The organism is Caulobacter sp. GW821-FHT09B08 (assembly GCF_059418225.1).
Genome location: NZ_JBWKPL010000004.1, coordinates 337,449 through 393,942 on the forward strand (window position 1 = coordinate 337,449; position 56,494 = coordinate 393,942).

Below are 56,494 nucleotides of genomic sequence, written 5' to 3' on the forward strand. Positions count from 1 at the left end.
GGCGTCGAGACTAGGTCCTGTTCGCCCAGGATCACATAGACCGGCAGGTCGAACTTGGGCCCCAGGGCGTAGAGGTCGGTCTTGGAATACATCCCCTCGCCGTGCATCCCCACGAACTCGATGTAGGAATAGTCCTCGCCGCCGGTGTAGTCGGCCTGAGCCTTGTCGGTGGCGTAGGCGGGGGCCAGCTCCATCCAGGCCTCGGGAGCCGGATCGGTGGCGGCGCGCTCGTACTTCCGGGTGACGCGGCGGATAATCCCGAAGGCGCGGGGATTGGTCCAGGGCGGCGGGCCCAGGGCCTCGATCTTGCCCACCGAGTCCGCGTCGCCGGCGGCTTTCGCCAGGGCCAGGGTCTTGTCGTACGAGGCCTTGAGGTTGTCGGCCGAGCGGGCCAGGTGCGACGAGCCGATATAGGCGTAGAACAGGTCAGGCCGCGCCTTGGCCATGTGGGTTCCCAGGATCGAACTCCACGAACCGCCCATCAGGATCAGCTTGCGCTTGCCCAGGTGCTGGAGGGCGTAGGTCGCCACCTCGACGCCGTCGTCGCGCAGGCGCTCGACCGTCAGGTGCTCGTCCTCGGCCGGCGGATTGCGACCATAGGTCATGCCCGCGCCGCGCTGGTCCCACTGGACGATGACGAAGTCCTTCTCCCAGGCCTGGAAGTACGGGTGGGCGTAGGGGGTCATCGGATTGCCCGGCCCGCCGTGCACCATCAGGATCGCGGGCTTGGAGCGGTCCTCGCCGTGGATGGTGACCCACTGCTCGATGCCGCCGATGCGGACGAAGCCCTCTTCGTGGATGGGCGCATGGGCCGGCGCCACGGCCGCGACCGGCGCGGCGGCCAGGGCCATGGAAGGCGCGCCGGCCAGGGCCAACGCCGCGGCCATAAAGAGAGATTTAGACATGACGCCCCCAAGACTCATCACAAGAATCCGACCCTATCCGCCCCTCTCCCCTTGCGGGAGAGGGTGGCCCCACGAAGTGGGGTCGGGTGAGGGGTTGAAGACCAGAACCGCCGCGACCGGCCTTTCGGCTGTCGCAGCGTCTAGCGCTTGCGCGACCACTCATCCGTCAGCCTTCGGCTGACACCTTCTCCCGCAAGGGGAGAAGGATCGCGGTCAGCCGCCCACCGCGCCCGTGCCGAAGTCGAACCCTTCGGGCCGCGCCTTGCCGCCGCCGAAGGCGTAGGTGAAGCCGACGAACACCGCCCGCACCTTGGCCGTCCGGGTGACCCGCTCGCGCAGGCTGGGCGTATCGATGACCGAGACGTCCTCGAAGGCGTTGAGCACGTCGTTGGCGGTGACCACCACGTTCAGCTTGTCGTTGACCTTGCGGCGATAGCCCAGGTTCAGCAGCGAGATCGGCTCGCGATAGCCCTGGGGCGTCAGGCGCTTGCCCGAGGTGAAGCCGTTCAGCTGGAAGAAGTCCTTGGGCGTGGCCTGCCAGCTGAGGCTGGCGCGGCCCGACAGGGTGGTCATGTCGCGTGTCCCCACCGTGCCCGGCACCGTCGACTGGATCTCGTTCCAATAGGCGTTGGCGCTGACGTTGTAGCTGAGCTTGGGCGTCAGCTTGCCGTTGGCCACCAGCTCCAGACCGCCGTTGCGGCTCTTGGCCAGGTTCTCGCGGGTGGTCAGGAAGACGCCGCCGGGCAGTTCGCGCACCACGTCGGTCACCCCGTCGCGGCTCTCGCGGTAATAGGCCGTGGCCAGGTACGAGGCCGGCCCCTTCCGGTACTGGTAGCCCAGCTCGTAGCTGTCGGTGATCTGCGGCTTCAGGTCGGGATTGCCGGCCCGGTAGTTGTTGGGGTCGATATAGACCGGATAGGGGTTCAGGTCCTGCACCTGCGGGCGCTGGACCCGCTTGCTGTAGTTGGCCGTCAGGCTCTGGGTCTGGCTTAGGGTGTAGGCCAGGTGCAGCGACGGATAGAGGTGGAAGTAGTCGTTGTCGTCCTTCTGGCCCGACGTCACTTGGTCGGTGCGGATCTGCACCTGCTCGGCCCGCAGCCCGCCCAGCACCGTGAAGTCGCCGAACGGCCGCTCGTAGGTGACGTAGCCGGCATAGACGTCCTGGTCGTAAAGGAACCGGTTGGTGCGAGTGGGGTCGACCACCTGATCCTGCGGCGTGGTCCCCGTCGAGAAGCGGTTGTCGTAGTCGTTGCCGACACCTTCCAGGTCCAGCCCCGTCTTCAGCTTGGCCTCGCCGCTCATGGGACGGGTGTAGTCCAGCTTGAAGTTCACCCGCTCCTGGTCGGCGCCGAAGCCGGACACCTGGTACTCGTCCACGCCCGGCGTGTAGTCGACGGCGTCGCCCGAGGTGCGCTTGAAGTCGGTGACCTCGTATTCCACGTGGGCGACCAGCTCGTGCTCGGCGCCCTTGAACTGGTGGCGCCAGTCGCCGCTGACCGCGCCGTTGTCGCGCTTGAAGTCGGCGTCGGTGCCCCGGGCGTAGGATGGGCCGCCGGCCGGGGCCAGGGTGACGGAGGTCTCGCGGCCCGTGGCGTCGAAGTCCATGCCGCGATAGCGCACCTCGGCGCTGAGGCGATCCTTGGGGGTCAGGCTGTAGTCCAGGCCGCCGCGCAGATTGACCGACGCGCCCTTGTTGTCGAACGCGCCCTCCTGGAGGGTGTGGACCCCGCCGGGAACCAGGCTCTCGCGGTCGTCGCTGGACTGACCCATCTGGCGGTCGTGGCGATAGCCGGCCTCGCCCGACAGGGACAGCTTGCCCCGGTTCAGATTGCCGGTGATCCCGGTGTTGTAGCGGCCGTCGGGACCGACGTTCAGCTTGAACGAGCCGGTCGCGCCCGGCTTGCGGGTCTGCTTGGTGACCAGGTTGATGATCCCGGCCGTGCCGTCGGGGCGGTAGGCGGCCGAGGGATTGGTCATCACCTCCACGCGGTCGATCTGGTCGGCCGGCATCTGCTGCAGGGCGTCGGCCTTGCCCTCGCCGTTGAACATGCTGGAAGGCTTGCCGTCGATCATGATCGTGACGTTGGGATCGCCGCGCAGGCTGACATTGCCCTGCACGTCGACCTCGACCGAGGGGATGTTGCGCAGGGCGTCGGCGATCGAGCCCGTCTTGGCCGACAGGTCGTTGGCGACGCTGTAGCTGCGGCGGTCGATCGAGGTGCGCATGGCCGTCGGATCGCTGGTGATCGTCACCCCCTCGACCGCCGTCGCGCCGTCGGCCGGCTTAGTGGCGGCGGGCTTCGCGGGCTTGGCCGGCGCGGTCTGGGCCAGAGCCAGGCCCGGCGACAGGATCGCCGTGGCGGCGAGCAGCAGGATTTTCAGACGCACGACATGTCCCCGAGGATGCGCGTGGCCAAAGCCAAGCTTGGTCACCACCTAGGGACGCGATTGGGGCCAACACGCGGCCGGAGCAAATGTCTTTTCGGCAATGTTTCGCTTGGCGCCGGCACTGTGTCTTCCGCGCCATCGGGAAAGTTGCGACTTGGCCCCATGCGTGGTGACTGTACGCAGGGTCCCGCGTGGCCCTGGAAAGACGACCCGGAACCCGTGTCAGGCCGCTTGCGTGCTGATACCGGTAACACTAAGGTCGCGCCAACCAAGGCCCCGTTCGAGGGGTTCGTTAGGGATCAAACGCGGCCTTCGGGCCATTCGGGGAAGACAAAGTGGCATCTGTAGCAAACGCCGGCCCGAGCCCCGGCATGAGCGCCGACGGCGCCAAGGTGAACATGGCCTTCGTGGCCGCCATCGTGGCCGTGGCCACCATCGGCGGCTTCATGTTCGGCTACGACAGCGGGGTCATCAACGGCACGCAGAAGGGCCTGGAAGCCGCTTTCAATCTGACGGAATTCGGCACCGGCCTCAACGTGGCGGCCATTCTGCTCGGCTGCGCGTTCGGCGCTTTCGCCGCCGGCCGCCTGGCCGACGTCTGGGGCCGCCGCACGGTGATGATCATCTCGGCCCTGCTGTTCGTCGTCAGCGCCATCGGCACCGGTGCGGCGCCGACCTCGCTGGTCTTCGTGGTGTTCCGCCTGATCGGCGGCCTGGGCGTGGGCGCCGCCTCGGTGCTGTGTCCCGTCTACATTTCGGAAGTCACGCCGGCCAACATCCGCGGCCGCCTGTCGTCCGTGCAACAGATCATGATCATCACCGGTCTGACCGGCGCGTTCCTGGGCAACTACTTCCTGGCCAACGCCGCCGGCAGCTCGACGGCCGAGTTCTGGCTGGGCTTCCCGGCCTGGCGCTGGATGTTCTGGCTGCAGGTCATCCCGGCGGGCATCTTCTTCTTGTGCCTGCTGACCATCCCCGAAAGCCCGCGTTACCTGGTGGCCAAGGGTAAGGACGCCGAAGCCGAGAAGATCCTGTCGCGCCTGTTCGGCGAGGGCCAGGGCGCGGGCAAGGTCGCCGAGATCCGCGCCTCGCTGGCGGTCGATCACCAACCCAAGCTGTCCGACGTGCTGGATCCGGTCACCAGGAAGCTGCGCCCGATCCTGTGGGCCGGCCTGGTCCTGGCTGTCTTCCAACAGCTGGTCGGCATCAACATCGTCTTCTACTACGGCTCGGTGCTGTGGCAGTCGGTCGGCTTCACCGAGGCCGACAGCCTGAAGATCAACATCCTGTCGGGCTCTCTCTCGATCCTGGCCTGCCTGCTGGCCATCGGCCTGATCGACAAGATCGGCCGCAAGCCGCTGCTGCTGATCGGCTCGGCCGGCATGGCCGTGACCCTGGGCGTGCTGACCTGGTGCTTCTCGACCGCCAGCATGGTCAACGGCAACCTGCATATGGCCGACAATGTCGGCCTGATCGCCCTGATCTCGGCCAACGCCTATGTGGTGTTCTTCAACCTCAGCTGGGGCCCGGTGATGTGGGTCATGCTGGGCGAGATGTTCCCCAACCAGATGCGTGGTTCGGCCCTGGCCATCTGCGGCTTCGCCCAGTGGATCGCCAACTTCGCGATCTCGTTCAGCTTCCCGATCATGAAGAAGGTCAGCCTGCCGGCGACCTATGGCTTCTACGCCCTGTGCGCCCTGATCTCGTACTTCCTGGTCCAGAAGCTGATCCAGGAGACGCGCGGCAAGGAGCTGGAGGCGATGGAGGGGTAAACCCTCCCCCCACCTTCGAAATCCCGAACGCCCGGCGGCTCTGTCCGCCGGGCGTTTTTCGTTTCAGACTGACAGCGTTATCTTCGATGACACCGGTGGACATTCAAGCCGCGACCACCCTAGAGTTACCGGTATCAAACGCGACGAACCAACGTCGCGGCGTCCTGGAGGAAACGAAGCCATGGTCCAGATCAGCCGACGGGGAGCCCTGGGCTCGCTCCTGACCGGGGCCGCCGCCTCCGCCCTGCCCGCTACGGCTGACGCTCAGATGGGAACCTTGCCCGCCAAGCCGGCCCATCCGGTCTGGGCCACGGGGATCGAGGGCCAGCGCAAGGCCGACCTGGGGAACGGCACGTTCCTGAACCCCATCCTGGCCGGCGACCACCCCGACCCGTCGATCCTGAAGGACGGCGCCGACTACTACATGACCCACTCGTCGTTCGACGCCTATCCAGGCCTGCTGATCTGGCATTCCCGCGACCTGGTGAACTGGACGCCGGTCGTCACCACGCTGAAGACCAATGTCGGCTCGATCTGGGCGCCGGAGCTCTGCAAGCACAACGGCCGCTACTACATCTACCTGCCGGCCAAGTTTCCGAACAACAACACCAGCTACGTCATCTGGGCCGACAGGATCGAAGGGCCGTGGAGCGAGCCGATCGACCTGAAGCTGCCCCGCTACATCGACCCCGGCCACGTGGTCGACGAGCACGGCGTGCGCTGGCTGTTCCTGTCGGGCGGCGACCGCATCCAGCTGGCGGCGGACGGCCTGTCCACGGTCGGCAAGCCCGAGCACGTCTACGACCCGTGGCATTATCCGGAGGACTGGGATGTCGAGGGCTTCTCGCCCGAAGGCCCCAAGGTGATGAAGCGGGGGGCGTACTACTACCTGGTCACCGCCGTGGGCGGCACGGCCGGTCCGCCGACCGGGCACATGGTGATCGTGGCGCGGTCCAAGTCGCTGGCGGGGCCCTGGGAGGACGATCCCCGCAACCCCGTCGTGCGCACCACGAACAACAGCGAAAAATGGTGGTCACGCGGCCACGCCACCCTGGTCGAGGGACCGGGCGGCGACTGGTGGACCGTCTATCACGGCTACGAAAACGGCTTCTACACCCTGGGCCGCCAGACCCTGCTGGCCCCGGTGACCTGGACCCAGGACGGCTGGTTCGAGGTCGGCGGAGGGGATCTGTCCAAGCCCTTGGCCAAGCCCAAGGGCGGCAAGGTCGGACCGCACGGCATGGCCCTGTCGGACGACTTCAGTACCGACAAGTACGGCGTGCAGTGGAACTTCTTCGATCCCAAGCCCGGCGAGCATGAGCGGCTATCGCGAGCCGGCGGAGTGCTGACCCTGAAGGGCTCCGGCGAGGCCCCGTCCACCGGCGCGCCGCTGATCTTCGTCAACGGCGACCAGGCCTATGAGATCGAGTGCGAGGTCGAGGTCGATCCGGAGACGCGCGCGGGCCTGATCCTGTTCTACGACCGCCAGCTCTATTGCGGCCTGGGCTTCGACACCGAGAAGTTCGTCACCCACCAGTACGGCATCGAGCGCGGCCGGCCGGCCAATCCGCACGGCGCGAAGATGCTGATGCGGCTGCGCAATGACCGCCACATCGTCAGCTTCCACACCAGCGGGGACGGCGGAAAGACCTGGAAGCGCTTCGACCGGGGCATGGAGGTCTCGGGCTACCACCACAATGTGCGCGGCGGCTTCCTGATGCTGAAACCGGGCCTCTACGCGGCGGGCAAGGGCTCGGCGCGGTTCAAGGGCTTCAAGTATCGGGCGCTGGCGTGATGGAAAGGGTTTGTCATCCCGGGCGTAGCGAAGCGAAGACCCGGGACCGACCCGAAGCGCTGAGCTCCAAGTCGGTCCCGGATCGGCGCGCTGCGCGCTTGTCCGGGATGACAGCTTTGGGGATGGCTCTGCTCTTCGCCACACCAGGCCTCGCCCAGGCGCCCGATCCCCCGCCCTTCAAGGCTACCAAGGTGATCCTCGTCGGCGACTCCACCACCGCCGTGAACAGCGGCTGGGGCGGGGCGTTCTGCGCCACGCGGGTGATCTCGAACATCGCCTGCGTGAACCTGGGGCGCGGCGGGCGCAGCACCAAGACCTATCGCGCCGAGGGCTCGTGGACCCTGGCCCTGTCGGAGATGAAGGCCGGCGACTTCGCGCGGACCTACGTCCTGATCCAGTTCGGCCACAACGACGCCTACGGCCGGGCCGAGCGGCTGACCGACCTTCGCGCCGAGTTCCCCGCCAACCTGAAGCGCTATGTGGAAGAGGCCCGGGCGGCAGGCGCCACGCCGGTGCTGGTCACGCCCCTGTCGCGGCGACAGTTCAAGGACGGCAAGCTGGTCGACGACCTGGTCCCGTGGGCGCAGGCCGTGCGCGCCGTCGCCGCCGAGACGGGGACGGCGCTGGTCGAGCTGAACGCCCGCAGCGCCCAAGCCGCCCAGGCCCTGGGCCCGCTGGGCGCCGCCGCCTGGGCCGAGGCGCCGCCTTCGCCGGAGATGGCCAACGCCCTGGCCGGCGGCACGACGGTCAGCGTGAAGTTCTATGAACCGCCGTTGCCGGGGGCCGCCGCCGTGCCGATGGACCCGCCGGTCCCGGCCGCGCCTTCGCCGACAGGGCGCTTTTTGCCGGTGTTCGACTACACCCACCTAGGCCCGGCGGGCGCGGCGGCCTGTTCGGAGATCGTGGCCGAGGAGTTGGTGAAGGCGGTTCCGGAACTGGCGAAGGATCTGGTTCCCTGAGGCCGGGGACACGCCCTTGCGGCGTGTCCCCAACTCTCGGCGCCGGGGATGCTGATGGGGACACGCCGCAAGGGCATGTCCCCGGTCGTGGCTACTTCGCCAACGGCGGGCCGCTGAGCTCCGCCTCGATCTGCACGTCGACCTCGTCGCTGACGCCCATGGTCGAGCCCGGGGCCGGGACGCCGGAGGCGATACCGAAGTCCGAGCGCTTGAAGACGCCGTGGGCCGAGAAGCCGATGCGGGCGTGCGGGTCCATCGGATGGCCGGCATAACCGCCGTTGAAGGTGGTCTCCAGCACCACCGGCTTGGTCACGCCGTGCAGGGTGAAGTCGCCGGTGACCTTGGCGGTGTTGGCGCCGGTGACCTCGACCTTGGTCGAGCGGAAGGTGATGGCCGGGTACTGGGCCGCGTCCAGCCAGGACTTGCCGAGCAGTTCGTCCTTGAAGCCGGCCGGCGGGCTGGGAAGGGTCAGCGACTTGGGATCGATCGTGGCCTCGACGGTCGAGGTCTCCGGATGGGCCGGGTCGAACTTCAGGGCCACGTCGAATTCGGTGAAGCGCGCGGTGTAGTGCGAGAAGCCCAGGTGATTGACCTTGAACTCCAGGCTGGCGTGCGACGGATCCAGCTTGTAGTCACCGGCCGGGACCTGGGGCGCGGCCGGCTTGGCGGCAGCGGCCGGAGCGGAGGCCGGCGCCTCGGCCTTCTTGGCGGCGGGCGGCGAGCAGGCCGCCAGCATGGCGACGGCGCCCGCGGCGATCAGAAGCTTGGTGGAGGTCATGGTCTCTTCCCTGTCGTTGCGGCGCTGGGTCGGCCGCTTTGGCCGTCAGTCTTACGGAAGACGATGCAACGCGCCACAATCCGACAAGGCGGATACGTTTTTTCAGGCTAGGTTGCCCCGACGGCAAGGACTCGCGCCTGCCTTCCCCCTTGTCGTGGAGACCGCCGCTTGCGTCCTTCGACCGTCCTAGCTGAGCAGGTGCCGCATGGTCTCGGCCAGCACGCGCGCCAGCGGCTCGCGCGCCGTGTCGGGGTGGTTGACCGAGCGCATGATCATGCCGTCGAACAGCATGCCCACCGCCTCGCAGCGGGCCTGGAACTCCGCGTCGCTCCATTCGGGGCGGCGGGCGCGGGCCATCATCTTCAGGGCGAAGGCGCGCTCCTCCTCGTCGGCGGCGCGGACGATGGCCGCGACCTTGGGATTGCGCGCGGCCTCGGCCAGGACCTCCAGCACCAGGGCCGCCCGGCCGGTGTCGAAACATTTGTCGACGGCCTCGGGCAGGTGCTCGGTCATGACGTCCAGCATGTCGCCCGGCCGGCTTTCCATCTCGGCGAACTTCTCGCGCATCTCGGCCAGGTCCTGGGCGACGATGGCGGCGATGATCGCCTCCTTGTTCTCGAAGTAGCGGTAGATCTGGCCGACGCTGAGGCCGGCGACCTTGGCGATGTCGGCCATGCTGGCGCCGTGGAAGCCCGCCTGGCGCACGCGGTCGCAGGCGGCGTCCAGGATCTGCTGGCGCCGCGCCTCAGGCGAAGGCCTGACCGCCGATTGAGCTTCGTCTTCCATCAAAAGCCACGCGTCCCAATGAAATTTCCGTCACGTCAGGCTGAACGGAGCCCCCGAGGTTGACTTGCGACAACCCCGGACCTATGTCCAGCCCGATTGAGAATGAACGTTCATTCTCATGTTGTTTACCACCAGGGCGTCGTCAAGGCCAAGGCCTGCGACGCCCTGTCGCTCCTGGGGTTTTCCGAATGTCGTTCGACCGTTCTCGCACCGCCCTCCTGGCGGCCGTCGCGCTCACCCTGGCCGCCTGCGGCCAAGGCAAGGGCGGAGCCGCCGGCGGCGCCGGCGGCCATGGCCCCACGCCCGTGGGCGTGATCGTGGCCAAGACCGAGCCGGTCACCCTGACCTCGGAACTGACCGGCCGCACCTCGGCCTTCCTGGTCTCGGAGGTGCGCCCGCAGGTCAGCGGCATCGTCAAGGCCCGCCTGTTCCAGGAAGGCGGCTATGTCCGCGCCGGCCAGCCGCTCTACCAGATCGATCCGGCCACCTATCAGGCGGCCTATAACAGCGCCGCCGCCGGCCTGGCCCAGGCCCAGGCCCAGGCCACCGCCGCCAAGCTGAAGGCCGACCGCTACAAGGGTCTGGTCGAGATCAACGCGGTCTCCAAGCAGGACAACGACGACGCCCAGGCCGCCAGCCTGCAGGCCGCCGCCAACGTCGCCGCCCAGAAGGCCGCCGTCGACGCCGCCCGCATCAATCTCGGTTACACCAAGGTGCTGGCCCCGATCTCGGGCCGCGTCGGCAAGAGCGCGGTCACCCCCGGCGCCCTGGTCACCACCAACCAGGCCGACGCCCTGGCCACCGTGCAGGACCTGTCGAAGATCTATGTCGACCTGACCCAGTCCTCGGCCGACATGCTGAAGCTGCAGGCGGCGCTGAACAGCGGCCAGCTGGGCCGCTCGGGTTCGGCCCAGGTGACCCTGAAGCTGGAAGACGGCTCGACCTATCCCATCCCGGGCCACCTGGAGTTCTCGGACGTCACCGTCGACCCGACCACCGGTTCGGTGGGCCTGCGCGCCACCTTCGCCAACCCGAACGGCGTGCTGCTGCCGGGCATGTACGTCCGCGCGGTCCTGGGCAAGGGCGTGGCCAACGCCGGCATGCTGATCCCGCAGGCGGCCGTCAGCCGCGATCCCAAGGGCGGCGCCACCGTGATGGTGGTGGGCGCCAAGGGCGCGGCCGAGCCCCGCCCGATCGTCACCAGCCAGACCGTGGGCGACAAGTGGCTTGTCACGTCGGGCCTGAACCCCGGCGACCAGGTCATCGTCGAGGGCCTGCAGAAGGTCCGCCCCGGCGCCCCGGTCAAGCCGTCCGTCATCACCGCCGCCACCGCTGCTCAGTAAGGCCGGTCCGTCATGCTTTCCCGTTTCTTCATCGACCGGCCGATCTTCGCCTGGGTCGTCGCCATCGTCATCATGCTGGCCGGCGCCCTGGCGATCCGCTCCCTGCCGATCGCCCAGTATCCCGACATCGCCCTGCCCCAGGTCTCGGTCAGCGCCGTCTATCCCGGCGCCTCGGCCAAGACCGTCGAGGACAGCGTCACCCAGGTCGTCGAACAGCAGATGAAAGGCCTGGACGGCCTGGACTACATGTCGTCGACCAGCGACAGCAGCGGCGCGGCCACCACCACCCTGACCTTCAAGGCCGGCACCAACATCGACATCGCCCAGGTGCAGGTGCAGAACAAGCTGCAGACGGCCACCGCCCTGCTGCCGCAGGAGGTCCAGCAGCAAGGCCTGCGCGTCGCCAAGTCGGCCCGGAACTTCCTGCTGATCGTCGGCATGTATTCGGAAGATCCGAAGACCACCAACACCGACCTGGCCGACTACATCGCCAGCAACCTGCAGGACCCGCTCAGCCGCGTCGACGGCGTGGGCGAGGTGCAGCTGTTCGGTTCGCAGTACGCCATGCGCATCTGGTTGAACCCGACCAAGCTGACCAGCTACAGCCTGACCCCGGCCGACGTGATCGCCGCCATCCGGGCCCAGAACGCCCAGGTCTCGGCCGGCCAGCTGGGCGGCGTGCCCAACCTGCCGGGCATCGGCCTGAACGCCACGATCACCGCCCAGTCGCGCCTGACCACCCCGGCCCAGTTCGAGGACATCATCGTCAAGAACAGCCCCGGCGGCGCCATCGTGCACCTGCGCGACGTGGCTCGCGTCGAGCTGGGAGCCGAGAACTACGGCTTCGGCGCCAAGTACAACGGCAAGCCCGCCGCCGGCCTGGCCGTGCGCCTGGCCCCCGGCGCCAACGCCCTGGACACCGCCGACGCCATCAAGTCGCGCATGGCCCAGCTGGAGAAGAACTTCCCGGCCAACTACAAGTACGTCATCCCCTACGACTCCACGCCCTTCGTGCGGCTGTCGATCGAGGAGGTGATCAAGACCCTGGTCGAGGCCGTGGTCCTGGTCTTCATCGTCATGTTCCTGTTCCTGCAGAACTGGCGCGCGACGATCATCCCGACCATCGCCGTGCCGGTCGTCCTTCTGGGCACCTTCGGCGTGCTGGCGACCTTCGGCTACTCGATCAACACCCTGACCATGTTCGGCCTGGTGCTGGCCATCGGCCTGCTGGTCGACGACGCCATCGTCGTGGTCGAGAACGTCGAGCGCGTGATGACCGAGGAGGGGCTCAGCCCCGTCGAGGCCACCCGCAAGTCGATGGGCGAGATCACCGGCGCCCTGATCGGCATCGCCCTGGTCCTGGCCGCGGTGTTCGTGCCCATGGCCTTCTTCGGCGGCTCGCAGGGCGTGATCTACCGCCAGTTCTCGATCACCATCGTCTCGGCCATGGCCCTGTCGGTGATCGTGGCCCTGGTGCTGACCCCGGCCCTCTGCGCCACCCTGCTGAAGGCCTCGCCCAGCCACGGCGGCCTGCGCCGGACCGACTACACCGGTCCCGTGGGCGCGGTGATCAACCTGTTCAACCGCTTCTTCAACTGGTTCAACCACAACTTCGACGACGTCAGCGATCGCTACCAGGGCTCGGTCCGCAAGCTACTGGGCAAGAGCGGCCGCTGGATGCTGGCCTATGGCGTGATCATCCTGGTGATGGGCTTCCTGTTCATCCGCCTGCCCAGCGCCTTCCTGCCCGAGGAAGACCAGGGCACGATGTTCACCATCGTCCAGCTGCCGCCGGGCGCCCCGGAAGAGCGCACCCAGCGCGTGCTCGACACCGTGCGCAGCCACTTCCTGAACGACGAGAAGGACTCGGTGGAGGCGGTGTTCACCGTCGCCGGCTTCAGCTTCGCCGGTTCGGGCCAGAACGCCGGCCTGGCCTTCATCCGCCTGAAGGACTTCGACGAGCGCAAGGCCGCCGACCGCAAGGCCCCGGCCCTGGCGGGCCGCGCCATGGCCAAGTTCTCGCAGATCCGCGACGCCATGGTCTTCGCCATCGTGCCGCCGGCCGTGCCGGAACTGGGCACCTCGTCGGGCTTCGACTTCCAGCTGCAGGACATCGGCGGCGTCGGCCACGAGGCCTTGGTCGCCGCGCGCAACCAGGTGCTGGGCATGGCCGCCCAGGACCCCACCCTGGCCGGCGTGCGTCCCAACGGCCAGGACGACACCCCGCAGCTGAAGATCGACATCGACCAGGCGAAAGCCGGGGCGATGGGCCTGACCACGGCCGACATCAACGCCGCGCTCAGCGCCGCGTGGGGCGGTTCGTACGTCAACGACTTCATCGACCGCGGCCGGGTCAAGAAGGTCTACGTCCAGTCCGACGCGCCCTACCGCATGCGGCCTGAAGACCTGAACAACTGGTACGTCCGCACCAGCACCGGCACGATGGCCCCGTTCAGCTCGTTCGCCACCAGCCACTGGATCTACGGCTCGCCGCGTCTGGAGCGCTACAACGGCCTGTCGTCGCTGAACATCCAGGGGTCGCCCGCCCCGGGCAAGAGCTCGGGTCAGGCCATGGCCGCCATGGAGAAGATCGCCGCCCAGCTGCCGCCGGGTATCGGCTTCGAATGGACCGGCCTGTCGGCCCAGGAACGCGAGTCCGGCAACCAGGCCCCGGCCCTGTACGGCATCTCGATCCTGGTGGTGTTCCTGCTGCTGGCGGCGCTCTACGAGAGCTGGTCGATCCCGCTGTCGGTGATCATGGTCATCCCGCTGGGCATCGTCGGCGCCCTGCTGGCGACCAGCCTGCGCGGTCTCAGCAACGACATCTACTTCCAGGTGGGCCTGCTGACGACCATGGGCCTGGCGTCCAAGAACGCCATCCTGATCGTGGAATTCGCCAAGGACCTGCACGAGCGGGGCATGGGCCTGGTCGAGGCGACGGTGGAGGCGGTGCGCATCCGTCTGCGGCCGATCATCATGACCTCGTTCGCCTTCGTCTTCGGCGTCCTGCCCCTGGCGATCTCCAACGGGGCCGGCTCGGGCAGCCAGCACGCCATCGGCACCGGCGTGATCGGCGGCATGCTGTCGGCCACCCTGCTGGCGATCTTCTTCGTCCCGCTGTTCTTCGTGATCGTCGAACGGATCTTCAAACCCAAGCCGCGCCGTCACGACGACACCGTCGCGACTCCGGCCGAGGGCCACTGACATGCTGCGTAACCTGACCCTGACCCTGCTGGCCGCCACCGCCCTGTCGGCCTGCACCCTGGCGCCGGAGACCGTCCGTCCGGCCCTGGCCGTGGACAACGCCTGGCCCATCGCGGCCGCCAATACGGGCTCGGCGGTCACCGCCGCCGACCTGGGCTGGCGCGAGGTGTTCGTCGACCCGCGCCTGCAGGGCGTGATCGACCTGTCGCTGAAGAACAACCGCGACCTGCGCGTGGCGGTGCTCAACATCGAGAAGTCCCGCGCCCAGTACCGCGTCCAGCGTGCGGCCCTGGTGCCGGGCGTCGACGCCACCGGCTCGGCCACCAAGGGCGAGAACTCGGCCGCCCAGACCCAGCCGGGCGTCTCGCGCGACGTCGAGGCCTATGCGGCCGGCGTCGGCGTCACGTCCTGGGAGGTCGACCTGTTCGGCCGCGTCCGCAGCCTGAAGGACGCGGCGCTGCAGAACTACCTGGCCACCCGCGAGACCAGCCGCTCGGTGCAGATCAGCCTGATCGCCCAGACCGCCAGCAGCTGGCTGGCCCTGGCGGCCGACCAGGACTTGCTGGCCTTGGCCCAGGAGACGCTGGACACCCGCCAGGAGTCGATGACCCTGGTCCAGCGCCGCTTCGAGGCCGGCGCGATCTCGCAGCTGGAAGTGCGCGAGGCCCAGACCCTGGTCGAGGCCGCTCGCACGGACGTGGCCACCTACATCGCCCAGGTCGAGCAGGATAAGAACGCCCTGCGGCTGGTGGTGGGGACCGACGTGCCGGCCGACCTGCTGCCGGCCGGCGGCCTGATCGCCGCCCAGATCCTGCCGGACCTGCCGGCCGGCCTGCCCTCGGACGTGCTGACCCGCCGTCCCGACGTGCTGGCCGCCGAGCACCAGCTGGCCGCCGCCAACGCCAATATCGGCGCGGCCCGCGCGGCCTTCTTCCCGACGATCAGCCTGACGGCCTCGACGGGCGTGGCCAGCGGCGACCTCTCCAGCCTGTTCGACAGCGGCAACGGCACGTGGAGCTTCGCCCCGCGCATCAGCCTGCCGATCTTCGCCGGCGGGGCCAATGTGGCCGGGCTGGACAGCGCCAAGGCCAGCCGCGACATCGCCGTGGCCACCTACGAGAAGACCGTGCAGACGGCCTTCCGCGAGGTGTCCGACGGCCTGGCCGTGCAGTCCACCATCCAGGACCGCGTCGGCTCGCAGGAGCGCCTGGTCGCCGCCGCCAACGACACGGTCCGCCTGTCGCGGGCCCGCTACGGCGCCGGCGTCGACAGCTCGCTGAACCTGCTGGACGCCCAGCGGACCCTCTACACCTCGCAGAAGGGCCTGATCGGCGCGCGCCTGGCGCGGGCGACCAATCTGGCCACCCTCTACAAGGCCCTCGGCGGCGGCGCGCCCGCCGGCAGCTAGGGGCTCAGACCGACTCCTCCCGCGCCCATGCGGGAGGCGCTAGCGGCGTCATCCCCCCCGACGCCGCCAAGCCGGAAGGGGCGCGCATCCCCCCGCGCGCCCCTTCCAACCTTGCCCGAAAACAGCGCAATCCCCTTCCCTGACAGGGATTTCACTTTACCGAACGTTGCAGACCGGCGACCAAAGGCCATGGCGGCGGACAGCGCCGCGGGCAGTGGGGTTGCGTCGATCATGCGGGCTTTGTTGCGTTCCTTGGCCGTGGCCGCGATGGGCCTGGCCGTCTCCGTTCCCGCCTTCTCCTCGGCCTCCTGGGCCGCCCCCGCCAAACCCGCCCCTCCGCCCACGCCGGTGGTCGTTCCGCTGGAGCCCTATCTGGGCGTGCTGTGGTCGTTCCAGATCGAGGCGGACGGCCAGCCGCGCCGGTTCCTGCTGGACACCGCCGGCGGCATCACCGTGCTGTCGGCCGACTACGCCAAGGCGATCGGCTGCACGCCCTGGGGCCGGGTCACCGGCCACCGCATGCGCGGCGACCGGATCGACCTGCCGCGCTGCGACGACGTCGCCCTGACGCCGGGCGGCCTGCCGCTGCAGATCCCGACCGCCGGGGTCATCGACTTTTCGACCCTGCTGCCCAAGGACGCCCCGACGCTGGACGGCTCGGTGGCCCTGGACGCCTTCGCCGGCCGCGCCGTCACCCTGGACCTGGCCCATCGCCAATTGATCGTCGAGACGCCCGCCAGCCTGAAGGCCCGCGCCGCCCAAGGCGTGGAGGTGCCCGTGCGTTTCGCCCGCGACGCCGGCGGCCTGGCCCTGACCCCGTTCGTCGCCGTGCCCACGCCCAAGGGCAAGGTCTGGCTGGAGCTGGACTGCGGCAGCGTCGGCCCGGTGGTGCTGGCCAAGCACGTGGCCCCGCTGGTGGGCCTGGATCCGGAGAAGAAGACCGGCCAGACGGTCCAGCTCTCCGTCGTCGACGGCCCCCAGTTCGGCGGCGCGACGATGGTCGAGGACATGATCATCGACGGCAACATCGGCGAGCCGGTGCTGAAGACCTGGGTGGTCACGCTGGACCTGGCCGAGGAACGCGCTTGGATCGCGCCAGTCAAACCCTGATTGTCATCCCGGACGAAGCGTAGCGAAGATCCGGGACCGACCCGAAGCTCTGAGTTCACGCGTCGGTCCCGGATCGGCGCGCTGCGCGCTTGTCCGGGATGACAGCTTCTGTGTCCTACCGCTCCCGCCGCCACTCCGAGATCGGCACGGCGCCGTCGGCGCGCGGGGTGGGCACCTGGTAGCCCAGGGTGTCGGCGGTCAGGGCGTACTTGCGGCGCTGCTCGGTCCCCTCCCAGTTCGGGAACGAAGCCCCCTCGATGCGGAAGACCAGCATGTGGGCGGCCGGATCGACCGTCACGGTCCCGTAGTGGGTCGACGCCCCCATGACCGCGCTGGCGTACTCCTCGGGCGTCGCCTTGGCCTTGTCGCCCGAGGCCACCTTCATGCGCCCGCCGCTGAAGATCTGCAGGCTGTAGCGGCCCTGATCGTCGATGATCAGCCGCCCCTTGGGATGGTCGCCGTAGTCGCGGGTGCGCACCCCGTCGGGATAGAGACGGTCGGCCGCCGTCAGGGTCCAGGTCCCGACCAGGGACGGCTCGGCGGCGTGAGCCAGGGCCCCGCCGGTCAGCATCAGGACCAGGCCCAGCCCGCCTATCGTGGTCGATCTCATCGCGCCCTCCAGCTTGTAACCTATTTTGCAGGTTACTTGCCGAACATCGGCGATGCACCGTAACCTGTCAATCCGGTTCAGAGGGACAGCATGACGGCGAAGGCGGAGATTCGCGACGGGTTCAAGTTTCGAGGCGGCAGTCCGGCCCTGGACCTTGCGGCGACGCTGATCGGCCGCCTGGGTGCAAACCCGCGCGACCTGCTGGCCACGCCCGCCGATCTCGACCGCTGGCTGGTGGCCGCCGAGTTGGCGCGAGATCCGCCGGGCGCCACCGAGGGTAACCTGATCCAGGCCCGGTCCCTGCGCGAGGCGCTCTATCGCCTGGCTCTGTCGCGGGCGGAGGGCGCGGCCCTGCCCGAGGCCGACCGCGAACTGCTCAACGGCTACGCCGCCCTGCCCGCCGCCCCGCTGCGCCTGGAGGCCGACGGCCGCGCCCGCCTGATCGGCGACGTGCGCGGCCTCCTGGCGGAACTGGCCCGCGAGGGTGTGTCGCTGCTGGGTGGTGATTTCAGCGACCGCATCCGCCAGTGCGAGGGCCCGCCCTGCGCGGTGCTGTTCGTCGACACGTCCCGCAAGGGCGACCGCCGTTGGTGCTCGATGAGCGCGTGCGGAAACAAGGCCAAGGTGGCGGAGTACAGGAAGCGGGAGCGGTCGGCGCCCTGACGCCCCCTCCGTCACGTCGCTGCTAGCGACGCGCCACCTCCCCCGTTTCACGGGTGAGGAGGAAGCCGCGCCGACCTTCTCCTCCCCCGTGAAACGGGGGAGGTGTCCGCGTAGCGGACGGAGGGGGCGTCCCGCCGCGCGCACCGCCTACAACGGCAACTGCACCGTGCTCTTCACCTCTTCCAGCACCGCATAGGTCCGCGTCTCGCGCACGCCGGGCATCTTCACCAGGATATCCCCCAGGAACCCCCGATAGGCCTCCATGTCGCGCACCCGGGCCTTGATCAGATAGTCGAAGCCGCCGGCCACCATGTGGCATTCCAGGATCTCGGGCGCGCGGCGCACGGCCGCTCCGAACTCCTCGAACACGTCGCCGGTCGTGCGGTCCAGCACCACCTCCACGAAGATCAGCAGCGCCCGGTCCACCTTGGCCGGGTCCAGCAGGGCCGCGTAGCCGGTGATGAAGCCGCGCTCGCGCAGGCGTCGCACGCGGTCGAAGGTGGCGGCCGGCGACAGGTTGCAGCGCTTGGCCAGCTCGGCGTTGGTGATGCGCCCGTCGACCTGCAGAACCTTCAGAAGCCTGCGATCGGTATCATCCAGAGCGGACATGGCCATTTCCAACTTTTTCCGAAGATCGTTCGGAAATTAATACCAACAAACAAAGCACCTTCACAAGAAGCGGGACTATACCCTCGATCGTCCTAGCGAGCTTGACCGCCACCTCCCCCCTCGGCGCTCAAGCGGACAGGACGGCCCTCCGCCACTCCCCCCGGCGGAGCGCAGTCGCGGCGCTCTCTCCCCCGGAAGCGCCGCGTGAGAGCGGAAGGGACGCGCGACCTCCCCCCGTATCGCGTCCCTTCCCACCTCTCCCCTTCCCCTTCATTCTGCCCGCCAACGCCCGCCTGCCCAGCGTCGCGACACGCTGTCGCGCGGTCTGGAGCGGACAACGTCTTTCGCCATTTTCGCCGAAGATCGTACTGCCCCGCCAGCCAACAAACGAAGCACCTTCGATCAAGGCGGCGATATAGCGACGATATACATTAGCGAGGCCATCATGACCGATTGGGACACCCTGGACGACGGCAAGTATCGCGACGAAGCCGCCGTGATCGCCGACCTGCTGGCCGCCCAGCCCCTGAGCAGCGAAGACCGCGCCGCCGTCCGCGCCGAGGCCGAGGCCCTGGTGCGCGGCGCCCGCCGCAGCGTCCGCAAGCAGGGCGTGGTCGAAAGCTTCCTGCAGGAGTTCAGCCTGGGCACCCGCGAGGGTCTGGCCCTGATGTGCCTGGCCGAGGCCCTGCTGCGCACGCCCGACGACGACACCCGCGACAAGCTGATCGCCGAGAAGATCGGCTCGGCCGACTGGGCCAGCCACCTGGGCGGCAGCGACAGCCTGTTCGTCAACGCCTCGACCTGGGGCCTGATGCTGACCGGCAAGATCGTCGAGCCCGACGAGGACGCCAAGCGCGACCTGCCCGGCTTCATCAAGAAGATCGCCAGCCGCCTGGGCGAGCCCGTTATCCGCGCCGCCGTCGGCCAGGCCATCCGCATCATGGGCGAACAGTTCGTGCTGGGCCGCACCATCGAGGCGGCCATCAAGCGCGCGGCCAACGACGGCGACATCTGCAGCTTCGACATGCTGGGCGAAGGCGCCCGCACCGTCGCCGACGCCGCTCGCTACGAGAAGTCGTATGCCGACGCGATCGAGACGGTGGGCAAGCTGTCCAACCGCGCCGGCCCCGAGGCCGGCCACGGCGTGTCGGTCAAGCTGTCGGCCCTCACGCCCCGCTACGAGGCCACCCAGGAAGCTCGCGTCTGGCACGAGCTCTATCCACGCGTCCTGCGCCTGGCCAAGATCGCCGCCAAGTACGACATCAACTTCACCATCGACGCCGAGGAAGCCGACCGCCTGGCCCTGTCGCTGAAGCTGCTGGACCGCCTGTGCCGCGAACCGGAGCTGGGCGAGTGGAAGGGCCTGGGCCTGGCCGTCCAGGCCTATCAGAAGCGCTGCCCCGAGGTGATCGCGCGCCTGTCGGCCCTGTCGCAACAGACCGGCCGCCGCCTGATGGTTCGCCTTGTGAAGGGCGCCTATTGGGACAGCGAGATCAAGCGCGCCCAGGTCGCCGGCCGTCCGGACTATCCGGTCTACACCACCAAGCCGGCCACCGACCTGTCGTACCTGGTCTGCGCCAAGGCCCTGATCGAAGCGGCTCCGAACCTCTACGCCCAGTTCGCCACCCACAACGCCCACACCCTGGCGGCGGTGGTGCGCATGGCCAAGAACGCCGGCGTCAGAATAGAGCACCAGCGCCTGCACGGCATGGGCGAGGCGCTCTACAAGGCCGCCGACGACCTCTATGACGGCATCACGCTGCGGGCCTACGCCCCGGTGGGCGGCCACGAGGACCTGCTGCCCTACCTGGTCCGCCGCCTGCTGGAGAACGGCGCCAACACATCGTTCGTGCACGCCCTGCTGGACGAGCGGGTGCCGGTCGAGAAGGTGGTCACCGATCCCGTCGACCTGGTCGCCGCCCACCCCGACCGCCACGCCAAGATCCCGACCCCGGTGAACGTCTATGGCCCGGGTCGCCGGAACAGCGCCGGCCGCGACCTGTCGGTGAAGGCCGACCGCGAGCGCCTGGTCGCCCACGTCGCCGAGCTGGACAAGCTGACCCTGTCGGCGGGCCCGTTGATCGGCGGCAAGCTGACGGCCGGCGCCCCGCCGATGCCGGTCCAGGCCCCGGTCGATCACGCCCGCGTGGTGGGGGTGGTGTCCGAGGCCCAGCTGCCGCAGATCGACCAGGCCTTCCGCCTGGCCCGCGCCGCCCAACCCGCCTGGGACCAGGCCGGCGGCCCGGCTCGCGCCGAGACGCTGCGCGCCATGGGCGACGCCCTGGAGGCCAATCTGGAGCGCCTGTGCGCCATCCTGGCCCGCGAGGCCGGCAAGACCCTGCCCGACGCCATCGCCGAGGTGCGCGAGGCCGTCGACTTCTGCCGCTACTACGCCAAGCTGGCCGAGCAGCAGTTCGCCCTCGCCGGCGACGTCCTGACCGGCCCGGTCGGCGAGACCAACACCCTGCGCCTGGCCGGGCGCGGTGTCTTCGTCTGCATCAGCCCGTGGAACTTCCCGCTGGCCATCTTCACCGGCCAGATCGCCGCCGCCCTGGCCGCCGGCAACGCCGTGCTGGCCAAGCCCGCCGAGCAGACCCCGCTGATCGCCTTCGAGGCCGTGAAGCTGTTCCACGCCGCGGGCCTGGACCACCGCCTGTTGGCCCTGCTGCCGGGTCGCGGCGAGACCGTCGGCGCGGCCCTGACCGCGCACGAGGGCCTCGACGGCGTGGCCTTCACCGGCGGCACCGACACCGCCTGGCGGATCAACCAGACCCTGGCCCAGCGCCAAGGCCCGATCGTGCCGTTCATCGCCGAGACCGGCGGCCTCAACGGCATGTTCGTCGACACGACGGCGCAGCGCGAACAGGTGATCGACGACGTGATCCTGTCGGCCTTCGGCAGCGCGGGCCAGCGCTGCTCGGCCCTGCGCCTGCTGTTCCTGCCCGAAGACACCGCCGACCACATCGTCGAGGGCCTGAAGGGCGCCATGGACGCCCTGGTCGTCGGCGATCCGGCCCAGCCGACCACCGACGTCGGCCCGGTGATCGACGCCGACGCCAAGGCCGCTCTGGTCAAGCATCTGGACCGCCTCAACCACGAGGCCAAGGTGCTGCACAGCCTGGTCGCGCCCGAGACCGGCACCTTCTTCGCCCCGGTCCTGGCCGAGATCCCGGCCGCCGACTTCCTGGAGCGCGAAGTGTTCGGCCCGATCCTGCACGTGGTGCGCTATCGCCCCGAGGACCTGGAGCAGGTGGCCGGCGCCCTGGCGGCCCGCCGCTACGGCCTGACCCTGGGCGTCCACTCGCGGATCGAGAGCTTCGCGGCCGACGTCCAGCGCCTGGTCCCGGCCGGCAACACCTACGTCAACCGCTCGATGACGGGTGCGGTCGTGGGCGTGCAGCCGTTCGGCGGCGAAGGCCTGTCGGGCACCGGCCCCAAGGCCGGCGGCCCCCACGCCCTGCTGCGCTACGCGGTGGAGCGGGCGCTGAGCGTCAACATCACCGCCCAGGGCGGCGACCCGGCGCTGCTGAACCTCTAGGCCTTGACCTTGTCGGCCATGGGCGGGATTCTCCGCTCATGGCCGATGGTTTCGACATTCACGTAGATGAGGATCGCGCGGAGCGCTTGAGAGCGGCGGCGGAGCGCCTCGGCTTGTCCATTACCGACTACGCCATGGCAGCGCTCGACCAGGCCATGACGGATGATCCGCCCCTGAGGTGGGTCGATCCCGACCCCGCCATTGACAAAGCCATTGCGGATGAAGCCCGGCGGACCGGCGACACCATCCCTTGGACAGAATTTCGAGATCGCCTTCGAAGGTTTGGCGGCCGCGGCGAATGAATTTTACTGTCGAGGTTACGCGGGCTGCCCTTGAGGATGCCGCACGGCTCGACGCATGGCTCACGGAGCGCGATCCCCGCGCCGCCGCCCGGCTCGGTCGTCTTCTCGAAAAGACTCTTGCCGCACTCGCCACGCACCCTCTGCGGGGACGCCAGGTCGACGACAATCTTCGCGAAATAAACCTGCCGTTCGGGCGAAGCGCCTACATCATTCGCTATGACGTGGTCGATCAACAGGTCTTGATCATTCGGATTTGGCATAGCCTGGAAGAGCGGCAGCCATGACCGGCGAAACCAACCTCTCCGCCCTGATCGCCGCGATGGAGCCCGTGCTCGGCGACGAGACCTATGTCTTCGCCACCCTACCGTTGGGTACGCTCACGCCTGAAGGCCTCTCGCCCGTCATGACCTTCCGCGAGCGCGAGGGCCTGACGCTGATCGTCACCCAGGCCGAGGCCCAGGCGGCGGGGCTGGAGGCGGTATTCCCCTGCCGGATGATCACCCTGAACATCCACTCCTCGCTGGAAGCCGTCGGCTTCCTGGCCGCCCTGCTGCCGGCTCTGGCCGCCGAGGGGTTGGGGGTCAATCCGGTGTCGGCCTTCTTCCACGATCACCTGTTCGTGCCCACCGACCGCGCTGAGGACGCCTTGCGGGTGCTGAAGGGCCTGGCGCGCGCCTAGATCACGGGCTCTACCCAAGGGCGTGGGCGCGGGTGTATGGATGCCGCGCCCAAGAGGCTTGTCGGGGATAGACGATGCGTTCCTTCCGTACGGCGTTGATCGCGGCCATGGCGATGGCCGCGCCGGTCCTGGCTCACGCCCAGGACCTGACCCCCGTTCTCGGCGACTGGTACGGCACGCTGAACGTCGGGGTGAAGATCCCGCTGGTGTTGCACATCCGGGGCGATGGCGCGGCCAGCGTCGACAGCCCGTCCCAGAACGCCAACGGCCTGCCGGCGACCGCCAGCCTGGACAAGGGGGCGATCACGGTGGTGCTGACCACGCTGGCCGCGCGGTTCGAGGGCCAGGTCGCGGCCGACGGCGCCAGCCTGGTCGGCGCCTGGCGCCAGGGCGGCGGCTCGGCCCCGCTCACCTTCACCCGCGCCGCCCCCGTGGCCGCCCAGCGCCCGCAGACGCCCAAGCCGCCCTTCCCCTACCGCGCCGAGGAGGTCACCTACGTCAACCCGACCTCGGGCCTGAAGCTGGCCGGGACCCTGACCCTGCCGGAAGGGGCCGGCCCCTTCCCCGTCGCCCTGATGATCACCGGCTCGGGCACGCAGGATCGCGACGAGACCATTGAGGGCCACAAGCCCTTCCTGCTGATCGCCGACGCCCTGACCCGCAAGGGCGTGGCCGTGCTGCGGGTCGACGATCGCGGCGCGGGCGGCTCGGAGGCCGGACCCAACATCAAGAGCGTGACCAGCGCCGACTTCGCCACCGACGTCGAGGCGGGCGTGGCCTTCCTGCGCGCCCGCAAGGATATCGACCCCGCCCGCGTCGGCCTGATCGGCCACAGCGAGGGCGGGCTGATCGCACCGATGGTGGCGGCCAAGGATCCGCGCATCGCCTTCGTGGCCATGATCGGCGCGCCGGGCGTCAGCGGCCAGCGCGTGCTGATGAGCCAGACCCGCGCCTTGATGGCCGCCCACGGCGCCCCGCTCGACAAGGTCGAGGCCACCACCGCCACCAACCGCGCCGCCTTCGACCTGGTCAGGACCGAGGCCGATCCGGCGGTGTCGAAACCCAAGCTGGTGGCCCTGCTGACGGCTGCGGGCGAACCGGAGGCGGCCGCCCAGGGCAAGGCGGCGATGCTGTCCCTGCCGTGGATGCACTATTTCCTCAACACCGACCCGATCCCCAACCTCAAGGCGCTGAAATGCCCGGTGCTGGACGTCAACGGCGGCCAGGACCTGAACATCGTGCCGGCCATCAACCTGCCGCCGATCCGCGCCGCCCTGGCCGGCAATCCCGACGCGACGGTCCAGGAGCTGCCGGGCCTCAACCACCTGCTCCAGACCGTCCCGCCCGGCCAGGCGCCGGGCTACGGGGCGATCGAGGAGACCATGGCCCCGGCTGCCCTCAGCCTGATCGTCGACTGGGTCGCCAAGCGGGCCGCTCATGGATAATTCCGTAATCAAATTTATTTAATCGCTTCCATCTCCCCGAGGACCTCCGCTAGGTTGGCGCAAACAAACGGGGAGTGAAGCATGCTTTCGAGACGCCACCTGATGGTCGCCGGCGCCGCCGCCATGATGGCCACGGGAACCCAGGCCAAGCCCTCCCCCGCCTTCGTCACCGTCAAGGACGGCCGCCTCAGCCTGGGCGGCAAGCCCTATCGCTTCGTGGGCGCCAACCTGTGGTACGGGGCCTGGCTGGGCTCTCCGGGACGCTCGGGCGACCTGCCGCGCCTCGAGCGCGAGCTGGACCGGCTGAAGGCCCTGGGCGTCACCAACCTGCGCGTCCTGGGCGCGGGCGAGCGCTCGCCGGCCAAGGTGGCCATCGACCCCACCTTCCGCGGCCCCGGCGAGGACTACGACCAGGACCTGCTCAAGGGCCTGGACGTGCTGCTGGCCCAGATGGCCAAGCGCGGCATGAAGGCCGTGATCTACGTCAACAACTTCTGGGACTGGTCGGGCGGCATGCCGGCCTATCTGCGCTGGACCGGCAACGGCGAGTGGTTCCAGCAGGGCGACCCGGCTCACCCCTGGCCGGAATTCGCCGACTACTCGGCCCGCTTCTACGGCGACACCAAGGCGCAAGGCCTGTTCCAGCACTATCTGCGCGGCCTGGTCGGCCGGGTCAGCACCGTCACCGGCAAGCCCTATCGCGACGATCCCACCATCATGGCCTGGCAGCTGGCCAACGAGCCGCGTCCGGGCGGCAGCGAGGCCTTCGGGGTTCCCAACCTGCCCACCTACTACCGCTGGGTGTCGGAGACCTCGGCCCTGATCAAGTCGCTGGACCCGCGCCACCTGGTCACCACCGGCAGCGAGGGGACCATGGGGTGCCTCGAGCGCGAGGCCTGCGTGGTCGAGGCCCACAAGCCGGCCAGCATCGACTACCTGACCCTCCACGTCTGGCCCAACAACTGGGGCTGGATCGACATGAAGAACCAGCCGGCGACCTACGACGCCGGCGAGGCCAAGTGCCGCGACTACGTGGCCAAGCACATCGCCATCGCCAAGGGCCTGGGCAAGCCGCTGGTGATCGAGGAGTTCGGCCTGATCCGCGAGGACCGCGCCTTCACCCCGGGCGGCCCCACCACCCATCGCGACCGCTTCTACAAGATGATGTTCGGCCTGGTCGAAGCCGACATGAAGGCCGGCGGCCCGCTGGCCGGCACCAACTTCTGGGCCTGGAACGGCGAGGGCCGCGCCCAGCATCCCGACGCCTGGTTCAAGATGGGCGACCGCTCCTATGTCGGCGATCCCCCGCAGGAGGAGCAGGGCCTGTTCGGCGTGTTCGACAAGGACGCCTCGACGCTGGACGTGATCCGGGCGCACGCGAAGGCGGTGGCGGCTCTTTAACACCCTCTCCCAGAGGGAGAGGGCGGGGCCCGGCCGCGAAGCGGTTGGGAGGGTGAGGGGTTACACCCTCACCGATTTCACGCAGACGCCCCGCCGGCACGCCGTCGAACATCTAAACCCCTCACCCTCCCAAGCTTCGCTTGGGTCCCTCCCTCTCCCTCTGGGAGAGGGTTTCAGATGATAAAAAGTGGATGTCACCGGTGTCAGGAACCGTGGTAGCGATTCCGCCGAGCGCGAGGCCAACCGCGCCTGGAGGACGCCCATGGACCAGCTTCACCTCGACCGTCGCGGCCTGATCGCCGGCGCGGGGGCAGCCCTCGCCCTGGCCTCGACGCCGGCCCTGGCCGCCAAGCCCGGTCCCGTCGCGACCACCGCCTACGGCAAGGTGCGCGGTGCCAGCGCGAACGGCGTCCAGGTGTTCAAGGGTCTGCGCTACGGGGCCGATACGGGCCCGCTGCGCTTCATGCCGCCCCAGCCCCCCAAGCCCTGGACCGGCGTCGCCGACGCCCTGGCCTATGGCGCGGCCTGCCCGCAGGGCAAGGGCGAGGACGGCGAGGCCCTGAGCGAGGACTGCCTGTTCCTCAACGTCTGGACTCCCGCAACTGACGGCAAGAAGCGCCCGGTGCTGTTCTACATCCACGGCGGCGCCTACAACACCGGCTCGGGCGCCAGTCCCTGGTACGACGGGACGAAGCTGGCCAAGCGCGGCGACGTGGTGGTGGTGACCGTGAACCATCGGCTCAACGCCTTCGGCTATCTCTATCTCTCCCGCCTGTTCGACGACCCCAGCGTCGCCGACAGCGGCAATGTCGGCCAGATGGACCTGGTGCTGGCCTTGCAATGGGTGCGCGACAACATCGCCGCCTTCGGGGGCGATCCCGGCAACGTCATGCTGTTTGGCCAGTCGGGTGGCGGGGCCAAGATCGCCACCCTGATGGCCATGCCCGCCGCCAAGGGCCTGTTCCACCGCGCCGTCACCATGAGCGGCCAGCAGGTCACCGCCGCCGGCCCGTTCAACGCCACCAAACGCGCCAAGGGTTTCCTCGACAAGCTGGGGGTCAAGGACCTGGCGGCCCTGCGCGCCCTGCCCGCCGAGACCTTCCTGGGCGGGCTGAAGGCCGTCGACCCCATCGCCGGCAGCGGCGGGGTCTATATGGGCCCGGTGCTGGACGAGCGCAGCCTGACGCGCCACCCCTTCTATCCCGACGCCGCGCCCCAGAGCCTTTCCATCCCCATGATGTGCGGCAACACCCACGACGAGACGCGCGGCTTCGTCGGCTACGACAAGACCCTCTTGGACCTGACCTGGGAGCAGGTGGTCGCCAAGCTGCCCAGCCAGTTCAACGCCCGCGTCGACATCGACCCGGCCACGGTGGTGGCGGCCTACCGCAAGATCTATCCGGACTACTCCCCCTCGGACGTCTATTTCGCCGCCTCGACGGCCGGACGCTCGTGGCGGGCGGCGATCATCCAGGACGAGGAACGGGCGAAGGCCGGCGCCCCCGCCTTCGCCTACCAGCTGGACTGGCGCGCCCCCAAGGACGGCGGCGCCTGGGGCGCGCCCCATACGCTGGACATGCAGCTGGTGTTCGGCAATTTCGACGCGCCGGGGGTGATCACGGGCTCGGGGCCCGAGGCCGTGGCCATGCACGAGCGGCTGGCGGACGTGTTCATCGCCTTCGCGCGGACGGGCGATCCGAACTGCGCGGCGATCCCGAAGTGGGAGCCCTATACGCTGCCGAGGCGCCAGACCCTGGTGTTCGACAACACCACGCGGATGCAGGACGACCCGCGCGGGGCGGAGCGCGAACTGTTCGACAAGGCGCCGTTCACGCAGTTCGGGACCTAAGCCGCGACCTCTTCGTCCTCGTCCTCGTCATCCTCGTCGTCGTCTTCCGGCCAGACGCCCAGGGCGGCGTCGCGGAGGGTCTCGGCACGGTCGGCGATGTCGGCGATGAGCTCGTCGGCGAGGCCGCGCGCCTCCAGGGCCAGGGCCAGATGGCCGACCATGTGGTCGAGGTCCTCGTCCTCCAGCCCTTCGTCGGCCAGCCAGGCCAAGGCCGGCGCCAGGCGAACCTCGTCGTCGTTGTCGAGGTCCAGGGCCGCGGCCATGAAGGCCCGCACGCCCGGCGCGATCACCGGCCCGACCAGATGGGCCAGGAGATCGTCTTCCTGGGCGCGATGGAAGAAGTCGTCGAGGGCGGCGTTGGCGACGGCTTCGCCACCGATGCGTTCATAGGTCATGGGATCCTCGTGAGGGTCGCAAGGTGAACCGGAACGCAAAAAGGCTAGCACGCTCCCCGGCGGGGAGCGTGAGACGGCCATGACAGTCTGGTGGTCGTTTTATGAAAGCGGGGCCTTGGCCGCTCTCTACTTCGCCTTGTCCATCAGGCCGGCGAAGCGCTCGAACAGATAGAGGCTGTCGGTCGGGCCGGGCGAGGCTTCCGGGTGGTGCTGCACGCTGAACACCGGCTTGTCGGTGAGGGCGATGCCGGCGTTGGTGCCGTCGAACAGCGAGACGTGGGTCTCGGTCACGGCCTGCGGCAACGAAGCGCTGTCCACCGTGAAGCCGTGGTTCATCGAGACGATCTCGACCTTGCCGGTCGTCAGGTCCTTCACCGGGTGGTTCGCCCCGTGGTGGCCCTGCTCCATCTTCACCGTCTTGGCGCCGACGGCCAGGGCCAGCATCTGGTGGCCAAGGCAGATGCCGAACACCGGCTTGCCGCTGGCGACCAGCTTCTGGATCTCGGGCACGGCGTACTCACCCGTCGCCGAGGGGTCGCCCGGGCCGTTTGACAGCAGCACGCCGTCGGGATTGCGGGCCAGGATGTCCTCGGCCTTGGTGTCGGCCGGCACCACCGTGGCGCGGGCGCCGACGTGGGCCAGGGCGCGCAGGATGTTGCGCTTGACGCCGTAGTCCAGGACCACGACCTCGTACTTGGGCTTGTCCAGCTTGGCGTAGCCTTCCGGCCACGACCACAGGCCCTCGTCCCAGGTAAAGGTCTGGGTGGTGGAGGCGTCCTTGGCCAAGTCCAGGCCTTCGAGACCCGCCCAGGCCTTGGCCTTGGCGACCAGGGCTTCCAGGTCGAACTTGCCGTCGGGCGAATGGGCGATCACGCCGTGCGGCATGCCGGTCTCGCGGATCTTGCGGGTCAGGGCGCGGGTGTCGACGCCCGACAGGCCGATCATGTTGCGACGCTTCATCCAGCCGTCGAAGTCGCTGTCGGCGCGCCAGTTGGCCGGCTCGGTCGGGGCGTCGCGGAAGATCGCGCCGCGGGCGGCCGTCTCGGCGCCGCCGGCCATCTGCTCCAGGTCCTCGACGTTCGTGCCCACATTGCCCACGTGCGGGAAGGTGAAGGCGACGATCTGGGCCATGTAGGAGGGGTCGGTCAGGATCTCCTGGTAGCCGGTCATGGCGGTGTTGAAGCACACCTCGCCGACCGCATCGCCGGTCGCGCCGCAGCCGACGCCCTGCAGGATCGTGCCGTCGGCCAGGGCCAGAACGCCGGTGACGCCGGGGAGAAGGTCTTGGGACATTCTGTAAAGCGCCTCCTGAACGCAGGCCCGAAAGGGCGGATCATTTTCGCAAAAAGGCGGGTCGAGGGTAACCCCCGCCCGCCGCGCAAACGGCGGCGTGTCTAGGGGGGTATGGAGGGGGGGTCAACCCCTTCGATCACGCGATCCGGGGCCGCTCGCCACATTCCCGTGATCGGCGAACGAGTCCCCTCGCGCACGAAGCCCTAAAGCCCCTATGCTGGAAGGGTTAAGCGCCACAATAAGCATAAGAACCTGGGAGGACGGCCCATGCTCGAACTGCGTCCCAATTGCGAGTGCTGCGATCGCGACCTGCCGCCCGACAGCCCGGACGCGCGGATTTGCACCTTCGAATGCACCTTCTGCGTCGACTGCGTGGAGACCCGATTCTCCGGCGTCTGTCCCAACTGCTCGGGCGATCTGTCGGCCCGACCGATCCGTCCCGCGGCGGCGCTGCACCGCTTCCCGGCGTCGATGAAGCGGGTGTTCAAGGCGCATCCGGCCTGCGCCAGCGTGCGCCCGCCGCCGGCGCCCGACACGCGTCAGCCGCCGCCGTCGTGGGCGTAGTCTCTTCGGCGCCACAGCTGGAACAACTTGTCGCGGGGACGCATCCGTCCAAGACCGCCGGACGTTAACTTCTTAGAGCTCATGGTCGAGCTTCAAAGGAGTTGGTCCCATGAGCACCCTCGTCGCCCGCATCGCCCCGTCCATCGACACCAGCCTGTTCGGCCTGGTCGAGACGAGCCTGCGCGTGCTGCTCGTGGCCGCCGCGCCGGTCTGCGCGGCGATCTTCCTGATCCAGACTTTCTAGGCCGCCCCGAAAAACCCGGCTTGGCCGTAGGAACGTCGGGCAGCCGACATCGTTAGGACACCCAGGGCGGGGGCGCCCTTCTGTGCAAGCTTTCGCATGTCCGACACCTACGACGACGCCACCGACGAACCCGCCGCCACCGTGTCGGCCAATCTGACCGAGCAGATGCTGCACCTGACCAACCGCTTCGAACAGGAGCGGCTGAGGCTGGAAGAGCGCACGTTCAAGGCCGATCCCGAGGAGGGCGGCGACGCGGAAGGCTGAGGCCTTTGCGCGAGGAGCGGCGCGTCGTATCACCCCGCTCCGATCCGAAAGAGCCTTCCATGCCCGTCACCACCGTCGGCGTCGATGCAGACGACACCCTCTGGCACAACGAGACCATCTTCCGCCTGACCCACAAGCGGTTCGTCGAGCTGCTGGCGCCCTATGGCGACGAGGCGCGGATCGAGGCCGAGCTGGCCCAGACCGAGAAGCGCAATCTGCGGCTCTACGGCTACGGGGCCAAGGGCTTCACCCTGTCGATGATCGAGACGGCCATGGAGCTGACCGACAGCCAGGTCAGCATCGGCGTGATCCGCCAGATCCTGGCCGCCGGCCGCGAGATGCTGACCGAGCCGGTCGAGCCCCTGCCCGGCGTCGAGAAGGCCCTGGCGACCCTGTCGGAACGCTACCGCCTGGTGCTGGTCACCAAGGGCGACCTGCTGCACCAGGAACAGAAGCTGGCCGCTTCCGGCCTGGGCGACCTCTTCGCCGCCGTCGAGATCGTGTCCGAGAAGGACGCCGACACCTACCGCCGGGTGTTCGCGCGCCACGGCACGGGACCGGAGCAGGCGGTGATGGCCGGCAATTCGGTGAAGTCCGACATCATCCCGGCACTGCAGGCCGGCGCCTGGGCGGCGCTGATCCCCTACCCGCTGGTCTGGGCCCACGAGGCGGCGGACGCACCGGCCGAGCACGAGCGGTATGCCGAGCTGGCGTCGATCGGGGACCTGCCGGCGTGGGTGGATAGCCTGTCTTGAACCCTCTCCCAGAGGGAGAGGGAGGGGCCCAAGCAAAGCTTGGGAGGGTGAGGGGTTATACCGCTGGCCGGCGTGCCTGCCGGGGGCTGTTAGTTGGCTAGCACCCACGCTCTGAATGCTTCCAAGATAGGGCGTAGTTGGCGAGGGCCGCCTGCTCCATCGAAGACATTGTCTTCAACCCAGCAGGTCCACCACTCGGTCCCATGTTCGTGATTGTGCGAGCGACGCTCCATCGTCCGCCCATCGCAATCCGTTCCGGCTAGATCGATTTTTACCGACCAACCCGGATTGTCGATCGTTTCAATCTTGGGGCCGAAACTGTGCTCCCAGTCCCCGTCACACTGGGCCTCGTACCACTCCGTAAGCCAGTCAAACACGTCCATAGGGCGAAGTTAGCGCGAACCTGGCCAACGGTGTAACCCCTCACCCTCCCGCCGCTACGCGGCGGGTCCCTCCCTCTCCCTCTGGGAGAGGGTGAGCTTGGAGATCCAGTCTCGCGCCGGCCGCTCGAACAGCACCAGCGACAGATAGGCGGCCGGGATCAGCGCCAACACCCAGAACAGCACCCACAGCCGCAGCGCATCCCCCGTCAGCCCCCAGGCGGCCACGCCGACCCAGTTGATCCCCATCTTCAGGGCGATGGGGTGCAGCAGATAGAGGCTGAAGCTCAGTTGAGCCCACGGGGCCAGGCGGCGGCTGACCCCGCCTTGCGTGCCTGCCGCGTCGGCGGCCACGCCGGCCAGGCCCAGGGCGTAGATCACCAGCAGCAGCAGGGTCCGCTCGATCCGCAGGGTCGACAGCACCAGGAACAGCGCCAGCAGGCCCCACATCCAGAAGCGGGCGAACGGCAGCCTGCCCAGCACGTCGCGCAGCTGGAAGGCCAGCATGCCCAGCAGGAAGCCCGGCACGGCGCGCAGCACGCCGAAGTTCCAGGTCCACTGGTGGAAGGGCATCTCGCCGTCGGGATTGAGCAGCAGGACCACGAAGCTGGCCACGAAGGCCAGGCCCGTCGCCCACCAGCCGCGCCCGGTGATCCAGAACAGCAGCGGCAGGGCCAGATACAGCCCCATCTCGGCGCTGATCGCCCAGCTGACGAAGTTCCAGGTCTGGGAATGGCAGGTATGCCAGGCGTGGACGAACAGCACGTTGGGGACGATGCAGGAGAGGTCGTAGCGCTTGGGATCGACATCCCCGCCCCAGCCCATGACGCCCGCCGCCCAGACCCCGACGAAGACCAGCATGGTGGCCCAATGCAGCGGCCCCAGCCGCGCCACGCGCTTCTGCAGGAAGGTCCCGTACTTGGCCCAGCTGGTCAGCCGGCCGGTATAGATCGCCGCCATCACGTAGCCGGAGATCAGGAAGAACAGGTCCACGACCAGGCTGAAGCCCTTGATCATGTCGTCCGCCACCTGCCAGCGGCCATCGAGGTTGATGTAGCGGTTGAAGTGGAACACCACGATCATCAGGGCCCCGACGATACGCAGGGCGTCCAGATGCAGCATCTGGTCGGAGTCGGGCTTCAGCGGCGGGAAGGCTTTCATCGTCCTGGGATGGAACCCGGCGGAGCGGCGGTCAAGCTATTGGCCGGGGACATGCCCTTGCGGCGTGTCCCCATCAGCTAGCGCCGAGCCCAGACATGGGGACACGCCGCGAGGGCATGTCCCCGCCTGTTCCTAGCGCCCCGCCCCCTCCGGCAGGTGCGTCTTGTCGTGACGTCCCACCCGCTCGACCAGCGTCGCGGCGGCCTGGTTCATGCCGATCAGGTCGACCTGCGCGCCCTGGCGGCGATAGCGGAACACCACCTTGTCGACCGCCGCCACGGCGGTCTGGTCCCACAGATGGGCGCCGGTCAGGTCGATCTCGACCCGACGAAGCGGGCCGTGGAACTCGAAGGCGGCTTCGAACAGGCTGGCCGAGACGAAGAACAGCTGGCCCTCGACCCGATAGCGGCGGACGGCCTCGTCCTCCGTCTGGACCTCTCGCACGGCGACCATCTTGCCCACCTTGCGGGCGAAGAAGACCACGCTGAGCAGCACGCCCAGCACCACCCCCTTGGAGAGGTCGTGGGTGGCCAGCACGGTCACGGTGACGGCCAGCATGACGATCGTCGACTGGATCGGAATGGAGCGGATGTTGCGCACCGAGCTCCAGTCGAAGGTCTTGAACGAGACCATGATCATCACCGCCACCAGGGCGGCCATGGGGATCCGCGCCACCCCGTCGCGCAGCACCAGGATCAGGATCAGCAGGAACAGCCCCGCCCAGAAGGTCGACAGCCGCCCGCGCCCGCCGCTGGTGACGTTGATCATCGACTGGCCGATCATGGCGCAACCCGCCATGCCGCCCAGCAGCGGCGAGACGATGTTGGCGATCCCCTGGCCGCGCGTCTCACGGTCCTTGTCCGACGGGGTGTCGGTGATGTCGTCCAGCAAGTTGGCGGTCAGCAGGCTCTCCAGCAGGCCCACGAAGGCCAGGGTCAGCGACACCGGCGCGATGATCCTCAGGGTCTCCCAGGTCAGCGGCACGGCGGGGATGTGGAACACCGGCAGGGTGGTGGGCAGCTTGCCCATGTCGCCCACGGTGCGCACATCGACCTTGAAGGCCACCGCCACGACGCTGAGCACCAGGATCGCCACCAGGGGCGAGGGCACGACCTTGGTCAGGCGCGGGAAGAGATAGATGATCGCCAGCCCCGCCCCGACCATGGCGAAGGTCTGCCCGTTTCCGCCCAGCAGTTGGGGCATCTGGGCCAGGAAGATCAGAATGCCCAGCGCATTGACGAAGCCGCTCATCACCGCCTTGGAGACGAACTTCACGTAGCGGCCCAGGCGCAGCAGGCCGACCGTCACCTGGATCACGCCGGTCAGCAGGCTGGCGGCGAACAGGAACTCCACGCCGTGGTCGCGCACCAGCCCGCCCATCAGCAGCGACATGGCGCCCGTGGCGGCCGAGATCATCGCCGGCCGGCCGCCGACGAAGGCGATGGTCATGGCGATCACGAACGAGGCGTAGAGGCCCACGGCCGGATCGACCCCCGCGATGAACGAAAAGGCCAGGGCCTCGGGGATCAGGGCCAGGGCCACGACCGTGCCCGACAGCAGGTCGGCGCGCGGCTGGGCCAGCCACTCGCGACGGAGGGTGGTGAGGAAGGACATGCAAATCTCAATTGTCCCTCCCCCTTGTGGGGAGGGTGGCCCCGAAGGGGTCGGGTGGGGGATCGGTGCAGGGCGTTCTAGCGGCGGCGAGCCCCACCCACCAGCTTCGCTGGTCCCCCCTCCCCACAAGGGGGAGGGAAAGGGCTCGGGTCAGCGCAGCGTCGGACCCTTGGCCTTGTCGGTCGAGGCCAGGGCCAGTTTCGGGGTGTCCTTGTCGTCCGCCACGTCGCCGCCGGCGGCCAGCAGGCGGTCGATGTGGGCGCGTTGGGCCTTGAAGCGGCCCAGTTCGGCGCCGGCCAGGATCGTGCCCTGGGGCACCTTGGCGCCGATGGGATTGACCCGTTTGCCGTTCAGCCAGACCTCGTAGTGCAGGTGCGGGCCGGTCGCCAGGCCCGTGGAGCCGACATAGGCCACCACCTGGCCCTGGCGCACGCGCGTGCCGGCGCGGATCCCAGGGGCGTAGCGCGAGATGTGGCCGTAGCCGGTGTCCCACTGGCCCGAATGGCGGATGCGCAGCCAGTTGCCGTAGCCGCTCCAGCGGCGGGCCTCCAGCACCACGCCGTCGCCGGCCGCCAGGATCGGGGTGCCGGTGCCGGCTCCGAAGTCGACGCCCTGGTGGGCGCGGGTGTAGCCCAGCACCGGGTGCTTGCGCGCCCCGAAGGTGGAGGTGATGCGGGCGCCGTCCACCGGCGTGCGCAGCAGGAAGCCTTTGATGTTCTTGCCCAGCTCGTCGAAGAACTGCGGCTTGCCGTCGGGGCCGTCGCGGTCGAAGGCGTAGAACTTCTGGCCCTTCACCTCGGCATATTCCAGGTCGCCGGCCTCGACCGTGCGGCCGCTCTCGGTGACCTTGCGGCCGAACACCAGGCAGAACCTGTCGCCCTCGTGGATGTCGCGCGAGAAGTCGATCTTGTGCGAGAACAGCTGGGCGGCCTGGCTGACCACGGCGGGCGTGCCGCCGACGTCCGAAACGCTCTCGTAGAACGAGCCCTTCATCTCGCCGCAGGCCACCTTGGTCTCGTCGGTGACCTTTTCCTCCAGCTCCCGCAGCTTCAGCGCGCCGTCGAAGGTGCGCGAGACGGTCAGGGTCGAGGACGGGCCGGTGCGCATCGACAGGCCGATCAGGCGGGCCGAGCCGGCGCGGCCCCGGCGCTCGGCGACGGCGGCCTCGAAGGCCATGCCGGCCTTGATGTTGACGGTGTCGATGGCGCCCTGCAGGGCGGTGACCACCTGGCGGGCGTCGTTGGGGGCGATGCCGGTGCGCAGGACCGCGCCTTCCAGGGTCTCGCCCGGACGCACCTTGACCGGGATGGATTCAGGCCGCTCGAAGCCGGGCTGGGCCTCGGCGCTGGCGAAGGCGGCGTGCTGCAGGGCGGCCAGGGCGGTTGCGTCCAGCGGGGCCTTGACCACCTGCACAGGCGCGTCGGGCGCGGTCAGCTTCCAGCCCAGGCCCAGGGCGGCCAGACCGGCGATCGCGGTGAAGACTTTCGGGGCCAGACGCAGGGTCGGCCGCCTCGGATCGAATTCCTGCATCAAGCCCCCGACTGGTAGCGATGCCGCGTAGTCAAAATGACACGGCTGGGAAGCCCCCCAGCAAACCTCGCGCCGGAAAATGGCGGCGCCCCTGCTTTCGAGCAAGGACTATTCGGTGCTTCGGGCGATTTGTCACGGACAGGGTTAACGGCCTGTCCGTACAAAAGAAAACGCCCGCCTCCGGAGAGGCGGGCGCTGTCCTTGGGTCTCGCTGTCGCGCGGTTTAGGCCGCGGCGATCTGCTCGTTCGGGTCGCGCAGCACGTAGCCGCGGCCCCAGACCGTCTCGATGTGGTGCTTGCCCTGGGCCGAGGCCGCCAGCTTCTTGCGGAGCTTGCAGATGAAGACGTCGATGATCTTCAGTTCCGGCTCGTCCATGCCGCCGTACAGGTGGTTGAGGAACATCTCCTTGGTCAGGGTCGTGCCCTTGCGCAGGGAGAGCAGCTCCAGCATCTGATATTCCTTGCCGGTCAGATGCACGCGGTTGCCGTTCACTTCGACGGTCTTGGCGTCGAGGTTGACGATGATGTCGCCGGTCTTGATCACCGACTGGGCGTGACCCTTCGAACGACGGACCACCGCGTGGATGCGGGCGATCATCTCGTCCTTGTGGAACGGCTTGGTCATGTAGTCGTCGGCGCCGCCCGAGAAGGTCTTCACCTTCGTGTCGATTTCGGCCGAGCCCGACAGGATCATGATCGGCGTGTTCACCTTCGCCACCCGCAGGGTGCGCAGAACATCCAGACCGCTCATGTCCGGCAGATTCAGGTCCAGCAGGATCAGGTCGTAGTCATAGATCTTGCCCAGATCCACGCCTTCTTCGCCCAGATCCGTCGTGTAGACGTTGAAGCCTTCAGACTTCAGCATCAGCTCGATGGTCTGCGCGGTGGCGCTGTCATCCTCGATCAACAGTACGCGCATGCAGCCCTCCCCGCCCCGTGGGCGGCATTATTCGACAGCTAGGCGGAATACCGCCGGTGAAACCCGTCCTGCACTCTGCCGGACAGTTAATTTAAGACTGGTTAATGGTGAATGATCTCGTTGCCGAAATGGTTAATCTGATTTGCGAATCGGGTGCAAGCGGTCAGCGACTCGTTTGGCACATTGGTCGCAGGGGCCTGTGGATGGTTCGTCAAGACGATTCCTTTCGGCCCGGATGCACGGAAAACCGGGCCTGCAAAGGGCTTGGTTAACGCTCTCCCGGCCCGCGAAAGCGCCCTTGCCGTTCACCTGTGAGGCGACATTGCGGCGTTCTGTCGCGAGAAGTTTACAGCCTTGGCCGCAGCTTTTTGGACCGCCCGAAAGCGGGGCCGGTAGCGGGGCCGCGACGCCCTGTCGCGGCGGGTTTCACCCTATTTTTCGCCGCCGCCATCCGAGGCCAGCCAACCGGCCTCGCGAAGCCGGGCCACCGAGGCGCGGGAGACCGGAGCGGAGAGGTCGCCTCTAAGGGTCAGGCGCAGATTTCGGCCGTCGGCCACCACCCCGGTCACCGCCGCCCGGGCCACCCACCACGAGCGGTGAACGCGCATCCCCTCGCCGATCATGCCGGCGATCACCCGCTCGAACGGCCCGGCGACCAGGCGCGAGCCCTCCAGGGTATGGACCCGCACATAGTGGTCCTCCATGCGCAGGCAGATCACCGGACCGGTGTCGGCCGGGCGAGCGGGGTCGGCGGGCGTCGCCGCCGGCGGCTCGAGCGGTCGCAGCAGGCGAGGCCGCAGAACGACATAGGCGCCCACCAGCGGGATCGAGATGGCCAGGCACTGGCCGTACCAGGTCAGCGGGGTGAAGCGGGCCAGATGCGGCCACAGGGCGACGGCGATGGGCGCGACCAGGGCCGCCTGGATCGCCGATCCCACCAGCGCGGCGATCGCGCCCGTGAACCAGCTGGGCGCGCCGGTCCGCTCGGCGGCCAGCAGGGCCAGGCGCACGGCCACGCCGAACACCGCCACCCCGATCCACATGCCCACGATCCAGTAGGCCAGCCGCACGTTCAGCCCGCCGTTGAAATAGCTGCCATAGGGTCCGACCACGCCCAGGAAGGCGCCGGCCGCCGTCGCCACGGCGAAGTCGATCGCCCAGTCGCGAGGGGTCCAGAAAAGCGCGGCCTTGGAGCTCATGCCGAACCTATAGCGGCCGCTCGCCGGTTCGCGAACCCGTTCGCCCATTCGCGAAACCCCGCTGGCGGACCTGCTGCCACCCGAGGCATCGGCCGAAAGGTCATCTTCTCCGGAGTTCGTTCATGCGCTTCCGCCTCACCGCCCCGCTCCTGTGTTTCGCCCTGACCTTGGGCGCGCTTCCCGTCTCCGCCGCCCTGGCCGCCCCCACCCAGGCGTCCGCCCCGGCGGCGACGGACGTCGGCTTTAAGGTGGTCAGCATGCCCGATCCCCAGGGCGCGCCCATCGAGGTGGGGATCTGGTACCCGACCGACACCCCCGCCACCGCCCCGGCGCGGGGCATGAGCGCCCTGCCCGTCGCCGCCGGCGCGCCCCTGGTCGGCGACCGCCTGCCGCTGATCGTCATGTCGCACGGCAACGGCGGCTGGTTCGGCGGCCACTACGACACCGCCATCGCCCTGGCCAAGGCCGGCTTCGTGGTCGCCGCCCTCACCCACACCGGCGACAACTACAAGGACCAGAGCCGCGCCACCCAGGTGGCCGACCGTCCCCGGCAACTGCATGTGCTGATCGACTACATGCTGACCGCCGCGCCGATGCACGCGGCCATCGATCCGCAACGGGTCGGCGCCTTCGGCTTCTCGTCGGGCGGCTTCACCGTGCTGGCGGCCGCCGGTGGCGAGGCGGACCTGACGCGCGTCGCGCCCCACTGCCGCGACTATCCCGCCCACTACGACTGCCAGCTGATGCTGCGCAGCCCGCCCCCGGCCTCGGCCCTGACCGCGCCCTGGGTGCACGACGAGCGCATCAAGGCCGTGGTCGCCGCCGCCCCGGCCCTGGGTTACGCCTTCAAGGCCGACACCCTCGAGCACCTGCCGCCCGTGCAGCTGTGGCGCGCCGCCGACGACGAGATCCTGCCCGACCCGTTCCACGCCAGCGCCGTACGCGCCGCCCTGCCGCCGTCCACCGACTATCGCGTGGTGGCCAAGGCGCGGCATTTCGACTTCCTGACGCCCTGCGACGACTACACCCGCAAGACCCTGGTCTTCCTGTGCAACAGCGATCCGGCCTTCGACCGGGCGGCCTTCCACAAGGATTTCAACGCGGCCGTCGTGGCCTTCTTCGAGGCGAAGCTGGCGGCCAAGACATAAGGACGCAGCCGCCCGCCAAGCCCAAAGTCTCAAGAGCCGATTAACCATGTCGGCCTACTTCACTCCCCATTAACGCGCGGGCCCCAAAGCTTAAGCCTCGCGCCTTCGGGAGTTGTGCTTGCGTAGCCTGATCGCCGCCGTCGAACGCATTGACCCGCTGACCATCTTCGGTCGGGTGGCCGCCGTGAACGGCCTCCTGATCGAGGCGCGCGGCGGGCTGACCCGTCTCGCGGTCGGCGCCCGGGTCGAGATCGAGCGGTTGGGCCTGCCGACCCTGCCCGCCGAGGTGGTCGGCTTCCGCGAGACCCGCGCCCTCCTGATGCCCTTCGGCCCCGTCGAGGGCGTGGCCCCCGGCGCCGAGATCAAGATCATGCCGGAAGGCGCCGTGGTGCGTCCGACCAAGGCCTGGCTGGGCCGCATCATCAACGCCTTCGGCGAGCCCATCGACGGCCTCGGACCCCTGCCCCAGGGCGAGGTGCCCTATCCGCTGAAGACCCCGCCCCCGCCCGCCCACGCCCGTGGCCGGGTCGGCGAGCGCCTGGACCTGGGCGTGCGGTCGATGAACGTCTTCACCACCACCTGCCGCGGCCAGCGCCTGGGCATCTTCGCCGGTTCGGGCGTGGGCAAGTCGGTGCTGCTGTCGATGCTGGCGAAAGAAGCCACCTGCGACGCCGTCGTCGTGGGCCTGATCGGCGAGCGGGGCCGCGAGGTCCGCGAGTTCATCGAGGAGACCCTGGGCGAGGAAGGCCTCAAGCGCGCCATCGTCGTGGTCGCCACCTCGGACGAGCCGGCCCTGACCCGCCGCCAGGCCGCCTACATGACCCTGGCCATCGCCGAGTTCCTGCGCGACCAGGACCAGGAAGTCCTCTGCCTGATGGACTCGGTCACCCGCTTCGCCATGGCCCAGCGCGAGATCGGCCTGGCCGCCGGCGAACCGCCCACCACCAAGGGCTACACCCCCACCGTCTTCACCGAGCTGCCCAAGCTGCTCGAGCGCGCCGGTCCTGGCCCCATCCGGCCCGACGGCACCACGGCCGCCCCGATCACCGCCCTCTTCACGGTGCTGGTCGACGGCGACGACCACAACGAGCCCATCGCCGACGCCGCGCGCGGTATCCTGGACGGCCACATCGTCATGGAGCGCGGCATCGCCGAGCGCGGCCGCTTCCCCGCGATCAACGTGCTGAAGTCCATCTCGCGGACCATGCCCGGCTGCCAGACCCTGGAAGAGCGCGAGGTGGTCAAGGCCGCCCGCCAGACCCTGGCCGCCTATTCGAACATGGAAGAGCTGATCCGCATCGGCGCCTATCGCGCCGGGGCCGATCCGCTGATCGACCGCGCCATCCGCCTGAACCCGGCGGTGGAAGCCTTCCTCAGCCAGAGCCCCGACGAGGCCACCAGCCTCGACGACAGCTTCGGCTACCTCGCCCACATCCTGCAGAGCGACGCCGCGTAATGGTGACCCGACATGTCTAAGTGGGCCGACTCCCTGATCCGCATCTCGAACCACGAGGTCGAGACCCTGCAGAAGCGCCTGTCCGAGATCGTCGAGCGCCGCCAGACCGCCGAGATGAAGGTCGCGGCCATGGACGCCGAGGCCGAGGCCGAAGCCCTCCAGGCCCAGGGCGACGCCGAGGCCGGCTGGTACATGATCGGCTTCCGCCAGGGCTCCAAGATTCGCCGCGACCAGACCCTGCTGGAAATCGACCAGATCCAGATCGAGGAGGCCGGCGCCCGCGACGCCCTGGCCGTGGCCTTCGAGAACCTCAAGAAATACGAGCACGTCGCCGAGGCCGCCAAGGTCGCCAAGGCCAAGCAGATCGGCAAGCTGGAAACCGCCGCCCTGGACGAGCTGGGCCTGCGCCGGATGGCGGTCGGTGAGCGATAGCCTCTACTCCTCCCTCGCGCAGCGGGGGAGGTGTCGCGATGCGAATACGCATCGTGACGGAGGGGGCGTCGTGCGGCTGTCGGACGCCCCCTCCGTCCGCTACGCGGCCACCTCCCCCGTTACGCCACGCTCCACGGGGGAGGAGATTTCCCGCCGAACCATCCTGGCCTCGGCCAGCGCCCTCGCCCTCTCCGCCTGCGGCCCCACGGGCGCCAAGGGCCAGCCCGCCAGCCTGCCGCCGCTGAAGTCGGTCGCGCCGTTCCGGATCGGGACCTGCGTCCAGGCCCTGCACCTGGACGACCCGGCCCTGGCCGCCCTGATCGCCCGCGAGGCCAACCAGCTGACCGCCGAGTGGCAGATGAAGATGGAGTACATCGTCCAGCCGGACGGCTCCTTCCGCTTCGACGCCCCCGACCGCATCGCCGCCTTCGCCCGCGCCCACGGCATGGGCCTCTTGGGCCACACCCTGGTCTGGTACGCCCAGTCCCCGCCGGCGTTCGAGCGGCTGGACGAGAGCCGGATCGGTTTCGCCGACGCCTATCGCAACTACATCCTGGCCGTGGTCGGGCGCTATCGCGGCCTGGCGGTCGGCTGGGACGTGGTCAACGAGACGGTGGCCGAGGACGGCAACGGCTGGCGCGACAGCCTGTGGTCGCGAAAGCTGGGCGCCTTCGAGCACATCGCCCTGGCCTATCGCACCGCGCGCGAGGCCGATCCCCAGGCGACCCTGCTGCTGAACGACTACAATCTCGAATACATGCCCCGGAAGCGCGCCACCTTCCTGAAGCTGGCCGAGCGGCTGCTGGCCTCTGGCGCGCCGCTGACGGGCCTGGGAACCCAGATGCACGTGGCCGCCGACATCGCGCCCGGCCAGATCACGACGATGATCCGCGAGCTGGCGGGCCTGGGCCTGCCGATCCACATCTCCGAGCTCGACGTCTCGCTGACCCGGTCCGAGAACAAGTTGCTGTCGCGCAGCGAGCTGGTGCGCCGCCAGACCGCCGTCTACGCCGAAGCGGCCGAGGCCTTCATGAGCCTCCCGGCTCGCCAGCGCTTCGCCTTCACCCTGTGGGGCCTGCGCGACAAGGACACGTGGCTGGTGGCGGAGAACGCCGCCGACGCCCCGGCCGTCTTCGACGACGCCGGCCGCCCGAAGGCCGGCGCGGCGGCGCTGGTGGAAGCGTTCAGGGGCTAGCTCGCCGCCTGGATGTCGTCGTCGGACTCGTCGTTCTCGCAGAGGATCTTGGCCAGGGCCAGGACCTGGCGGCGCTGGTGGGCGGGCAGGCGCGGCACCAGGGTGGCCAGCTCGACACCCTCTTCGGAAGCCATGAAGCGCTGGACGGCCTTGGCCCGGGGATCGGCCGAGGCGTTGGCGTCCTCCAGGGCCGACATGCCCTCGAAGAACCAGGCCACCGAGGTCTGCAGGGTCACGGCCATGCCGTAGAGCTTGGAGGCGCTGACGCGGTTGGCGCCGCGCTCGTACTTCTGCAGCTGCTGGAAGGTGATGCCCACGCTGTCGGCCAGTTGGGTCTGGCTCAGCCCCATCGCCTTGCGGCGCATGCGCACCCGCGAGCCGACGTGGATATCGACGAGATGAGGTTCTTGATCAGCGGCCAAAATGCGTCTCCGACAGGAGACGCCCGACATCCCCATGCCGCTTAGACGCCGGGGACGGGGCCGCCCCTCAAGCCTTGGCGCAAATTTTCATAAACCGCGTTATTCCGCCGCAGGCTGACGGTTCAGGATAGCGGCGTCTTGGGCGCCGGGGGCCGGGTGACGGCCGCCACGGCGTGGTCGGCGTCGCTGGCCTGGCGCAGAGCCCGCAGGTCCTCGCTGATACGGAAGATGGCGACGTAGAACTCGCAGAAGGCCCGCCACAGCAGCACCATGGCCGAGGCCACCAGCAGGCCGGCGACCAGCACCGGCAGGGCCAGCAGCAGCGATTGCAGGCCGGGCTCCTTCAGGGCCAGGCCCACGGCCGCGCCCACGACCGAGAAGCCGAACAGGGCCACCACGCCCAGGCCCGCCCAGTAGATCAGGTGAATCACCGGTCCCGTGACCAGACGATCGAACGTCAGCATGTCCCAGAACAGGCTGTTGCCGCCGCGCGCCCTTGAACCGCCTACACTGGATCTATTGGCCGGAGCCATCCGACACCCCTCATGTCAGCGGGAGCTCCGCCGGGTACTGGCCCCATCGCTAGCAGCGCGAAGCCCGCTCGGCAATGCCGAGCGGGCTCGCTGTCGCCCGAGGGCGACGTTCCGGCGCGGGCCGGTTGCCGAAGACCGGTTACTGGGTCTTGGCGCCGGCCAGGGTGGCGTCGATCTGGGCCTTGGTGGCCGTGGTGGCCAGGCCGCCGTCGGCGCCCACGCTGAAGCTGGCCTTGGGCAGGGCGAACTTCTTCTCGCCGCTGGTCACGACCACGTTGGTCGAGCCGTCGGCGCCCGCCGAGGTGCCGGCGATGGTGCCGACCACAGCGCCCGAGGGATCCTTGACCTCGGAGCCGACCTTCAGGTCCAGGGCCACGTTGGCCGAGGACGGCGTGCCCGCCGCGTCGGCGTCGGCCGCCGTCGTGGTGGTGCTGGTCGTGCTGGAGGTGGTGGTCTGGGCCGGCGCGCCCGGGGTGGCGGCGGCCGGAGCCGCGGCCGCCGGATCAGCCGGAGCCGTCGTGGTGGTCGTGGTCGAAGAGGTGGTGGCCGCGGGCGGCGTGGCCGGCGGCAGTTGGCCGGGCGTAGCCGGCGCGGTTTGGGCGAAAGCGGCGCCGGCCAGCGAAAGCGTCGCGGCGGCGGCGAACATGGCGATCTTGGTTTTCATCAATTGCGCTCCGTCGTGAAGGCCCCCGCCTTGCCAGAACGAACGCGACCTATCAGCAACGGTTCCGAAATAGTCCGTAACATCCCGTGACCATTTCGGGGCGTCGGCGGGCTTTTTCTCGACGCATTTCATGCCGCCCGCGTCGAAACCTTGGCTTTAGATCGAAGGACTCAAGGCTTCTATGATCAGACACTCGGAAACGGCTCCGCGCCGGCATTGGCCGAGCAGCGCGCTCAGCTCGCGACGCAGCGCCTCCAGGTCGGCGATCTTGCGCTCGACGTCCGCCAGGCGGGCGCGGGCCAGGTCGTCGACCACGGCGCAGGAGCGGTCCTTGTCGTCCGAAAGCGTCAGCAGCTCGCGCACCTGCTCGATCGGGAACCCCAGGTCGCGGGCGCGGCGGATGAAGGACAACCGCTTGAGGCTGGCCTCCTCATAGGCGCGGTAGTTGCCGCCCGTGCGGGCCGGCGCGGCCAGCAGGCCGATGCGCTCGTAGTAGCGGATGGTCTCGACCTTGGTCTCGGTCGCCCGGGAGAGATCGCCGATGGAAAGGGTCACGCGCGGCCGCCCGGCGAGGGCCTGTCGCGGACCACGACCTCGAAGCGCGGCGCGGCCGGCGGCGGGGCCTTGACCGACTTCAGTTCGCCCAGGGCCTGGCGGACGATCTGCCAGCCGCCCTGAACGGCCAGGCCCGCCATCACGGCCGCCACGGCTAGGTCGGGCCAGCGCGTCCGGGTGCCGAAGACACCCAGCGCCGCCAGCATCACCGCCAGATTGCCGATGGCGTCGTTGCGCGAGCAGATCCACACCGACCGCATGTTGGCGTCGCCCTTGCGGAAGCCGAACAGCATGGCGGCCACCGCGACATTGGCGACCAGAGCGGCCAGGCCGACCGCGCCCATGACCGGCGCCTCCGGCGTCTGGCCGCGCCAGACGCCCCACAGGGTCATGCCCGCGACCCAGCCGCCGAACAGCAGCATGGTGACGCCCTTCAGCAGGGCCGCCCGCGCGCGCCAGACCAGGGCCAGGCCCACCACGCCCAGGCTGATGGCGTAGTTGGCCGCGTCGCCCAGGAAGTCGAGGGAGTCGGCCTGCAGCGAGGCCGAGCCCGACAGCAGTCCGGCCAGGCCTTCGACCGCGAACATGCCGCCGTTGATGATCAGGGCCAGCCACAGCGCCAGCCGCCAACGGCCGGACGGGGGCTGGTCGGCCTTGCACAGATCGTCGCCGCAGCAGTTGGACATGGATCACCTCCAGGAGGCGACGAGATTGCACCCTGAAGCGACTACAGGGTCAAGCGCTCTAGACCATCCCCACGGTGCGCAGGCGGGCGCGGGGGTGAATCTCGTTCTGGCTCATCACCACGGTCTGGCCGCGGAAGCGCTCGATGATCGAACGGACATAGGGACGAACGCCCGGGCTGGTCAGCAGCACGGCGCTGTCGCCGGCCATGGCGGCGCGGTCGAAGGCGTCGCGCACGCCGCGGATGAAGTCCTGCAGGCGCGAGGGCGCCAGGGCCAGCTGCTTGTCCTCGCCCGGACCGACCAGGGCCTCGGCGAAGGCCTGCTCCCACTCGGCCGACAGGGTGATGATCGGCAGGCTGCCGTCGTCGCCGCGATTGGCCCAGCACAGCTGGCGGCCCAGGCGGGCGCGGACCTGTTCGGTCAACTGCACCACCGAGCCGGTGTGCGGGGCGGCCTCGCCGATGCCTTCCAGGATCTGCGGCAGGTCGCGGATCGACACGCGCTCCTTCAGCAGGGCCTGCAGCACGCGCTGGATGGTGGCGGCGCTGACCACGGCGGGGATCAGGTCGTCGACCAGCTTCTTCTGGTTCTCGGGCAGGTCCTTCAGCAGCTTCTGCACCTCGGCGTAGGAGAGCAGGTCGGCCATGTTCTCCTTGAGGATCTCGGTCAGGTGCGTGGTCAGCACGGTGGCCGGATCGACGATGGTGTAGCCGCGGAAGGTGGCTTCCTCGCGCATGGACTCTTCGACCCAGGTGGCGGGCAGGCCGAAGGCCGGCTCGCGCACGTGCTCGCCGGGCAGCTCGACCTGGCCGCCGCGCGGGTCCATGGCCATCAGGCAGCCCAGGCGGACCTCGCCGGCCCCGGCCTCCATCTCCTTGATGCGGATGGCGTAGCCCTGGTTGGCCAGGCGCATGTTGTCCAGGATCCGGACCGGCGGCATGACGAAGCCGAACTCGGTGGCCAGGGTCTTGCGCAGGGCGCGGATCTGGTCGGTCAGCTTGCGGCCGTCCAGGTCGTTGATCAGGGTCAGCAGGCCATAGCCTAGCTCGATCTTGACGTCGTCGATGGCCAGGGAGGCGCTGATCGGCTCCTCTTCCGGCTCGGCGCCGGCCGCGGCGGCCGCTTCCAAGGCGGCGGGGCTCAGCGGCTCGGGCGCCGGCGGGGCGGTGGCGCGGCGATAGGCCAGGAAGCCGGCGCCGGCCGACAGGGCCGCGAACGGGATGATCGGCATGCCCGGGATCAGCGCGATGACGCCGGCCGAGGCCGAGACCATGCCCAGGGCGACCGGGTTCATGGCCAGCTGGGTGGTCAGGGCCTTGTTGGCCGAGCCTTCGACGCCGGCCTTGGACACCACCATACCGGCGGCGATCGAGATGATCAGGGCCGGGATCTGGCTGACCAGGCCGTCGCCGATGGTCATCAGGGTGTAGGAGGCCGAGGCCTCGCCGATCGGCACCTTGTGCTGCACCACGCCGATCAGGATGCCGCCGACGATGTTGATGGCGGTGATGATCAGGCCGGCGACGGCGTCGCCCTTCACGAACTTGCTGGCGCCGTCCATGGCGCCGAAGAAGGTGGATTCCGCCTCCAGGTCCTTGCGGCGCTGCTTGGCGGTGTCCTGGTCGATCAGGCCGGTCGACAGGTCGGCGTCGATGGCCATCTGCTTGCCGGGCATGGCGTCCAGGGTGAAGCGGGCCGCGACTTCGGCGATCCGGCCCGAACCCTTGGTCACGACCATGAAGTTCACGACGACCAGGATGATGAAGACGATCACCCCGATGACGAAGTTGCCCTGCATCATCAGGTTGCCGAAGGCGGCGATGACGGCGCCGGCGCCGTGGTTGCCTTCGTGGCCGTGGCCCAGGATCAGGCGCGTCGATGCGACGTTCAGCCCCAGGCGATAGAGGGTGGCGACCAGCAGGACGGTCGGGAACGAGGTGAATTCCAGCGGCTTCTTGATCAGCACCGCGGTCATCAGGATCAGGACCGAACCGGTCAGCGAGATGGCCAGCAGCAGGTCCAGCAGCATCGGCGGGACCGGCAGGATCAGCAGGACGATGATGCCGACCACGCCGACGGCCAGGCCCATTTCGCCGCGCAGGATTCCTTCCCACAGCGCCTTGGGGCTGGGGATGGCCGTTGCGGTCTTGGGGACGGCGGCGTCAGCCATTCAAATCATCGATCCTGTTGCCGAGCTTGGATTCGCGATGGAGCGATTTGCGCGAACCCGCCAGGGTCTTAATCGAAATTAGCCATGTTCGGCGCCGGACCGATGGTCGCGGGCGCCGAACGCGGGTCTTCCGGTCAGGCGGCGGCCACGCCCCCTTGCGGCGGCGGCACGGTGACGCCGGCGTCGCCGTATTCCTTGAGCTTGTTGCGCAGGGTGCGGATCGAGATGCCCAGGATGTTGGCCGCGTGGGTGCGGTTGCCCAGGCAGTGCTCCAGGGTGTCGATGATCAGCTGCTGCTCGACCTCGGCGACGGTCGAGCCGACGAAGGTGCGCGAGACGGCGTCGGCGGCCATCTGGGCGCCGCGGGCCACCGCCACGTCCGGCGCCGGGGCCAGGGGCTGGCCGTCGGGCAGGCGGATGGCGAACTCCTCGATCTCAGAACCCGGCGACAGCAGCACCGCGCGGTGCATGGCGTTTTCCAGCTCGCGGACGTTGCCCGGCCAGCGGTGGGCGACCAGGCGGCGTTTGGCCTCGGCCGAGATCGGCTTTTCCTGAATGCCGTTGGCGGCCGAGTACTTCTTCACGAAGTGCTCGCACAGGGTGATGACGTCGGCCGGGCGCTCGCGCAGCGGCGGCAGGCGCAGGTTCACGACGTTGAGGCGATAGAGCAGGTCCTCGCGGAACGTGCCATCCTTCACGGCCTGGGCCAGGTCGCGGTTGGAGGTGGCCAGGATGCGGATGTCGACCTTGACGGGCTTCTGGCCGCCGACGCGGTCGATCTCGCGCTCCTGGATGGCGCGCAGCAGCTTGGCCTGCAGGCGGGCGTCCATCTCGCTGATTTCGTCCAGCAGCAGGGTGCCGCCGTTGGCTTCCTCGAACTTGCCCACGCGGCGGGCCACGGCGCCGGTGAAGGCGCCCTTCTCGTGGCCGAACAGCTCGCTTTCCAGCAGGTTCTCGGGGATGGCGGCGCAGTTGACGCTGATAAACGGCGCCTTGGCCCGACGCGACTTGGCGTGGACGTAGCGGGCCATCACTTCCTTACCCGAACCGCTTTCGCCGGTGATCAGGATCGAGGCTTCCGACGGCGCCACCTGGTCGGCCAGGCGGATGACGTTCTCCATCGCCGGATCGCGAACGATCATCGGACGGTTGTCGTCGGTGACGGCGGCCAGGACGGCGGCGATCAGCTCGGCGTCCGGCGGCAGCGGGATGAATTCCTTGGCCCCGGCCTTGATCGCCGCGGCGGCCCGCATCGGGTCGGCGTCGACGCCGCAGGCCACCACCGGCACCCGGATCCGCTCGGACTCGTTGGTGGCGATCAGGCTTGCGATGTCGAGCGTGTACTCGACCATCAGGAGGTCGGCGCCCTGCCCGGCCCGCAGCGCGTGGGTCGCCGCTTCCGTGGTCTCCACGTGCGAGACCTTGGCCCCGGTGTTCATCGCCATCTTCACGGCGACCGAGAGCTGTCCGTTCAGTTTTCCGACGACCAGGAGGCGCATCGTTTTCTCTCCGTTGGGGCTTTACGTGCCCCGAAATTCAAACCGTTTAAGCTTCAGGCGGCGTCCCGGGATCACCCGGCGGCGTCGCCGTCCTTGATGATTTCCGTCATGGTCACGCCCAGGCGCTCGTCGACGACGACGACCTCGCCGCGCGCCACCAGGCGGTTGTTGACGTAGATGTCGATCGCCTCGCCGACCTTGCGGTCCAGCTCCAGGATCGAGCCCGCCCCCAGCTGCAGCAGCTGGGCCACCGACATGTGGGCCCGGCCCAGCACGGCGGAGATGTTGACGGGGACGTCGAACACCGGGGCCAGGTCCGAGGCGATCTTGTCGGAAAGTTCGACCGGCATCTCGGAGGCCAGCATCGAGCCGCCGAATTCGTCGAGGGTCAGGTTGTCTTCGGTCATGGCGGTCAGCTTTCGCTAGGCAGAAGGGGTTCGGCGTGGAGGCCCTCGGCGGCGATGGCCGCCTCCAGGGCCTGGGTGACGCGGGCGGCCGCGTCGTTCGGATCGAAGGCCGCGCGCCCGTCACCCCAGTCGAGGAGGAAGGCGGCGGGCGGGATGGCGTCGGCGCGGGCCACGATCTGGCCGGGGAAGCCGATGGCGGCGGCGGTCTGCTCCAGGGCCGCCTGGGTGCGCTCGACCAGGTGGCCGGCGACGCGGACGGTCAGCTTGGGGCTGGCCTCGACCTCGCGGGCCAGGGCCACCAGGGCCGCCTGGGTCGGGGCCTCGGGGAATTGGTCGAGAGCCGCGTCGGCGATCGCCCGGCCGCAGGCCAGGGCCAGCATCGCCGAGCCCTCGCGGTGCTCGTGGGCCACGGCGGCCAGGACGCCGAAGGCGCTGTGCACGGCCTGGCCGATGTGGTTCAGGGCCATGGCGGCCTCGCGCTCGGCCTGGGCCACGGCCGACTGCTCGCCGGCGGCGTAGGCCTCGGCCTTGGCGGCCTCGACCTCTTCCAGGGTGAAGTGCTTCTTCACGCGCGGCGGCGCGCTCATGCCGCCGGCGTCGTCGAACACCGTGTCGAAGGTGAAGCGCTTGTGGGCGATGTCGGTCATTCAGCCATCTCCCTAGTAAATCAGTTCGTCTTCGGCGCCGGCGCCGGCCAGCATGATCTCGCCCTTGGCGGCCAGGTCCTTGGCGACCTGGACCATGGCGACCTGGGCCTGGTCGACGTCCTTCAGACGAACCGGACCCATGCTCTCCATGTCCTCGCGCATGATCTTCGAGGCGCGTTCGGACATGTTCGAGAAGAACATCTCGCGCAGCTTGTCCGAGGCGCCCTTCAGGGCCAGGGCCAGCTGTTCCTTGCCGGTGGCGCGCAGCAGGGTCTGGACGCCGCCCGGATCCAGCTTGGACAGGTCCTCGAACACGAACATCAGGGCCCGGATGCGCTCGGCCGCCTCGCGGTTGCGCTCTTCCAGGGCCGCGATGAAGCGGGCCTCGGTCTGGCGGTCGAAGTTGTTGAAGATCTCGGCCATCATCTCGTGGCTGTCGCGCTTGGACGTGCGCGCCAGGTTCGACATGAATTCGGTGCGCAGGGTCTGCTCGATCTTGTCGAGGATCTCGCGCTGGACCGGCTCCATCCGCAGCATGCGGGTGACGCATTCCAGGGCGAAGTCTTCCGGCAGCGAGGCCAGCACGCGGGCGGCGTGGTCGCTCTTCACCTTCGACAGCACCACCGCGACGGTCTGCGGATATTCGTTCTTCAGATAGTTGGCGAGCACCGCCTCGTTCACGTTGCCCAGCTTGTCCCACATGGTGCGACCGGCCGGACCCCGGATTTCCTCCATCAGGGCGTCGACCTTGTCCTGCGGCATGAACGACGCCAGCAGGCGCTGGGTCTGCTCGTAGGAGCCCATGATCGCGCCGGTCGAGCTCATGCCCGAGACGAACTCGACCAGCAGCTCTTCCACGACCGAGGCCGAGATCGAGCCCAGACCGGCCATGGCCTGGGAGACTTCCTTGATTTCCTCGTCGTCCAGCGCTTCCCAGATCGCGGTGTGCTCTTCGCCCAGGGCGAGCAGCACGATCGCGGCCTTCTCGGGACCCGCCAGCTTTTTGACGTCTGTGATCGAGCTGGCCATTATTCGGACTCGTGCAGCCAGCTGCGCAGGATCGCGACGGACTCGTCAGGGTGCTTCTCGACGAACTCCGAAACCCGCTTGATCGACGAAGCCTTCACCTGGCCCTCGATCTTGGCGATGTCGATGCGCTGGTCCATGTCCGAGACCGGACCGGCCAGGGCCATCGGGGCGCCCGTCTGGTCGACGATCACTTCCTGGGTCGAGCCGTCCGACAGGGTGACCATGCGGGTCACCTGCGGGGTGGCCAGGGCCATGCCCAGCGGGGTCGGGGGCGGGCTCATCAGGCTCTTGAGGAACGGACGCACCGCGAACAGCAGGATCAGCAGGGCCACGATGGCCAGCACGCCCAGCTCGGCGAAGCGCATGATGTCGTTCTTGTCCATGCCGTCCAGCAGGCCGGCCTTGCCCAGGCCCTGCTCTTCGGGCTGGACGAAGCGGACATTGACCACCGAGACCTGGTCGCCGCGCGCCTGGTCGAAGCCGACCGCGGTCTTCACCATCTGCTCCAGCTGGGCCATCTCCTCGGCGGTGCGCGGGGTGTAGGCGCCGGGCTTGCCGTCCTTGCCGGGAGGGGCCGTGAGGCCGTCGACGGCCACCGACACCGACTGCTTGAGCACCTGGCCAGGCTCGGCGACCGTGGTGGTGACCGACTTGGAGATCTCGTAGTTGGTGACGCTCTCGTTGCTGTTGGACTTCGAACCCAGCGGCTGGAAGCCGTTCGGGGCCTGACCCGGAATGTTCTGGGTCGAGGTGACGCCGCCGGTGTCGTCGTTCTTGGTCTCGCTGGCGTCGTTGGCGTTGGTGCTTTCCGAACGGATCACCTGGCCATCGGGATCGAACTTCTCTTCCTGGGTGGTGACGCGGTTCAGGTCCAGCTGGGCGGTGACCTTGACGCGGGCCTTGCCCGGGCCGAGCACGCCGTCGACCATGTCCTGCACCGTCTTGGCGATGCGGGCCTCGGCCTCGCTCTTGGCGTCCTGGGCGGCCTTGCCGGCCAGGGTCTCGTCGTTGCCGTTCGACAGGGTCTTGCCGTGCTGGTCGATGACGCTGACGGCTTCGGGCTTCATGCCGGCGACCGAACCGGCCACCAGGTTCTGGACGGCGCGGACCATGTCGGCCGACGGCTCGCGGCCGGTGCTGATGGTGACGGCGGCGGTCGGCTTCTCGGCGTCTTCCTCGAACAGCTGGCGCTTGGGCATGACCAGGTGGACGCGGGCGGCGCGCACGCCGTCCCAGCCCTGGATGGTGCGCTCCAGCTCGCCCTGCAGGGCGCGCTGGCGGTTCAGCTGCTGGACGAAGTCGGTCTGGCCCAGGGCGCTGGAGCTGTCGAAGATCTCGTAGCCGACCGACCCGGAGGTCACCAGGCCCTTGGTGAAGATCAGCTGGCGGGCGGCGTTGACCTTGTCGCGGGCGACATAGATCGTCGAGCCGTCGGCCTTGGTCTCGTACTTGATGCCGGCGGTGTCCAGCGCTTGGGTCGCGGCGGCCGATTCCTTGGGGTCGACGTTGGACAGCAGCAGCTCGTTGGGCTGCTTGCTCATCATCATCATGACGGCGGCGATCACGGCGATCGCGCCGGCGGCGACGCCGATCAGGGCGGCCAGACGACCGACACCGAACCTTTGAATCGCGCCGAGGAACTTTTCCAACCTACGCCCTGCCCTTGAAAGGCGTTCCGAACGAAACGCCGCCGATGCGCGCCGGAGCACGCCGTCGCTAGGCAGGATTTACCCAGTGCAAGGTAAACGGGTCGTTTACAAAGCCCCCCTCCAAGGGGGGTCCAAGGGCGCCAAAAGGTCGCGGCCGCGCCCCAGGGGGACGCGGCCGCTGATCTGTTCGGCAGGAACGTGGGCGGGGCGCAAACCCCGGCGTTCCTTGACTTTCAGTCCCGCGCCTTAGCGGTACTGCTGGAGCCGCGTGGTCCGAAGACCCGCCAGGCCGTGACGCTCGATCGACTGCTGCCAAGCGAGGAACTCCTCGTTGGTCAGCTTGTAACGATCGCACGCCTCGTCGAGCGAGAGGAGACCACCGCGGACGGCGGCCACCACTTCGGCCTTACGCCGGATCACCCAACGCTGGGTTTCCGGAGGCGGCAAATCCGAGAGAGTCAGCGGCGCGCCGGTCGGACCGATCACGTACTTCTCACCCCGGCTGTTCGTGCGCTGCTGCTGCAACATGGCTTTACGCCTTTCCCACAACCATCACTGTTGGAGAGGAATATAGGCGCCGGGAAATAACAGGCGCTTAATTCCAATAGTAAAGAAAGACTGAAACACGAGACTTTCTCCCTACTCCAGTGATGTATCAATTCGACACAGGGTAATTAAGATCAGTTAAGACCTGTAATTACCGCTTAATGCTCAGAAGCTCTTCTAGCATCTGGTCTGCGGTAGTGATGATCTTCGACGAAGCGGAATAGGCGCGTTGCGTCGTGATCAGGCCGGTGAATTCAGTCGACAAGTCGACCGTCGAAGCTTCCAACGTGGACGGAGCGATCGAACCGGCGCCGCCCTGACCCGGAGTCTTCAGGCTATAGGTGCCGCTTTCGTTGGTGACGCGATATGCATTTCCGTTCACCCCCTTCAATCCGTTGACGTTGGAGAAGGTGGCGATCGCAACCTGTGCGATCCGGCGGGTCACACCGTTGTCGAAGATGGCCGAAACATAGCCCTGGTCGTCGACCTCGATGTTGGTGAGGTTGCCGAAGGCCGTGCCGTTGGTGTTGACCGACTGGACCACCGACTGGCTGTTGTACTGGGTCAGGCCGCCGGCGGCGTTGGCCAGGTCGATCTGGATGTCCTGGCTGTCGATGCCCAGGCCGTCGGCCCAGCGCGGGCCGGTGCCGGTGGCGGTCGGGTCCGAGGCGGCGATGTTGATCGCCGTCGGAGTGACGCCGCCGAACAGGTTGCCGACCGAGGCCAGCTTGCCGTCGGTGGTGAAGGTCACCTTGCCCGAGCTGATCAGGCCGTTGGTGTTGTTGTCCAGGTCGCCCGGCTTGGCGCGCAGTTCGGCGAACCACTCGTTGGGGCCGGGGCCCTTCAACAGCGACAGGGTGACGGTGCGCTGGCCGCCCTTGGAGTCCGAGACCGGGATCTGGATCTCGAAGTCCGGCTTGACGCCCGTGGTCGGGTCCTCGGCGTAGTCCGACATCGAGCGGGTCGCCGGGTCGTAGGCGCCGCTGGCGACGGCGTCGGCCTTGGTGTTCATGCCCAGCTGGGTCTGGGTCAGGGTGACGGCGGGCGGGCCGGCGGCGATCTGCACGTTCGGCGCCGTGCCGGTCAGGGTCGTGCCGGTCAGGGCGCCGGTGGTCGGGTCGTAGGTGTTGACGCCGGTGGCCACCGAGACGCCGTTCTTGCGGATCTCGACCGAGTATTGGTTACCCGTGCCGGTGGGGCTGTAATAGACCGAATAGGCGCCGGTGCCGCCGGCGCTGTCGGTCAGGGTGCCCTTGTTGGACACGGCGTTGGCGGCGGCCGCGACGGCCTGTTCCGAACGCAGGTTGGCGTTGACGCCCACGCGGGTGGTCTTCTCGGCGGTGCCGCCGACGGTGCCCACGTTGATCGACGACAGCTGGGTCAGGTCCGACGGGTCGGGCGTGATCGCGCCGGTCACCGGGTCGGCCAGCCAGCCCTGCAGGTACAGGCCGGCGTCGTTCTTCAGATAGCCCAGGTTGTCCAGCTGGAACGAACCGGCGCGGGTGAACGAGCGGGTGTCGGTGGCGGTCAGGCCTTCCGGCTTCTCGGTGCCGACGAAGAAGCCCGAACCGGCGATCGACAGGTCCAGGTTCGAGGTCGTGGCCTGGGTCAGGCCCTGCTGGCTGATGAACTGGTGGGTCTGGGCCTTCACGCCGCCGGCGCTGTAGGTGGCGTTCTTGCTCTGCGAGGTGACCAGGGTCGAGAAGTTGGCGCTCGAGCGCTTGTAGCCGACGGTGTTGACGTTGGCGATGTTGTCCGAAATCGCGGCCAGGGCCGACGAGTTGGAGATCAGGCCGGAAACCCCGGCGAGCATGGCGCTGTTGATGCTCATGACTGTGATCCTGCGATGAAGTTCAAAAACGAATGGGTTTGAGGGTTCAGCGCGGTTTGCGTTTGGCCTCGGTGAGGAGACCCGAAGGCGTCGTTCTGACGCCCGTTCATTTCGTGAGGGCCTAGGCCGCGGCCTTGACCTCGGTGACGCCGATGACGGAGTCGATCGGCACCTTCGTGTCGCCGATCCACACCATGTTCTGGCCGCTCTCGTTGGTGACCTTGGTCACCACGCCTTCGATGCGGCCCATCGAGCTGGTGGTGATGTTCGAGCCGTTTCCGTCGGTCGCCGTCACCTTGATGGTGTAGGCGCCGCCGGCGGGTTGCTGGGTGCCGTCGTCGCTCTTGCCGTCCCAGGTGAAGGTGTGGTCGCCGCTCGACATGTCGTCCGGCAGCACCGTGCGGATCGTCTTGCCGTACTGGTCGACGATCTCGACCTTGACCGAGGTGGCCGAGCGGCTCTGGGTGTAGGTCCAGGCGGCGGTGTTGTCCTTGAGCACCGACTTGTCGGTCTCGGCGGTCACCTGCTTGCCCATCAGGTTGACGGCGTCGCTGATGCCGCCGCTGGTGTTCATGCCCACCAGGGCCGTCAGCAGGTCGTTGGTGACCAGCTGCTGCTCCACGCCCGTCATCTGGGTGATCTGGCTGGTCATCTGGGTCGTGTCGGTGGGCGACAGCGGATCCTGGTTCTTCAGCTGGGTGGTCAGCAGCTGCAGGAACGTCTGCTCGTTGTTGGCGAGCGAGTTCCGCGAGTTGTTGATCTTGTCGGTGATGCTGGTGCCCGAGGTGGCGGCGACGGCCATGGCGGTCTCTCCTAGATCTTCAGGTCGACGCCGCTGCGCTCGGCGACACGCAGGCCGGGCAGCAGGGCGGACGGGGAAACGATGGGCAGGTCGTCGACCAGGCTGGTCGACTGGAAGGCGCGGCCCTGGAAGGCCTGGCGGCCGCTCTCGCCGCCGCTCTGGAAGTTGAAGAAGGCGTTCTGGCTCTGGCCGCCGTTCTGCTGGCTGGAGCTGTCGAAGCTCAGCGCGTTGTCGGCGACGTCGAAGCCGGCCGCGGCCAGGGCCTGGCGCAGCTCGCCCGACTTGCCGCGCATGTCGGCGGCGGCCTGGGCGTTGTCGAAGTTCAGGGCGGCGGTCAGCTTGCCGTCCTTGGCGATCTCGATGCGCACGTCGACGCGGCCCAGGCCTTCCGGCTGCAGCACCACGTCGAAGCGGCTGGTCTTGCCGACCACCGCCTTGCTGGCGATCTCGGTGGTCAGGTGACTGACCGTCTCGGGACCGGCCTTGGGCAGCTGGGCGGCGACCACGGGGGCGGGCGCGGCCGTCGTGCCCTGGGCGACGAAGGACGGAGCGGTCGTGGCCGAGCTGTCGGCGACGGCGGGGGCCGGGGCGGCCTCGGCCAGGCCCGCGCCCTTCGAGGAGGCGGACTGGTCGCCGGTCTGGGCGTCGCCCTGGCCGGTGGCTGCGGCGTGGGCGGCTTCCACGATCTGCTCGGGAACGCCTTCGGCCTCGGCCACGGCGGCCGCGACGGCGGCGTTGGCGACGGGCGCCTTGACCGGCTCGGCGGCCTTGACGGTCTTGGCGACCACCGAGGCGACTTCCGGCGCGGCGGCCTGGGCGGTCGCGGCGGCCGGAGCCTCGGCGGGCGCGGGCTCGGCGGCGTCGGCGACCTGATCGGCGGCCAGGGCGGCGGCCAGTTCGGGACCGCGTGCGGGCGCGGCGGCGATCAGGGCGCGCAGTTCGGAGAGCTCGGCGTCGGCGC

Annotated in this window: 52 protein-coding genes (1 of these 52 running past the window's edge); 23 read left to right on the forward strand and 29 right to left on the reverse strand. The window is 68.8% G+C overall.

Translation table 11 applies throughout. From position 1 onward, the window contains the following. A protein-coding gene (locus AC07OA_RS14960; protein WP_494664602.1) for an alpha/beta fold hydrolase crosses the window boundary here: on the reverse strand, positions 1–905 show its 5' portion. It extends 160 nt beyond the left edge of the window; 905 of the gene's 1,065 nt are visible here — the first part of the coding sequence; the start codon lies at positions 903–905; its stop codon lies beyond the left edge, outside the window. Positions 906–1,118: 213 nt separating this feature from the next. Further along, positions 1,119–3,293, reverse strand: a complete 2,175-nt coding sequence (locus AC07OA_RS14965; RefSeq protein ID WP_494664603.1) for a TonB-dependent receptor domain-containing protein — start codon at positions 3,291–3,293, stop codon at positions 1,119–1,121. A gap of 335 nt (positions 3,294–3,628) precedes the next feature. Between AC07OA_RS14965 and AC07OA_RS14970 the strand changes: the two genes are divergently transcribed. The 3 genes from AC07OA_RS14970 to AC07OA_RS14980 all read left to right on the forward strand — a co-directional run bounded on the left by AC07OA_RS14970 (position 3,629) and on the right by AC07OA_RS14980 (position 7,819). Further along, positions 3,629–5,065, forward strand: coding sequence for a sugar porter family MFS transporter (locus tag AC07OA_RS14970; protein ID WP_494664604.1), 1,437 nt, complete (start codon positions 3,629–3,631; stop codon positions 5,063–5,065). A gap of 181 nt (positions 5,066–5,246) precedes the next feature. Then, a complete protein-coding gene (locus AC07OA_RS14975) occupies positions 5,247–6,860 on the forward strand; it encodes a family 43 glycosylhydrolase (protein ID WP_494664605.1) in 1,614 nt (537 codons plus the stop codon). A 122-nt stretch (positions 6,861–6,982) separates the two neighbouring features. After that, complete coding sequence (locus tag AC07OA_RS14980) at positions 6,983–7,819, forward strand: rhamnogalacturonan acetylesterase (RefSeq protein ID WP_494664606.1); 837 nt, start codon at positions 6,983–6,985, stop codon at positions 7,817–7,819. Positions 7,820–7,910: 91 nt separating this feature from the next. On the opposite strand, the gene AC07OA_RS14985 is transcribed toward AC07OA_RS14980, so the two are convergent. Both AC07OA_RS14985 and AC07OA_RS14990 read right to left on the reverse strand, forming a co-directional pair. Next, positions 7,911–8,597, reverse strand: a complete 687-nt coding sequence (locus tag AC07OA_RS14985; protein ID WP_494664607.1) for a YceI family protein — start codon at positions 8,595–8,597, stop codon at positions 7,911–7,913. 186 nt (positions 8,598–8,783) lie between these two features. After that, entirely contained in the window at positions 8,784–9,383 is a 600-nt protein-coding gene (locus tag AC07OA_RS14990; protein ID WP_494664608.1) for a TetR/AcrR family transcriptional regulator, read from the reverse strand. 188 nt (positions 9,384–9,571) lie between these two features. Here AC07OA_RS14990 and AC07OA_RS14995 point away from each other — a divergent pair, with 188 nt between their 5' ends. From AC07OA_RS14995 to AC07OA_RS15010, 4 genes are all read left to right on the forward strand, one after another. Further along, positions 9,572–10,726: an efflux RND transporter periplasmic adaptor subunit gene (locus AC07OA_RS14995; RefSeq protein ID WP_494664609.1), complete on the forward strand. Its 1,155-nt coding sequence runs from the start codon at positions 9,572–9,574 to the stop codon at positions 10,724–10,726. A 12-nt stretch (positions 10,727–10,738) separates the two neighbouring features. Next, entirely contained in the window at positions 10,739–13,930 is a 3,192-nt protein-coding gene (locus AC07OA_RS15000) for an efflux RND transporter permease subunit (protein ID WP_494664610.1), read from the forward strand. 1 nt (position 13,931) lies between these two features. Continuing rightward, a complete protein-coding gene (locus tag AC07OA_RS15005; protein WP_494664611.1) occupies positions 13,932–15,338 on the forward strand; it encodes an efflux transporter outer membrane subunit in 1,407 nt (468 codons plus the stop codon). 231 nt (positions 15,339–15,569) lie between these two features. Next, positions 15,570–16,448, forward strand: coding sequence for a hypothetical protein (locus AC07OA_RS15010; protein ID WP_494664612.1), 879 nt, complete (start codon positions 15,570–15,572; stop codon positions 16,446–16,448). 115 nt (positions 16,449–16,563) lie between these two features. On the opposite strand, the gene AC07OA_RS15015 is transcribed toward AC07OA_RS15010, so the two are convergent. Continuing rightward, a complete protein-coding gene (locus tag AC07OA_RS15015; protein ID WP_494664613.1) occupies positions 16,564–17,058 on the reverse strand; it encodes a lipocalin-like domain-containing protein in 495 nt (164 codons plus the stop codon). Between the two features lie 90 nt (positions 17,059–17,148). Between AC07OA_RS15015 and AC07OA_RS15020 the strand changes: the two genes are divergently transcribed. Continuing rightward, positions 17,149–17,721, forward strand: a complete 573-nt coding sequence (locus AC07OA_RS15020; RefSeq protein ID WP_494664614.1) for a CGNR zinc finger domain-containing protein — start codon at positions 17,149–17,151, stop codon at positions 17,719–17,721. A gap of 147 nt (positions 17,722–17,868) precedes the next feature. On the opposite strand, the gene AC07OA_RS15025 is transcribed toward AC07OA_RS15020, so the two are convergent. Continuing rightward, on the reverse strand, positions 17,869–18,336 hold the full coding sequence (locus AC07OA_RS15025) for an Lrp/AsnC ligand binding domain-containing protein (protein ID WP_494664615.1): 468 nt from the start codon (positions 18,334–18,336) through the stop codon (positions 17,869–17,871). Between the two features lie 439 nt (positions 18,337–18,775). Between AC07OA_RS15025 and putA the strand changes: the two genes are divergently transcribed. From putA to AC07OA_RS15060, 7 genes are all read left to right on the forward strand, one after another. Continuing rightward, positions 18,776–21,868, forward strand: a complete 3,093-nt coding sequence (gene putA / locus AC07OA_RS15030; protein ID WP_494664616.1) for a bifunctional proline dehydrogenase/L-glutamate gamma-semialdehyde dehydrogenase PutA — start codon at positions 18,776–18,778, stop codon at positions 21,866–21,868. A gap of 38 nt (positions 21,869–21,906) precedes the next feature. Further along, positions 21,907–22,170, forward strand: coding sequence for an antitoxin (locus tag AC07OA_RS15035; RefSeq protein WP_494664617.1), 264 nt, complete (start codon positions 21,907–21,909; stop codon positions 22,168–22,170). Further along, a complete protein-coding gene (locus AC07OA_RS15040; RefSeq protein ID WP_494664618.1) occupies positions 22,167–22,454 on the forward strand; it encodes a type II toxin-antitoxin system RelE/ParE family toxin in 288 nt (95 codons plus the stop codon). The genes AC07OA_RS15035 and AC07OA_RS15040 overlap by 4 nt, the downstream gene beginning before the upstream one ends. After that, complete coding sequence (locus AC07OA_RS15045; RefSeq protein WP_494664619.1) at positions 22,451–22,849, forward strand: ACT domain-containing protein; 399 nt, start codon at positions 22,451–22,453, stop codon at positions 22,847–22,849. The genes AC07OA_RS15040 and AC07OA_RS15045 overlap by 4 nt, the downstream gene beginning before the upstream one ends. Before the next feature lie 74 nt (positions 22,850–22,923). Then, positions 22,924–24,294: an alpha/beta hydrolase family protein gene (locus AC07OA_RS15050; protein ID WP_494664620.1), complete on the forward strand. Its 1,371-nt coding sequence runs from the start codon at positions 22,924–22,926 to the stop codon at positions 24,292–24,294. 81 nt (positions 24,295–24,375) lie between these two features. Beyond that, positions 24,376–25,695 (forward strand): glycoside hydrolase 5 family protein, encoded by a 1,320-nt coding sequence (locus AC07OA_RS15055; RefSeq protein WP_494664621.1) that lies wholly within the window; start codon positions 24,376–24,378, stop codon positions 25,693–25,695. A gap of 262 nt (positions 25,696–25,957) precedes the next feature. Continuing rightward, a complete protein-coding gene (locus tag AC07OA_RS15060; RefSeq protein ID WP_494664622.1) occupies positions 25,958–27,544 on the forward strand; it encodes a carboxylesterase/lipase family protein in 1,587 nt (528 codons plus the stop codon). Here AC07OA_RS15060 and AC07OA_RS15065 read toward each other — a convergent pair. Together AC07OA_RS15065 and carA are read right to left on the reverse strand one after the other, a co-directional pair. Continuing rightward, positions 27,541–27,939: a globin family protein gene (locus AC07OA_RS15065; protein ID WP_494664623.1), complete on the reverse strand. Its 399-nt coding sequence runs from the start codon at positions 27,937–27,939 to the stop codon at positions 27,541–27,543. The two genes, AC07OA_RS15060 and AC07OA_RS15065, sit on opposite strands and share 4 nt — an antisense overlap. Positions 27,940–28,065: 126 nt before the next feature. Further along, positions 28,066–29,232, reverse strand: a complete 1,167-nt coding sequence (gene carA, locus AC07OA_RS15070) for a glutamine-hydrolyzing carbamoyl-phosphate synthase small subunit (RefSeq protein WP_494664624.1) — start codon at positions 29,230–29,232, stop codon at positions 28,066–28,068. 267 nt (positions 29,233–29,499) lie between these two features. On the opposite strand from carA, the gene AC07OA_RS15075 reads away from it, so the two are divergent. The 4 genes from AC07OA_RS15075 (at position 29,500) to AC07OA_RS15090 (ending at position 31,059) form a co-directional block, all read left to right on the forward strand. Beyond that, complete coding sequence (locus AC07OA_RS15075) at positions 29,500–29,796, forward strand: DUF1272 domain-containing protein (protein ID WP_494664625.1); 297 nt, start codon at positions 29,500–29,502, stop codon at positions 29,794–29,796. A gap of 109 nt (positions 29,797–29,905) precedes the next feature. Next, the gene (locus tag AC07OA_RS15080; protein ID WP_494664626.1) at positions 29,906–30,040 is read left to right on the forward strand and encodes a hypothetical protein; all 135 of its coding nucleotides are present in this window, start codon (positions 29,906–29,908) and stop codon (positions 30,038–30,040) included. Between the two features lie 96 nt (positions 30,041–30,136). Then, positions 30,137–30,304, forward strand: a complete 168-nt coding sequence (locus tag AC07OA_RS15085) for a hypothetical protein (RefSeq protein WP_494664627.1) — start codon at positions 30,137–30,139, stop codon at positions 30,302–30,304. A 59-nt stretch (positions 30,305–30,363) separates the two neighbouring features. Beyond that, on the forward strand, positions 30,364–31,059 hold the full coding sequence (locus tag AC07OA_RS15090; RefSeq protein WP_494664628.1) for an HAD family hydrolase: 696 nt from the start codon (positions 30,364–30,366) through the stop codon (positions 31,057–31,059). 89 nt (positions 31,060–31,148) lie between these two features. On the opposite strand, the gene AC07OA_RS15095 is transcribed toward AC07OA_RS15090, so the two are convergent. The 6 genes from AC07OA_RS15095 to AC07OA_RS15120 all read right to left on the reverse strand — a co-directional run bounded on the left by AC07OA_RS15095 (position 31,149) and on the right by AC07OA_RS15120 (position 37,862). Next, on the reverse strand, positions 31,149–31,442 hold the full coding sequence (locus AC07OA_RS15095) for an immunity 53 family protein (protein ID WP_494664629.1): 294 nt from the start codon (positions 31,440–31,442) through the stop codon (positions 31,149–31,151). Positions 31,443–31,496: 54 nt separating this feature from the next. Further along, the gene (locus AC07OA_RS15100) at positions 31,497–32,600 is read right to left on the reverse strand and encodes an acyltransferase family protein (protein ID WP_494664630.1); all 1,104 of its coding nucleotides are present in this window, start codon (positions 32,598–32,600) and stop codon (positions 31,497–31,499) included. A 132-nt stretch (positions 32,601–32,732) separates the two neighbouring features. Next, a complete protein-coding gene (locus AC07OA_RS15105; RefSeq protein ID WP_494664631.1) occupies positions 32,733–34,214 on the reverse strand; it encodes a SulP family inorganic anion transporter in 1,482 nt (493 codons plus the stop codon). A gap of 150 nt (positions 34,215–34,364) precedes the next feature. Continuing rightward, positions 34,365–35,744: a M23 family metallopeptidase gene (locus AC07OA_RS15110; RefSeq protein WP_494664632.1), complete on the reverse strand. Its 1,380-nt coding sequence runs from the start codon at positions 35,742–35,744 to the stop codon at positions 34,365–34,367. 223 nt (positions 35,745–35,967) lie between these two features. Then, positions 35,968–36,663 carry a response regulator transcription factor CtrA gene (ctrA, locus tag AC07OA_RS15115; protein ID WP_494664633.1) on the reverse strand — a complete coding sequence of 232 codons (696 nt, stop codon included), beginning with the start codon at positions 36,661–36,663 and terminating at the stop codon, positions 35,968–35,970. 431 nt (positions 36,664–37,094) lie between these two features. After that, the gene (locus tag AC07OA_RS15120) at positions 37,095–37,862 is read right to left on the reverse strand and encodes a LytTR family DNA-binding domain-containing protein (protein WP_494664634.1); all 768 of its coding nucleotides are present in this window, start codon (positions 37,860–37,862) and stop codon (positions 37,095–37,097) included. A 122-nt stretch (positions 37,863–37,984) separates the two neighbouring features. Here AC07OA_RS15120 and AC07OA_RS15125 point away from each other — a divergent pair, with 122 nt between their 5' ends. The 4 genes from AC07OA_RS15125 to AC07OA_RS15140 all read left to right on the forward strand — a co-directional run bounded on the left by AC07OA_RS15125 (position 37,985) and on the right by AC07OA_RS15140 (position 42,093). After that, positions 37,985–39,010 carry an alpha/beta hydrolase family protein gene (locus AC07OA_RS15125; protein WP_494664635.1) on the forward strand — a complete coding sequence of 342 codons (1,026 nt, stop codon included), beginning with the start codon at positions 37,985–37,987 and terminating at the stop codon, positions 39,008–39,010. Between the two features lie 118 nt (positions 39,011–39,128). Then, positions 39,129–40,466, forward strand: coding sequence for a flagellar protein export ATPase FliI (gene fliI, locus AC07OA_RS15130; RefSeq protein WP_494664636.1), 1,338 nt, complete (start codon positions 39,129–39,131; stop codon positions 40,464–40,466). Between the two features lie 12 nt (positions 40,467–40,478). Next, entirely contained in the window at positions 40,479–40,898 is a 420-nt protein-coding gene (locus AC07OA_RS15135) for a flagellar export protein FliJ (RefSeq protein WP_494664637.1), read from the forward strand. A 70-nt stretch (positions 40,899–40,968) separates the two neighbouring features. After that, on the forward strand, positions 40,969–42,093 hold the full coding sequence (locus tag AC07OA_RS15140; protein ID WP_494664638.1) for an endo-1,4-beta-xylanase: 1,125 nt from the start codon (positions 40,969–40,971) through the stop codon (positions 42,091–42,093). Here the strand turns inward: AC07OA_RS15140 and AC07OA_RS15145 are convergent. The 15 genes from AC07OA_RS15145 to fliK form a co-directional block, all read right to left on the reverse strand. Continuing rightward, positions 42,090–42,515 carry a helix-turn-helix domain-containing protein gene (locus AC07OA_RS15145; RefSeq protein ID WP_494664639.1) on the reverse strand — a complete coding sequence of 142 codons (426 nt, stop codon included), beginning with the start codon at positions 42,513–42,515 and terminating at the stop codon, positions 42,090–42,092. The genes AC07OA_RS15140 and AC07OA_RS15145 overlap by 4 nt on opposite strands. Before the next feature lie 122 nt (positions 42,516–42,637). Further along, on the reverse strand, positions 42,638–43,048 hold the full coding sequence (locus AC07OA_RS15150; protein WP_494664640.1) for a DUF4282 domain-containing protein: 411 nt from the start codon (positions 43,046–43,048) through the stop codon (positions 42,638–42,640). A gap of 139 nt (positions 43,049–43,187) precedes the next feature. Further along, positions 43,188–43,712, reverse strand: coding sequence for a hypothetical protein (locus tag AC07OA_RS15155; RefSeq protein WP_494664641.1), 525 nt, complete (start codon positions 43,710–43,712; stop codon positions 43,188–43,190). 156 nt (positions 43,713–43,868) lie between these two features. Beyond that, on the reverse strand, positions 43,869–44,267 hold the full coding sequence (locus tag AC07OA_RS15160) for a MerR family transcriptional regulator (protein ID WP_494664642.1): 399 nt from the start codon (positions 44,265–44,267) through the stop codon (positions 43,869–43,871). Further along, positions 44,264–44,953, reverse strand: coding sequence for a cation efflux transmembrane domain-containing protein (locus AC07OA_RS15165; RefSeq protein ID WP_494664643.1), 690 nt, complete (start codon positions 44,951–44,953; stop codon positions 44,264–44,266). The genes AC07OA_RS15160 and AC07OA_RS15165 overlap by 4 nt, the downstream gene beginning before the upstream one ends. 58 nt (positions 44,954–45,011) lie before the next feature. After that, positions 45,012–47,123 (reverse strand): flagellar biosynthesis protein FlhA, encoded by a 2,112-nt coding sequence (gene flhA / locus AC07OA_RS15170; RefSeq protein ID WP_494664644.1) that lies wholly within the window; start codon positions 47,121–47,123, stop codon positions 45,012–45,014. A gap of 134 nt (positions 47,124–47,257) precedes the next feature. After that, entirely contained in the window at positions 47,258–48,622 is a 1,365-nt protein-coding gene (flbD, locus tag AC07OA_RS15175) for a sigma-54-dependent transcriptional regulator FlbD (protein ID WP_494664645.1), read from the reverse strand. A gap of 71 nt (positions 48,623–48,693) precedes the next feature. Then, a complete protein-coding gene (gene fliN, locus AC07OA_RS15180; RefSeq protein WP_494664646.1) occupies positions 48,694–49,029 on the reverse strand; it encodes a flagellar motor switch protein FliN in 336 nt (111 codons plus the stop codon). A 5-nt stretch (positions 49,030–49,034) separates the two neighbouring features. Continuing rightward, a complete protein-coding gene (locus AC07OA_RS15185) occupies positions 49,035–49,676 on the reverse strand; it encodes a FliH/SctL family protein (RefSeq protein WP_494664647.1) in 642 nt (213 codons plus the stop codon). Between the two features lie 12 nt (positions 49,677–49,688). Then, positions 49,689–50,705: a flagellar motor switch protein FliG gene (fliG, locus tag AC07OA_RS15190; RefSeq protein WP_494664648.1), complete on the reverse strand. Its 1,017-nt coding sequence runs from the start codon at positions 50,703–50,705 to the stop codon at positions 49,689–49,691. Further along, on the reverse strand, positions 50,705–52,354 hold the full coding sequence (gene fliF, locus AC07OA_RS15195; RefSeq protein ID WP_494664649.1) for a flagellar basal-body MS-ring/collar protein FliF: 1,650 nt from the start codon (positions 52,352–52,354) through the stop codon (positions 50,705–50,707). Before fliF ends, fliG begins: the two co-directional genes overlap by 1 nt. Before the next feature lie 246 nt (positions 52,355–52,600). Then, a complete protein-coding gene (gene sciP / locus AC07OA_RS15200) occupies positions 52,601–52,882 on the reverse strand; it encodes a CtrA inhibitor SciP (RefSeq protein ID WP_056439427.1) in 282 nt (93 codons plus the stop codon). Positions 52,883–53,051: 169 nt separating this feature from the next. Then, positions 53,052–54,731: a flagellar hook protein FlgE gene (gene flgE / locus AC07OA_RS15205; protein ID WP_494664650.1), complete on the reverse strand. Its 1,680-nt coding sequence runs from the start codon at positions 54,729–54,731 to the stop codon at positions 53,052–53,054. A gap of 121 nt (positions 54,732–54,852) precedes the next feature. Beyond that, a complete protein-coding gene (locus AC07OA_RS15210; RefSeq protein ID WP_494664651.1) occupies positions 54,853–55,533 on the reverse strand; it encodes a flagellar hook assembly protein FlgD in 681 nt (226 codons plus the stop codon). A gap of 11 nt (positions 55,534–55,544) precedes the next feature. Further along, a partial coding sequence (gene fliK, locus AC07OA_RS15215) for a flagellar hook-length control protein FliK (protein ID WP_494664652.1) occupies positions 55,545–56,494 on the reverse strand: 950 nt, incomplete at its 5' end.

Excerpts from the sequence above, each read along its gene's own strand:
- AC07OA_RS14975 (WP_494664605.1), top strand. The coding sequence starts at position 5,247 with ATGGTCCAGATCAGCCGACGGGGAGCCCTGGGCTCGCTCCTGACCGGG.
- AC07OA_RS14980 (WP_494664606.1), top strand. The coding sequence starts at position 6,983 with ATGGCTCTGCTCTTCGCCACACCAGGCCTCGCCCAGGCGCCCGATCCC.
- AC07OA_RS14985 (WP_494664607.1), bottom strand. The coding sequence starts at position 8,597 with ATGACCTCCACCAAGCTTCTGATCGCCGCGGGCGCCGTCGCCATGCTG.
- AC07OA_RS14990 (WP_494664608.1), bottom strand. The coding sequence starts at position 9,383 with ATGGAAGACGAAGCTCAATCGGCGGTCAGGCCTTCGCCTGAGGCGCGG.
- AC07OA_RS14995 (WP_494664609.1), top strand. The coding sequence starts at position 9,572 with ATGTCGTTCGACCGTTCTCGCACCGCCCTCCTGGCGGCCGTCGCGCTC.
- AC07OA_RS15000 (WP_494664610.1), top strand. The coding sequence starts at position 10,739 with ATGCTTTCCCGTTTCTTCATCGACCGGCCGATCTTCGCCTGGGTCGTC.
- AC07OA_RS15005 (WP_494664611.1), top strand. The coding sequence starts at position 13,932 with ATGCTGCGTAACCTGACCCTGACCCTGCTGGCCGCCACCGCCCTGTCG.
- AC07OA_RS15010 (WP_494664612.1), top strand. The coding sequence starts at position 15,570 with ATGCGGGCTTTGTTGCGTTCCTTGGCCGTGGCCGCGATGGGCCTGGCC.
- AC07OA_RS15015 (WP_494664613.1), bottom strand. The coding sequence starts at position 17,058 with ATGAGATCGACCACGATAGGCGGGCTGGGCCTGGTCCTGATGCTGACC.
- AC07OA_RS15020 (WP_494664614.1), top strand. The coding sequence starts at position 17,149 with ATGACGGCGAAGGCGGAGATTCGCGACGGGTTCAAGTTTCGAGGCGGC.
- AC07OA_RS15025 (WP_494664615.1), bottom strand. The coding sequence starts at position 18,336 with ATGGCCATGTCCGCTCTGGATGATACCGATCGCAGGCTTCTGAAGGTT.
- putA (WP_494664616.1), top strand. The coding sequence starts at position 18,776 with ATGACCGATTGGGACACCCTGGACGACGGCAAGTATCGCGACGAAGCC.
- AC07OA_RS15035 (WP_494664617.1), top strand. The coding sequence starts at position 21,907 with ATGGCCGATGGTTTCGACATTCACGTAGATGAGGATCGCGCGGAGCGC.
- AC07OA_RS15040 (WP_494664618.1), top strand. The coding sequence starts at position 22,167 with ATGAATTTTACTGTCGAGGTTACGCGGGCTGCCCTTGAGGATGCCGCA.
- AC07OA_RS15045 (WP_494664619.1), top strand. The coding sequence starts at position 22,451 with ATGACCGGCGAAACCAACCTCTCCGCCCTGATCGCCGCGATGGAGCCC.
- AC07OA_RS15050 (WP_494664620.1), top strand. The coding sequence starts at position 22,924 with ATGCGTTCCTTCCGTACGGCGTTGATCGCGGCCATGGCGATGGCCGCG.
- AC07OA_RS15055 (WP_494664621.1), top strand. The coding sequence starts at position 24,376 with ATGCTTTCGAGACGCCACCTGATGGTCGCCGGCGCCGCCGCCATGATG.
- AC07OA_RS15060 (WP_494664622.1), top strand. The coding sequence starts at position 25,958 with ATGGACCAGCTTCACCTCGACCGTCGCGGCCTGATCGCCGGCGCGGGG.
- AC07OA_RS15065 (WP_494664623.1), bottom strand. The coding sequence starts at position 27,939 with ATGACCTATGAACGCATCGGTGGCGAAGCCGTCGCCAACGCCGCCCTC.
- carA (WP_494664624.1), bottom strand. The coding sequence starts at position 29,232 with ATGTCCCAAGACCTTCTCCCCGGCGTCACCGGCGTTCTGGCCCTGGCC.
- AC07OA_RS15075 (WP_494664625.1), top strand. The coding sequence starts at position 29,500 with ATGCTCGAACTGCGTCCCAATTGCGAGTGCTGCGATCGCGACCTGCCG.
- AC07OA_RS15080 (WP_494664626.1), top strand. The coding sequence starts at position 29,906 with ATGAGCACCCTCGTCGCCCGCATCGCCCCGTCCATCGACACCAGCCTG.
- AC07OA_RS15085 (WP_494664627.1), top strand. The coding sequence starts at position 30,137 with ATGTCCGACACCTACGACGACGCCACCGACGAACCCGCCGCCACCGTG.
- AC07OA_RS15090 (WP_494664628.1), top strand. The coding sequence starts at position 30,364 with ATGCCCGTCACCACCGTCGGCGTCGATGCAGACGACACCCTCTGGCAC.
- AC07OA_RS15095 (WP_494664629.1), bottom strand. The coding sequence starts at position 31,442 with ATGGACGTGTTTGACTGGCTTACGGAGTGGTACGAGGCCCAGTGTGAC.
- AC07OA_RS15100 (WP_494664630.1), bottom strand. The coding sequence starts at position 32,600 with ATGAAAGCCTTCCCGCCGCTGAAGCCCGACTCCGACCAGATGCTGCAT.
- AC07OA_RS15105 (WP_494664631.1), bottom strand. The coding sequence starts at position 34,214 with ATGTCCTTCCTCACCACCCTCCGTCGCGAGTGGCTGGCCCAGCCGCGC.
- AC07OA_RS15110 (WP_494664632.1), bottom strand. The coding sequence starts at position 35,744 with ATGCAGGAATTCGATCCGAGGCGGCCGACCCTGCGTCTGGCCCCGAAA.
- ctrA (WP_494664633.1), bottom strand. The coding sequence starts at position 36,663 with ATGCGCGTACTGTTGATCGAGGATGACAGCGCCACCGCGCAGACCATC.
- AC07OA_RS15120 (WP_494664634.1), bottom strand. The coding sequence starts at position 37,862 with ATGAGCTCCAAGGCCGCGCTTTTCTGGACCCCTCGCGACTGGGCGATC.
- AC07OA_RS15125 (WP_494664635.1), top strand. The coding sequence starts at position 37,985 with ATGCGCTTCCGCCTCACCGCCCCGCTCCTGTGTTTCGCCCTGACCTTG.
- AC07OA_RS15135 (WP_494664637.1), top strand. The coding sequence starts at position 40,479 with ATGTCTAAGTGGGCCGACTCCCTGATCCGCATCTCGAACCACGAGGTC.
- AC07OA_RS15150 (WP_494664640.1), bottom strand. The coding sequence starts at position 43,048 with ATGGCTCCGGCCAATAGATCCAGTGTAGGCGGTTCAAGGGCGCGCGGC.
- AC07OA_RS15155 (WP_494664641.1), bottom strand. The coding sequence starts at position 43,712 with ATGAAAACCAAGATCGCCATGTTCGCCGCCGCCGCGACGCTTTCGCTG.
- AC07OA_RS15165 (WP_494664643.1), bottom strand. The coding sequence starts at position 44,953 with ATGTCCAACTGCTGCGGCGACGATCTGTGCAAGGCCGACCAGCCCCCG.
- flhA (WP_494664644.1), bottom strand. The coding sequence starts at position 47,123 with ATGGCTGACGCCGCCGTCCCCAAGACCGCAACGGCCATCCCCAGCCCC.
- flbD (WP_494664645.1), bottom strand. The coding sequence starts at position 48,622 with ATGCGCCTCCTGGTCGTCGGAAAACTGAACGGACAGCTCTCGGTCGCC.
- fliN (WP_494664646.1), bottom strand. The coding sequence starts at position 49,029 with ATGACCGAAGACAACCTGACCCTCGACGAATTCGGCGGCTCGATGCTG.
- AC07OA_RS15185 (WP_494664647.1), bottom strand. The coding sequence starts at position 49,676 with ATGACCGACATCGCCCACAAGCGCTTCACCTTCGACACGGTGTTCGAC.
- fliG (WP_494664648.1), bottom strand. The coding sequence starts at position 50,705 with ATGGCCAGCTCGATCACAGACGTCAAAAAGCTGGCGGGTCCCGAGAAG.
- sciP (WP_056439427.1), bottom strand. The coding sequence starts at position 52,882 with ATGTTGCAGCAGCAGCGCACGAACAGCCGGGGTGAGAAGTACGTGATC.
- flgE (WP_494664650.1), bottom strand. The coding sequence starts at position 54,731 with ATGAGCATCAACAGCGCCATGCTCGCCGGGGTTTCCGGCCTGATCTCC.
- AC07OA_RS15210 (WP_494664651.1), bottom strand. The coding sequence starts at position 55,533 with ATGGCCGTCGCCGCCACCTCGGGCACCAGCATCACCGACAAGATCAAC.